Source organism: Cupriavidus campinensis, from assembly GCF_905397395.1.
GTDB classification, from domain to species: Bacteria; Pseudomonadota; Gammaproteobacteria; order Burkholderiales; family Burkholderiaceae; genus Cupriavidus; species Cupriavidus campinensis.
Genome location: NZ_CAJPVH010000041.1, coordinates 1 through 53,426, shown reverse-complemented (window position 1 = coordinate 53,426; position 53,426 = coordinate 1). Strand labels below are relative to the sequence as shown.

At 66.7% G+C, this 53,426-nt stretch carries 49 protein-coding genes; 21 read left to right on the top strand and 28 right to left on the bottom strand.

Translation table 11 applies throughout. The features are described 5' to 3' along the window. On the top strand, positions 1-1,267 hold a 1,267-nt coding region (locus KHO18_RS20230; RefSeq protein ID WP_211943766.1), incomplete at its 5' end, for a CoA transferase. Between the two features lie 27 nt (positions 1,268-1,294). Here the strand turns inward: KHO18_RS20230 and KHO18_RS20225 are convergent. The 5 genes from KHO18_RS20225 to KHO18_RS20205 form a co-directional block, all read right to left on the bottom strand. Continuing rightward, a complete protein-coding gene (locus tag KHO18_RS20225; RefSeq protein WP_144198080.1) occupies positions 1,295-1,918 on the bottom strand; it encodes an FMN-binding negative transcriptional regulator in 624 nt (207 codons plus the stop codon). Positions 1,919-1,962: 44 nt separating this feature from the next. Continuing rightward, positions 1,963-2,580 (bottom strand): pyridoxamine 5'-phosphate oxidase family protein, encoded by a 618-nt coding sequence (locus tag KHO18_RS20220; protein WP_144198081.1) that lies wholly within the window; start codon positions 2,578-2,580, stop codon positions 1,963-1,965. Positions 2,581-2,617: 37 nt separating this feature from the next. Then, positions 2,618-3,478, bottom strand: a complete 861-nt coding sequence (locus KHO18_RS20215; RefSeq protein WP_144198082.1) for a PhzF family phenazine biosynthesis protein — start codon at positions 3,476-3,478, stop codon at positions 2,618-2,620. Positions 3,479-3,681: 203 nt separating this feature from the next. After that, the gene (gene ggt, locus KHO18_RS20210; RefSeq protein ID WP_144198083.1) at positions 3,682-5,307 is read right to left on the bottom strand and encodes a gamma-glutamyltransferase; all 1,626 of its coding nucleotides are present in this window, start codon (positions 5,305-5,307) and stop codon (positions 3,682-3,684) included. A gap of 13 nt (positions 5,308-5,320) precedes the next feature. Beyond that, positions 5,321-6,298 carry a Bug family tripartite tricarboxylate transporter substrate binding protein gene (locus tag KHO18_RS20205; RefSeq protein ID WP_144198084.1) on the bottom strand — a complete coding sequence of 326 codons (978 nt, stop codon included), beginning with the start codon at positions 6,296-6,298 and terminating at the stop codon, positions 5,321-5,323. A gap of 143 nt (positions 6,299-6,441) precedes the next feature. Between KHO18_RS20205 and KHO18_RS20200 the strand changes: the two genes are divergently transcribed. Continuing rightward, positions 6,442-7,326, top strand: coding sequence for a LysR substrate-binding domain-containing protein (locus KHO18_RS20200; protein WP_144198085.1), 885 nt, complete (start codon positions 6,442-6,444; stop codon positions 7,324-7,326). A gap of 11 nt (positions 7,327-7,337) precedes the next feature. On the opposite strand, the gene KHO18_RS20195 is transcribed toward KHO18_RS20200, so the two are convergent. The 3 genes from KHO18_RS20195 to KHO18_RS20185 all read right to left on the bottom strand — a co-directional run bounded on the left by KHO18_RS20195 (position 7,338) and on the right by KHO18_RS20185 (position 11,181). Continuing rightward, complete coding sequence (locus KHO18_RS20195; protein ID WP_211943765.1) at positions 7,338-8,969, bottom strand: glycosyltransferase family protein; 1,632 nt, start codon at positions 8,967-8,969, stop codon at positions 7,338-7,340. A 234-nt stretch (positions 8,970-9,203) separates the two neighbouring features. Continuing rightward, positions 9,204-10,706, bottom strand: a complete 1,503-nt coding sequence (locus KHO18_RS20190) for a tripartite tricarboxylate transporter permease (RefSeq protein WP_144198087.1) — start codon at positions 10,704-10,706, stop codon at positions 9,204-9,206. A 13-nt stretch (positions 10,707-10,719) separates the two neighbouring features. Continuing rightward, positions 10,720-11,181, bottom strand: coding sequence for a tripartite tricarboxylate transporter TctB family protein (locus KHO18_RS20185; RefSeq protein ID WP_144198088.1), 462 nt, complete (start codon positions 11,179-11,181; stop codon positions 10,720-10,722). A gap of 385 nt (positions 11,182-11,566) precedes the next feature. Between KHO18_RS20185 and KHO18_RS20180 the strand changes: the two genes are divergently transcribed. The 3 genes from KHO18_RS20180 (at position 11,567) to KHO18_RS20170 (ending at position 13,951) form a co-directional block, all read left to right on the top strand. Beyond that, positions 11,567-13,339 (top strand): potassium/proton antiporter, encoded by a 1,773-nt coding sequence (locus KHO18_RS20180; RefSeq protein ID WP_144198089.1) that lies wholly within the window; start codon positions 11,567-11,569, stop codon positions 13,337-13,339. Between the two features lie 88 nt (positions 13,340-13,427). Beyond that, positions 13,428-13,694 carry a type II toxin-antitoxin system Phd/YefM family antitoxin gene (locus KHO18_RS20175; RefSeq protein ID WP_144198136.1) on the top strand — a complete coding sequence of 89 codons (267 nt, stop codon included), beginning with the start codon at positions 13,428-13,430 and terminating at the stop codon, positions 13,692-13,694. Beyond that, the gene (locus KHO18_RS20170) at positions 13,691-13,951 is read left to right on the top strand and encodes a Txe/YoeB family addiction module toxin (protein ID WP_144198090.1); all 261 of its coding nucleotides are present in this window, start codon (positions 13,691-13,693) and stop codon (positions 13,949-13,951) included. The genes KHO18_RS20175 and KHO18_RS20170 overlap by 4 nt, the downstream gene beginning before the upstream one ends. Positions 13,952-13,980: 29 nt before the next feature. Here KHO18_RS20170 and KHO18_RS20165 read toward each other — a convergent pair whose 3' ends face one another. The 3 genes from KHO18_RS20165 to KHO18_RS20155 form a co-directional block, all read right to left on the bottom strand. Further along, positions 13,981-15,009: a tripartite tricarboxylate transporter substrate binding protein gene (locus tag KHO18_RS20165; protein WP_211943764.1), complete on the bottom strand. Its 1,029-nt coding sequence runs from the start codon at positions 15,007-15,009 to the stop codon at positions 13,981-13,983. 30 nt (positions 15,010-15,039) lie between these two features. Beyond that, the gene (locus tag KHO18_RS20160; protein WP_149135466.1) at positions 15,040-15,495 is read right to left on the bottom strand and encodes a DUF2214 family protein; all 456 of its coding nucleotides are present in this window, start codon (positions 15,493-15,495) and stop codon (positions 15,040-15,042) included. 78 nt (positions 15,496-15,573) lie between these two features. Then, positions 15,574-16,794, bottom strand: coding sequence for a CaiB/BaiF CoA transferase family protein (locus KHO18_RS20155; protein ID WP_144198093.1), 1,221 nt, complete (start codon positions 16,792-16,794; stop codon positions 15,574-15,576). A 251-nt stretch (positions 16,795-17,045) separates the two neighbouring features. On the opposite strand from KHO18_RS20155, the gene alaS reads away from it, so the two are divergent. After that, entirely contained in the window at positions 17,046-19,670 is a 2,625-nt protein-coding gene (alaS, locus tag KHO18_RS20150) for an alanine--tRNA ligase (RefSeq protein ID WP_144198094.1), read from the top strand. Positions 19,671-19,777: 107 nt separating this feature from the next. Here the strand turns inward: alaS and KHO18_RS20145 are convergent, their stop codons facing one another. The 3 genes from KHO18_RS20145 to KHO18_RS20135 all read right to left on the bottom strand — a co-directional run bounded on the left by KHO18_RS20145 (position 19,778) and on the right by KHO18_RS20135 (position 22,936). Beyond that, positions 19,778-20,521 (bottom strand): slipin family protein, encoded by a 744-nt coding sequence (locus KHO18_RS20145; RefSeq protein ID WP_144198095.1) that lies wholly within the window; start codon positions 20,519-20,521, stop codon positions 19,778-19,780. A 1-nt stretch (position 20,522) separates the two neighbouring features. Continuing rightward, positions 20,523-21,950: an NfeD family protein gene (locus KHO18_RS20140; protein ID WP_377732541.1), complete on the bottom strand. Its 1,428-nt coding sequence runs from the start codon at positions 21,948-21,950 to the stop codon at positions 20,523-20,525. Positions 21,951-22,057: 107 nt separating this feature from the next. Next, positions 22,058-22,936: a LysR family transcriptional regulator gene (locus tag KHO18_RS20135; protein WP_144198097.1), complete on the bottom strand. Its 879-nt coding sequence runs from the start codon at positions 22,934-22,936 to the stop codon at positions 22,058-22,060. A 125-nt stretch (positions 22,937-23,061) separates the two neighbouring features. Between KHO18_RS20135 and KHO18_RS20130 the strand changes: the two genes are divergently transcribed. The 6 genes from KHO18_RS20130 (at position 23,062) to KHO18_RS20105 (ending at position 27,298) form a co-directional block, all read left to right on the top strand. After that, positions 23,062-24,300, top strand: coding sequence for a YbfB/YjiJ family MFS transporter (locus tag KHO18_RS20130; RefSeq protein WP_144198098.1), 1,239 nt, complete (start codon positions 23,062-23,064; stop codon positions 24,298-24,300). A gap of 101 nt (positions 24,301-24,401) precedes the next feature. Continuing rightward, positions 24,402-25,175: a class II aldolase/adducin family protein gene (locus KHO18_RS20125; RefSeq protein ID WP_211943762.1), complete on the top strand. Its 774-nt coding sequence runs from the start codon at positions 24,402-24,404 to the stop codon at positions 25,173-25,175. Between the two features lie 34 nt (positions 25,176-25,209). Further along, positions 25,210-25,398 carry a 4-oxalocrotonate tautomerase gene (locus tag KHO18_RS20120; RefSeq protein ID WP_144198100.1) on the top strand — a complete coding sequence of 63 codons (189 nt, stop codon included), beginning with the start codon at positions 25,210-25,212 and terminating at the stop codon, positions 25,396-25,398. A 10-nt stretch (positions 25,399-25,408) separates the two neighbouring features. After that, positions 25,409-26,440, top strand: a complete 1,032-nt coding sequence (locus KHO18_RS20115; RefSeq protein ID WP_144198101.1) for a threonine aldolase family protein — start codon at positions 25,409-25,411, stop codon at positions 26,438-26,440. A 19-nt stretch (positions 26,441-26,459) separates the two neighbouring features. After that, positions 26,460-27,056: an NUDIX domain-containing protein gene (locus tag KHO18_RS20110; protein ID WP_144198102.1), complete on the top strand. Its 597-nt coding sequence runs from the start codon at positions 26,460-26,462 to the stop codon at positions 27,054-27,056. Between the two features lie 14 nt (positions 27,057-27,070). Next, entirely contained in the window at positions 27,071-27,298 is a 228-nt protein-coding gene (locus KHO18_RS20105) for a sulfurtransferase TusA family protein (RefSeq protein ID WP_092134760.1), read from the top strand. Positions 27,299-27,383: 85 nt separating this feature from the next. Here the strand turns inward: KHO18_RS20105 and galU are convergent, their stop codons facing one another. Further along, complete coding sequence (gene galU / locus KHO18_RS20100) at positions 27,384-28,253, bottom strand: UTP--glucose-1-phosphate uridylyltransferase GalU (RefSeq protein WP_144198103.1); 870 nt, start codon at positions 28,251-28,253, stop codon at positions 27,384-27,386. 169 nt (positions 28,254-28,422) lie between these two features. Next, positions 28,423-31,290 (bottom strand): valine--tRNA ligase, encoded by a 2,868-nt coding sequence (locus KHO18_RS20095; RefSeq protein ID WP_211943761.1) that lies wholly within the window; start codon positions 31,288-31,290, stop codon positions 28,423-28,425. Positions 31,291-31,531: 241 nt separating this feature from the next. On the opposite strand from KHO18_RS20095, the gene KHO18_RS20090 reads away from it, so the two are divergent. After that, positions 31,532-33,934: a UvrD-helicase domain-containing protein gene (locus KHO18_RS20090; RefSeq protein WP_211943760.1), complete on the top strand. Its 2,403-nt coding sequence runs from the start codon at positions 31,532-31,534 to the stop codon at positions 33,932-33,934. Positions 33,935-33,978: 44 nt separating this feature from the next. Here the strand turns inward: KHO18_RS20090 and KHO18_RS20085 are convergent, their stop codons facing one another. The 4 genes from KHO18_RS20085 to KHO18_RS20070 all read right to left on the bottom strand — a co-directional run bounded on the left by KHO18_RS20085 (position 33,979) and on the right by KHO18_RS20070 (position 37,434). Continuing rightward, a complete protein-coding gene (locus KHO18_RS20085; RefSeq protein WP_144198106.1) occupies positions 33,979-34,779 on the bottom strand; it encodes a BPSS1780 family membrane protein in 801 nt (266 codons plus the stop codon). Positions 34,780-34,785: 6 nt separating this feature from the next. Continuing rightward, positions 34,786-35,772, bottom strand: a complete 987-nt coding sequence (locus KHO18_RS20080; RefSeq protein WP_211943759.1) for a homoserine kinase — start codon at positions 35,770-35,772, stop codon at positions 34,786-34,788. Positions 35,773-35,918: 146 nt separating this feature from the next. Further along, entirely contained in the window at positions 35,919-36,290 is a 372-nt protein-coding gene (locus KHO18_RS20075) for a DUF2782 domain-containing protein (protein WP_144198108.1), read from the bottom strand. 196 nt (positions 36,291-36,486) lie between these two features. After that, positions 36,487-37,434, bottom strand: coding sequence for an LOG family protein (locus KHO18_RS20070; RefSeq protein WP_186296840.1), 948 nt, complete (start codon positions 37,432-37,434; stop codon positions 36,487-36,489). 4 nt (positions 37,435-37,438) lie between these two features. Between KHO18_RS20070 and polA the strand changes: the two genes are divergently transcribed. The 4 genes from polA (at position 37,439) to KHO18_RS20050 (ending at position 43,899) form a co-directional block, all read left to right on the top strand. Next, positions 37,439-40,261 (top strand): DNA polymerase I, encoded by a 2,823-nt coding sequence (gene polA, locus KHO18_RS20065; RefSeq protein WP_211943758.1) that lies wholly within the window; start codon positions 37,439-37,441, stop codon positions 40,259-40,261. Positions 40,262-40,465: 204 nt separating this feature from the next. Further along, complete coding sequence (locus KHO18_RS20060; protein WP_244844934.1) at positions 40,466-41,914, top strand: NAD(P)/FAD-dependent oxidoreductase; 1,449 nt, start codon at positions 40,466-40,468, stop codon at positions 41,912-41,914. Between the two features lie 117 nt (positions 41,915-42,031). Beyond that, entirely contained in the window at positions 42,032-42,907 is an 876-nt protein-coding gene (locus KHO18_RS20055) for a dienelactone hydrolase family protein (RefSeq protein WP_144198110.1), read from the top strand. A 182-nt stretch (positions 42,908-43,089) separates the two neighbouring features. Then, positions 43,090-43,899, top strand: a complete 810-nt coding sequence (locus tag KHO18_RS20050) for a ZIP family metal transporter (RefSeq protein ID WP_244844936.1) — start codon at positions 43,090-43,092, stop codon at positions 43,897-43,899. 27 nt (positions 43,900-43,926) lie between these two features. On the opposite strand, the gene KHO18_RS20045 is transcribed toward KHO18_RS20050, so the two are convergent. The 7 genes from KHO18_RS20045 to KHO18_RS20015 form a co-directional block, all read right to left on the bottom strand. Further along, positions 43,927-44,802 carry a sulfurtransferase gene (locus KHO18_RS20045; RefSeq protein ID WP_144198112.1) on the bottom strand — a complete coding sequence of 292 codons (876 nt, stop codon included), beginning with the start codon at positions 44,800-44,802 and terminating at the stop codon, positions 43,927-43,929. Positions 44,803-44,855: 53 nt separating this feature from the next. Next, positions 44,856-45,134: a hypothetical protein gene (locus KHO18_RS20040; RefSeq protein WP_211943757.1), complete on the bottom strand. Its 279-nt coding sequence runs from the start codon at positions 45,132-45,134 to the stop codon at positions 44,856-44,858. Next, on the bottom strand, positions 45,131-45,382 hold the full coding sequence (locus KHO18_RS20035; protein WP_211943756.1) for a tlde1 domain-containing protein: 252 nt from the start codon (positions 45,380-45,382) through the stop codon (positions 45,131-45,133). The genes KHO18_RS20040 and KHO18_RS20035 overlap by 4 nt, the downstream gene beginning before the upstream one ends. Positions 45,383-45,496: 114 nt before the next feature. Continuing rightward, on the bottom strand, positions 45,497-45,775 hold the full coding sequence (locus tag KHO18_RS20030; protein ID WP_149135480.1) for a hypothetical protein: 279 nt from the start codon (positions 45,773-45,775) through the stop codon (positions 45,497-45,499). After that, complete coding sequence (locus KHO18_RS20025; protein ID WP_211943755.1) at positions 45,772-46,230, bottom strand: DUF2778 domain-containing protein; 459 nt, start codon at positions 46,228-46,230, stop codon at positions 45,772-45,774. Before KHO18_RS20025 ends, KHO18_RS20030 begins: the two co-directional genes overlap by 4 nt. A 97-nt stretch (positions 46,231-46,327) precedes the next feature. Then, on the bottom strand, positions 46,328-47,248 hold the full coding sequence (locus KHO18_RS20020; protein WP_144198115.1) for a DMT family transporter: 921 nt from the start codon (positions 47,246-47,248) through the stop codon (positions 46,328-46,330). Between the two features lie 196 nt (positions 47,249-47,444). Further along, positions 47,445-48,548 carry an aromatic ring-hydroxylating oxygenase subunit alpha gene (locus tag KHO18_RS20015; protein WP_144198116.1) on the bottom strand — a complete coding sequence of 368 codons (1,104 nt, stop codon included), beginning with the start codon at positions 48,546-48,548 and terminating at the stop codon, positions 47,445-47,447. A 487-nt stretch (positions 48,549-49,035) separates the two neighbouring features. Between KHO18_RS20015 and KHO18_RS20010 the strand changes: the two genes are divergently transcribed. From KHO18_RS20010 to folE2, 4 genes are all read left to right on the top strand, one after another. Further along, entirely contained in the window at positions 49,036-49,338 is a 303-nt protein-coding gene (locus tag KHO18_RS20010; protein WP_144198117.1) for an exodeoxyribonuclease VII small subunit, read from the top strand. Next, positions 49,335-50,219 carry a polyprenyl synthetase family protein gene (locus KHO18_RS20005; protein ID WP_144198118.1) on the top strand — a complete coding sequence of 295 codons (885 nt, stop codon included), beginning with the start codon at positions 49,335-49,337 and terminating at the stop codon, positions 50,217-50,219. The genes KHO18_RS20010 and KHO18_RS20005 overlap by 4 nt, the downstream gene beginning before the upstream one ends. A 44-nt stretch (positions 50,220-50,263) precedes the next feature. Beyond that, positions 50,264-52,183 carry a 1-deoxy-D-xylulose-5-phosphate synthase gene (gene dxs / locus KHO18_RS20000; RefSeq protein WP_144198119.1) on the top strand — a complete coding sequence of 640 codons (1,920 nt, stop codon included), beginning with the start codon at positions 50,264-50,266 and terminating at the stop codon, positions 52,181-52,183. Positions 52,184-52,295: 112 nt separating this feature from the next. Continuing rightward, positions 52,296-53,102: a GTP cyclohydrolase FolE2 gene (gene folE2 / locus KHO18_RS19995; protein WP_144198120.1), complete on the top strand. Its 807-nt coding sequence runs from the start codon at positions 52,296-52,298 to the stop codon at positions 53,100-53,102. Positions 53,103-53,169: 67 nt separating this feature from the next. Here folE2 and KHO18_RS19990 read toward each other — a convergent pair. After that, on the bottom strand, positions 53,170-53,426 hold a 257-nt coding region (locus tag KHO18_RS19990), incomplete at its 5' end, for an IS3 family transposase (RefSeq protein WP_211943754.1).

Below are 53,426 nucleotides of genomic sequence, written 5' to 3'. Positions count from 1 at the left end.
GGCCGCGGCGGCGCTCTGGGCGCAGCGCACGGGCCGCTGGCAGGACGTGGCGGTGGACATGCGCCACGCGCTGGCGGAGTTCCGCAGCGAGCGCTACCTGCGCGTGAACGGCGGGCCCGCCCCCGAGCTCTGGGACAAGATCGCCGGCCTGTACCCGTGCGGCGACGGGCGCTGGGTCCGGCTGCACACCAATTTCCCCCATCACCGCGACGGCGTGCTGCGCCTGCTCCAGTGCGCGCATGACAAGAATGCGGTGCGCGCGGCGCTGGGCCGCTGGGAGGCCGAGGCATTCGAGTCCGCCGCCTCGGACGCCGGGCTCGTGGTGGCCGCCATGCGGCCCTACGACACCTGGCGCGCGCATCCGCAGGCGCAGGCCATTGCCGGGCTGCCGCCGGTGACCATCGAGAAGATCGGCGAGGCGCCGCCGCAGCCCTTGCCGGCGCTGCCGCCCCATGCCGAGATCAATGTCGATGCCCGCCCGCTGACCGGCGTGCGCGTGCTCGACTTCACGCGGATCATCGCCGGCCCGGTGGCGGGGCGCACGCTGGCCGCGCACGGCGCCGACGTGCTGCTGGTGACGGCGGCGCACCTGCCGGCTATCGCGCCGCTGGTGATCGATACCGGGCGCGGCAAGCGGTCCTGCCAGCTCGACCTGCGCGACCCGGACGACAAGCGCACGCTGCACAAGCTGCTGCATGGCGCCGATGTGGTGGTGCAGGGCTATCGCCCGGGCGGGCTGGCCGAACTGGGCGCCGGCCCGGAGGCGGCGGCGCGCGCACGGCCCGGCATCGTCTATGTGTCGTTGTCGGCCTACGGGCATGTCGGGCCGTGGGCGGGCAAGCGCGGCTTCGATTCGCTCGTGCAGACGGCCACCGGCTTCAACGACGACGAGGCGCGGGCGGCCGGCAGTGCCGAGCCCAAGCCGCTGCCGGCCCAGGTGCTGGACCACGCGGCCGGCTACCTGCTGGCGTTTGGGGCGATGGCCGCGCTGCACCGGCGCGCGGTGGAGGGCGGAAGCTGGCACGTGCGGGTGTCGCTGGCGCAGGTGGGGCAATGGCTGCGCGGCCTGGGCCGCGTGCCGGAGGGCTGGCGCGTGCCGGACCCGCATTTCGACGAGATGTCAGACCTGCTCGAGGTGCAGGAGTCAGGGTTTGGCGAGCTGACCGTGGTGCGCCATGCCGCGCGGCTCTCCGAGACGCCGGCGCACTGGGCACTGCCCTCGGTGCCGCTCGGCACCCATGTGCCGGAGTGGCTGCCGCGCGGGTGAGCCTTGATGGGACTCAGTTCGTGGGACTCAGTTCGCGCCGGTCAGCCGTGCCATCCAGTCGGCCATGTCCTGCTCGATGGCGGAGCCGGCGCGCTGGGCTTCCAGGATCCGGGCGCGGTCCGTGGCGGGGCGGTTCTGGCTCAGCTTGAACTTGCCTTCCACCCGCGTCGGCACCAGGCGCAGGCCGACGATGGCGCCCAGCATCTTCTGCTGGAAATCCTCGGGCAAGTCGCGCCACTGCTGGGCGTAGCCCGGTTCGTTGCGGCCGATCAGCCGCTTGAGCAGGGCGTCCTTGTCGGCGGCGTCGTGGATGGTGGTGACCTCGGCGTAGACATGCACCGCCACGTAGTTCCAGGTCGGCACGGACAGCTTCTGGTCGTAGAGCGACGGCGACACGTAGCCATGCGGCCCCTGGAACACCAGCAGCGCCTTCGGGGTTTGCTCCAACCATTTCCAGTGCGGATTGGCGCGCGCGACGTGCCCCTCGATGCGCCAGCCGCCCTCGGACGCCCGCTCCGCCACCACCGGCAGGTGCGTGGCGAAGGGCAGGTCATCCGCATCGGTGCCAACCAGCGTGGCGAAAGCGTAGCGGCGCATGACCTCGTCGATCAGGTCGGGGTCGTCGCTGGCGAAGTGGGACGGCATGTACATGGCAGGGTTCTCTTCTTGTGGGGTGGGGCAGGCCGCTAGTGCAGCTAGTACAGCGTCTTGCGCATGCGCTCGGGCATTTCCCGGTCGTAGGCAACGCCGTCGATCGCGTTGTTGCTCAGTTCGGCGACGATGGTGCCCGTGCTTGGCAGGCGGTCGCGCGGAATCTGGGTTTCGGGCGACCACAGCGCCGAGCGCACGAGGGCGCGGGCGCACTGGAAGAACACCGAGCGGATCGAGATCACCAGTACCGTGGTCGGCACCTTGCCGTCATGCACGCAGCGCGCGATCAGCGCGGGGTCGGTCGAGATCTTCGCCGTGCCGCTCACGCGCAGCGTTTCGTTGACGCCCGGCACCAGGAACAGCAGGCCCACGCGCGGGTCGTTGACGATATTGCGCAGGCTGTCGATGCGGTTGTTGCCGCGCCGGTCCGGCAGCAGCAGCGTGCGGTCGTCCAGTACCTGCACGAAGCCGGGCTGGTCGCCGCGCGGCGAGCAGTCGCCGCCATGCTCGTTCCGGGTGGACAGCAGGCAGAACGGCGAGGCGTCCACGAAGGCGCGGTAGTGCGGGTGCAGGTAGTCGACTTCCTTGGCCAGCGAGGCCCCGGCGGGCTCGGCGTACAGCGATTCGAGGTCGGCGAGCGCGGCGATGTCGTGTGAGGTCATGGCGGGGAGGGGGAGGGAGGCGAGGGATCGGATCGTGTCAGATCGTAATAGTGCCACGTCCGATCTCGACCACGCGGCCGCCCACGCGGATCGCGCCGTCGGCGGTCACGGCGAGGTCCAGCCGGCAGCGGCGATCGACCTGTTCGCCCTGCTCCACCTCGTACGTGGCCGGCAGCGCGTGGCCCGTGGCCAGCAGCCAGCCGCCGAGATTGGCGCAGGCCGAGCCGGTGCCCGGGTCTTCGGCCACGCCGCCGCCCTGCTTGGTGAAGAAGTAGCGCACGAGCACCTTGCCGGGCTGCGTGGGGTCGAAGGCGAACACATAGGCGGTCTTGCGGCCCAGGCTGCTTTGCGGCCACTGGTCCAGCCGGCTGCTGTCGGGCGCGGCGCGGCGCACGGCGTCGGGCGTCTTCAGCGGTACCAGCAGCTGGTCGGCGCCGGTATCCACCCACATCGGCGAGCCGGCCAGGTCGTCTGCGGACAGGCCCAGCAGCGAGGCCATCTCGGCATCGGGCAGACCGGCCGGCGCGGTGCGCGGGGCGCCCTCGTGCGGCGCGGTCAGGGTCCAGCGGTCGCCGGCGGCGGTCACCGGCACCACGCCGGCCTTGAATTCGAGGGTCAGCGCATCCCCGGTTTTTGCGAGGTCGCGCACCACATGGGCGGTGCCCAGCGTTGGGTGACCGGCGAAACGCATCTCGTAGCCCGGGGTAAAGATCCGCACGGCTGCCGCCGCGCGCTCGGACGGCAGCACGAAGGTGGTCTCGGAGAGGTTGAATTGCAGCGCCAGCGCTTGCATCGTGGCGTCGTCCAGGCCGCGTGCGTCCTCGAACACGCACAGGGGATTGCCGCCAAGCGTGGTCTCGGCAAAGACGTTGACGATGCGGAAGGCGTAGGAGGCCATGGCGGGAGCGGGCAGGAAATTGGACGAATTGCCAGTGTAGTGCGCGCGGCGCGGCACACCATGCACAGTTCCACGCGCCGCGAACAGGACAGTTGGCGCGCCGCCCGCCCGCCGGCCATGAAAAAAGGCGCCGGGGTTGCCCCTCGGCGCCTTGCAGGACGGCTACAGCGGTACTGCGGTGCTTCTATATATATAGCGGGCGGTCAGAAGCCCACGGCCTGGCCGTCGCGGCGGCTGTCGCTGGCGGCCACGTAGCCCTGCTCGGCATCGTCGGACAGGCGCCAGATGAACTGGCCGGAGCCGAAGTCCATGTACGGGTCGTTCACGGACTTGAGCTGGTGGCCACGGTCCTTCAGGCCGGCCACGGTGGTCGGGTCCATCGTGCCTTCCACATCGAGCGTGAAGTCACGGTTGACCTTCCAGCGCGGCGCGCAGCAGGCGGCCTGCGGCTGCTGGTCGTAGTCGAGCATGCGCACCACGGTCTGCACGTGGCCCTGCGGCTGCATGTCGCCGCCCATCACGCCGAAGCTCATTACCGGCTGGCCATCCTTGGTCAGGAAGGCCGGGATGATGGTGTGGAACGGGCGCTTGCCGCCAGCCACCACGTTGGCGGACTTCGGGTCCATCGAGAAACCCACGCCACGGTTCTGCAGGCTGATGCCGGTATTCGGCACCACCACGCCCGAGCCAAAGCCCATGTAGTTCGACTGGATGAACGAGATCATCATGCCGTTCTCGTCGGCGGCGGTCAGGTAGATGGTGCCGCCGGTCTTCGGCATGCCCGGCGTGAAAGCCGTGGCGCGCTGCATGTCGATCAGCTTCGCGCGGGACTTCAGGTAGGCCGGGTCCAGCATCTGCTCGGGCGTGACTTCCATGGTGCGCGGGTCGGCCACGTAGCGGTAGAGGTCGGCGAAGGCCAGCTTCATCGCCTCGATCTGCAGATGCTGCGAGTCCACCGAGTCCACCGGCAGCGAGCCGACGTCGAACTGGTCGAGGATGCCCAGCGCGATCAGCGCGGCAATGCCCTGGCCGTTGGGCGGAATCTCGTGCACGTCGTAGCCGCGATAGGACTGGCTGATCGGCTTGACCCAGTCCGGGCGATAGTTGCGCAGGTCGTCCAGCGTCATCGCCGCGCCGCATTCCTTGCTGAAGGCGGCGATCTTCTCGGCGATCTCGCCCTCATAGTAGGCGCGGCCCTTGGTGGCGCCGATCTTGCGCAGCGTGTCGGCGGCGGCCTTGAAGACGAACTTCTCGCCCACGTTCGGCGAGCGGCCATGCGGCATGAAGGTGTCGGCGAAGCCGGGCTGGGTCTTCAGGTCCGGCACGGCGGCGGCCCACTTGTGCGCCACCACGGGCGGCACGGCGTAGCCGCGCTCGGCGATCTCGATCGCCGGCTCCATCAGGTCTTCGAACGGCAGCTTGCCGAACTTCTCGTGCAGCGCGGCCCAGCCGGCCACCATGCCCGGCACGGTGACCGCATCCCAGCCGCGGATCGGCCGATTGGCGAGGCCGTTGCCGTCCACGCCGTACTTGTTCTTGAAGTATTCGGGGTTCCAGGCGGCCGGGGCCACGCCCGACGAGTTCAGGCCATGCAGTTCCTTGCCGTCCCAGAGGATCGCGAAGGCGTCGCTACCCAGGCCGCACGACACCGGCTCCACCAGCGTGATGGCGGCAGCGGCGGCGATGGCTGCATCGACGGCATTGCCGCCCTTGAGCAGCATGCGCAGGCCGGCTTGTGCCGCCAGCGGGTGCGAGGTGGAGACCACGTTGCGCGCGAACAGCGGAATGCGCACGGTGGGGTAGGGGTTGGTCCAGTTGAAGTTCTTCATGGGTTGTCTCGTTTTAGTCCACCAGAATCTTGCGATCCTTGATCAGCTTGCCCCAGCGGGCGCTGTCTTTCTTGACCATGGCCGCGAACTGCGCCGGCGTGCCGCCGACCGGTTCGGCGCCGAGCTTGGCCAGGCGGTCGCGCACGTCCTGCGACTGGATCGCCTTGTTGAACTCGGCGTTGACCCGGTTGACCACGTCAGCCGGCAGCCCCTTGGGGCCGTAGATGCCGAACCAGGTGTCCGATTCGAAGCCCGGCAGGCCCGATTCGCTGGCCGTGGGCAGGTCCGGTGCCAGCGGCGAGCGCTTCGCGCTGGTCACGGCCAGTGCCTTGAGCTTGCCATCCTTCACGTGCGGCATGCCGGAGACGATGCTGTCGAACAGCACCTGCACCTTGTTCGAGATCAGGTCCGGCACCGCCAGCGCCGTGCCGCGATACGGGATATGGGTGATGAACACGCCGGCCTGGGCCTTGAACGCTTCGGCCGTCAGTTGCCCGATGGTGCCGTTGCCGCTGGACGCGTAGTTCAGCTCGCCCGGGTGCTTCTTGGCGTAGTCGATCAGCTCCCTCACGTTCTTCACCGGCAGCTGGTTCGGTACCACCAGCACGTTGGTGGCCACGGCCACCTGGCCAATCGGCGTGAAGTCGGTCTCGGTGTTGTAGGGCAGGTGGGTATTGATATAGGGGCCGATCGAGTGCGTGCTGGTCGTGGCGATCAGCAGCGTGTAGCCGTCTGCCGGGGCCTTGGCCGCCATGTCGGAGCCGATGGCGCCGCCTGCGCCCGGACGGTTATCCACCACGATCTGCTGGCCCATGCTGGCGCCCACCTTCTGGGCGATGGCGCGCGCCAGCAGGTCCGTGGCGCCGCTGGCCGGGAACGGCACGATCAGCCGGATCGGCTTGGACGGATACGTATCCGCGTGCGACGGCGCGGCAACCAGGGTCAGGCTCGTGGTAAGGCCGATGCCGAGCAGGCGTAGCCAGGAAGTCATTCTTCTTCTCCGATGCGGAAAACGGGCAGGCAGGAAAAACCGAGCCAAATCAAGGCTCGTCCATCATTATTCCGCGCACCGGGTCACAATGAAAGCTAATATTCCTTTTGTGATAAACAAGAAAACCTTGTGGTTTGACCTGCATGAGTACCATCCGATTTCTCCGCACCTTCGTCGCCGTGTCCGAGCAGGGCTCGTTTGCCGCCGCTGCCGGCCGGGTGGCGCTGACGCAGGCGGCGGTCAGCCTGCAGATGCGTTCGCTCGAACAGGAACTGCGCCGTGAATTGTTCGACCGCAGCGGCCGGGTGGCCGTGCTGAACGCGGACGGCCGCGAACTGCTGCCGCAGGCGCGCCGGCTGCTGGCGCTGTATGAGGAAATGCGCCTGCCGCAGGGGGGCGCCGAGGACATGGCCGGCGCGGTGGCGGTGGGGGCGGTGGTATCGGTGATGGGCGGGCTGTCGCACGTGGTGGCGCGGCTCAAGCGGGCCTATCCGGCGCTGGACGTGCGGCTGGTCGGCGCCAAGTCCATCGACCTGGCCGAGCAGGTGGAAAGTGGCGAACTGGACGCTGCGTTCCTGGTGGAGGGATCGGCCCGGCCCGCCGGCACGCTGCGCTGGACGCCGCTCTACCAGGAGCCGCTGGTGGCGATTGCCGCGCGCGGCAGCCCCGGCGAGACCGCGCGCGAGGCGCTGGCGGCCAATCCCTTCCTGCGCTTCGACCGGAGCCAGCGCACCGGCGCCCTGGTGGAGCGCGCGCTGCGGCGCGCGCACCTGCGCACCAACGAATTCCTCGAACTGAATTCGATCGAGGCGCTGGTGGAACTGGTGCGGCAGGAGGTGGGCGTGACCGTGGTGCCGCAGCTGCGGCTGGCGCGCTGGCACGAGGATCACGCGCTGCGCCTGCTGCCGCTGCAGGCAGGCGGCGAGCCCGTGGTGCGCACGCTCGGCATGCTGGAGCGGCGCGACCACGGGCGCGCCCATGTGACGGAGGCGATCCGGTCAGCCTGCGAGGCGCTGTTCGGCAGCTAGGCTGCCTGAGCCTATCGTCGATCGGCGCCGACGTGACGGGAAGCCTGGGGTGCTGAAGGCGTCACATGCAAGGTGGCCATCCCGCGCTGGGGCGGCCCGGACACGTGCGTGGGCGACGTGGCAGACATGATGTGCCGCAACGACAGCAGCATTCCTCCCAGGCAAAGGAGAGCCCAGAGCATGCCCGCCGCCTTGCCGGCCGGGGACAGCTCGACCAGCCGCATCGCGAAGAGGTCGGGGAAACGCCGGGCGGCATCAGTCATGGCGGTCTGGGGATCGTTGGTCTTCGGGAAGATCAGCGGCTCGCCGGACAGGCTCATTTCGATACCAGTCCAGACGCCGATGTGCTGGTAGGGCAGGGCGGAATTCTGCGGCCGCGCACCGGGGAATTCGCCGACGATCACATGCCAGTTGATCAGCGTGGGCCCCAGGTTGAGCAGGACCGAGATGACCAGCAGCGGCACCGCCGTGCGCCGCGCGTGCTGCCACATCCACAACAGTCCCGGTACCGCCGCGAAGAACAGCACCGGCAGCAGCGGCACCATGTAGCGCGGCCCCCAGCCGAAGTGTCCCCAGTTCTTCATGTGCGCGATCATCAACAGGTAGCAGATCCCGGAGGCCAGCGCCGCGTACAGCAGTTGCTTCTGGCGCACCTGCAGCGTGTGCCGCATCTTGTACACGAAGAGGGCCAGCAGCAGCACCGGCGCGAACAGGAACAGTCCCATGTTGGGGCTGGCCAGCAGGCCGAGCAGGCCGGTCACCGGGTTGCCGTTGAGTGCGAGACTGTCCGAGATGTGCAGGTCGGCGGCGATGGCCGGCCGCAGGAACAGGCCGGTGCGGATGTGGTTGTAGTAGAACGCGGGCAGCATGGTGATACCAAGCGCCACCAGCATCAACGCGAAGCCGGTCTTGTGCCGTGCGCGCTCCATCCACAGCAACCAGAGCACGCCCATGCCGAAGAACGGCAGCAGCGAGTATCGGAACGAGCAGGCCAGCCCCAGCGCCACGCCGGCGGCCACAAAGTACGCCAGTGACGTCGGCGGCCGCAGCGCGCGCGCCATGAAGTACAGCCAGGCGCAGAGGCTGGCTGCTGCCGGGGTCACGTCCCAGGCAGTCTTGGCGTAGGGCATGAAGGTCGTGCCGGCATAGAACACCAGCGCCAGGCCAAACGCCGCGCGCGTGGAATAGAACTCGCGCATCAGCAGGAACATGAACACCACGCCGAGCGTGTTGTAGGCCGCGTAGATGAACGAGGTGATCAACTTGCCATACGTGCGGCCGACGTAGCGGTCGCGCACCAGCCGGTAGGGGTCGATGTCGCCGCGTGCCTCGTCGATCAGCGCGCCGGGCATCATCAGCAGCAGCGCGCCAACGTCGTGAGGCTCGTAGTAGAGCCCGTCGGGCCCCTTGTTCCAGTACGTGACGAGGGGGGGATTCACCGCGCTTCCGAGCTGGCCCGTGGCCGCCAGCAGTTGCGCCGAGCGGTACTGCTCGCCTGCGTCGCCGCTGGACAGCCGTCCGCTGGACAGCAGCATGGCGAGGCTGAAGAAGAACACAATGACCAAGGCGGTGACCATCCCGGCGGGCGTCGTGGCAGACCCGTGGGAGAACCCGTGCGGTCGATGGCTTGCGGTTCGCATCATGGCAAGTCCTCTGGACGCATGTATTTGAGGGAATACACGCGCATGTTGCCGGGACGCCGGGGTGCCTTATGTACGTTTCAACACCAATCGCACCATTGCCATGGCTGCCAACAATGACCGTGGCGCATGCCGCATGGCCATTGGCATTTCAGGAAGAAAGCGCATAAAAAAAGGGCGCCATAAGGCGCCCTGAGCTTGCGTTGTGTGGCCGGATACCCCCGGCCAGGGTAAGCCTTATTCTTCCTGGAACGCTTCTTCGCGCTTCGCCTTGATCGACGGCATTGCCACGATCAACACGAGGATCACAGCCGCAATCAGCAGCCCCAGCGACAGCGGGCGCGTCACGAACACGGTGAAGTCACCACGCGACAGCAGCAGCGAGCGGCGGAAGTTCTCTTCCATCATCGGCCCCAGCACGAAGCCGAGCAGCAGCGGCGCCGGTTCGCACTTCAGCTTGATGAACAGGTAGCCGATCACGCCGAAGGCCGCGGTCTGGAACACGTCGAACGTGGTGTTCTGGACCGAGTACACGCCGATGCAGCAGAACGTCAGGATGGCCGGGTACAGGAAGCGGTACGGCACCTTGAGCAGCTTGACCCAGATACCGATCATCGGCAGGTTCAGGATGATCAGGATGAAGTTGCCGATCCACATCGAGGCGATCAGGCCCCAGAACAGCGCCGGGTTGCTGGTCATCACCTGCGGGCCGGGCTGGATGTTGTGGATGGTCATCGCGCCCACCATCAGCGCCATCACGGCGTTGGGCGGAATGCCCAGCGTCAGCAGCGGGATGAAGGAGGTCTGTGCCGCGGCGTTGTTGGCCGATTCCGGACCTGCCACGCCCTCGATGGCGCCCTTGCCGAACTCGCTGGCGTACTTCGAGGTCTTCTTCTCGAGCGAGTAGGCTGCGAACGATGCCAGCGAGGCGCCGCCGCCCGGCAGGATACCCAGCGCGGAGCCGAGCATCGTGCCACGCAGGATGGCCGGGATCATGCGCTTGAAGTCTGCCTTGGTCGGGAACAGGTTGGTCACGTGATCCGTGAAGGTCTCGCGGTGCTCCTTCTGCTCCAGGTTCGCGATGATTTCCGCGAAGCCGAACACACCCATGGCCACCGACACGAAGTTCAGGCCGTCGGTCAGCTCCGGCACGTCGAACGAGAAGCGCGCTGCGCCCGAGTTCACGTCGGTACCGACCAGGCCCAGCAACAGGCCCAGTACGATCATCGAGATGGCCTTCACCAGCGAGCCCGAAGCCAGCACCACGGCACCGATCAGGCCCAGCACCATCAGCGAGAAGTACTCGGCGGGGCCGAACTTGAACGCCAGTTCCGACAGCGGGGCCGCGAAAGCGGCCAGGATCAGCGTGGCCACGCAGCCGGCGAAGAACGAGCCGAGACCCGCTGTGGCCAGCGCCACCCCGGCCCTGCCTCGCCGCGCCATCTGGTAGCCATCGATGGTAGTCACCACCGACGACGATTCACCCGGCAGGTTCACCAGAATTGCCGTGGTGGAGCCGCCGTACTGGGCGCCGTAGTAAATACCGGCCAGCATGATCAGCGCCGCCACCGGGGGCAGCGTGTAGGTCACCGGCAGCAGCATGGCGATCGTGGCCAGGGGCCCGAGGCCCGGCAGCACGCCGATCAGGGTCCCGAGGATACAGCCCGCAAAGGCGTATGCCAGGTTCTGGAAGGTCAGGGCGGTGGAGAAGCCCAGACCCAGGTTGGTCAACAGTTCCATTTCGGCCGTCTCCTCAGTTTGCCAGGAAGGCCGGCCACACCGGCATCTGGAGATTGATGCCGTACACGAAGGCGCCCATGCTGATCACCACGAGGATGACAGCGTTCAGGATCGCACCCTTCCAGCTGAACTCATGGCTGGCCATCGAGGAGGCCAGGACGAGCACGATGACGGACAGCACCATGCCAAGCGGCTTGAGCAGCAGGCCGAACAGCACCACGGCACCCAGGATCCACAGCAGCGTCTTGATATCCCAGCGGGCCAGCTGGTCTTCCTCGCCCTTGGACGACAGCGATCCCCACAGGACCAGCGCGCCGAGTATGGCGAGCACGATGCCGAGCCAGAACGGGAAGTATCCCGGTCCCATCTTGGCGGCCGTTCCCATGGAATAGCCACGGGCGACGAAGGAAAAGCCGAATCCGACCAGCATGAACATCAGGCCGGAGGCAAAGTCCTTTTGGCTACGTATGCGCAAAATGATTCTCCTCGATATAAAGCTTGAAATCCGCGTGCGGTGATTGGTGTACGCGTGTTGCGCACCGTCCCGAAGGGACAGCTCCCCCCAACCCCGTCACGAGCAGGGTGGAAGTTAAAAGCGCATCCTTTCAGCTACCTTTCATATGTCTGCAATCAGGGTCAACTTCAGGGTATCTCCCTACGCAGACGTCTGAAAGTCAGTCGAAAGTTGTCCGAAAGCCGAACGTAAGTCGTTGACAAGGCAAGGGAATTTGCGCGGAGGGGTGTCCGGTGGAGGTGTCGCCGCCGGTACAGGAAGGGACGGCGGAAGGGACGGCGGAGGGGCGTGCGCTATCATCGGTCGCACTCCCCCCGGCGCAGCGTGGCGCATCGAAAGGAATCGTTTGGAAAGTATCGACCATGCCATCCTGATCGGCGCCGTGGTGATGACGCTGGGCATCCTGCTCGGCGTGTTCTCGGCGCGCTTTGGCATACCGTTCCTGCTGGTGTTCCTGGCGGTCGGCATGCTGGCCGGCGTGGACGGGCCAGGCGGCATCCGCTTCGCCAACACCTGGCTCAGCTTCCTGGTGGGCAATATCGCGCTGGCCGTGATCCTGCTCGACGGCGGGCTGCGCACGCGCTTCGCCACCTTCCGCGTGGCGCTGCGGCCATCGCTGTCACTGGCGACGGTGGGGGTGGGCATCACGGCGGTGCTGGTCGGGCTGTTTGCGGCGTGGATGCTCGGCATCGACTGGAAGCTCGGCCTGCTGCTGGGCGCCATCGTCGGCTCGACGGACGCCGCCGCGGTGTTCTCGCTGCTCAACGGCAGCGGCATCCGGCTCAAGGAGCGGGTGGCGAGCGTGCTGGAGATCGAGTCGGGCATCAATGACCCCATGGCGATCTTCCTGACCCTGACGCTGATCGAATGGATCACCGCCCCGGACGGCCTGACTGCCAGCGCGCTGGCGTGGCGGCTGGTGGTGCAGTTTGGCGTGGGTGGGGTGCTCGGCGTGGTGCTGGGCCTGGGCGTGGCGCGGGTGATGGAGCGCATCCATGTGGCCGAGGGCCTCCAGGCCATCCTGGTCTGCGCGGCCGGCTGCATGGTCTTCGCGCTGGTCCAGTCGGCGCACGGCAGCGGCTTCCTGGCGGTCTACCTGACCGGGATGATCGTCGGCAATCGCGAGCGGGCCGTGACCGACGACACCATGCGCGCCATGGACGGCATGGCGTGGCTGGCGCAATCGGTGATGTTCCTGCTGCTCGGCCTGCTGGTCACGCCGAGCCGGATCTGGGACGTGGCGCTGCCGGCTGGGGCCGTGGCGCTGTTCCTGATGGTGGTGGCGCGGCCCGTGGCGGTCTGGATCGCCCTGCTGCCGTTCCGCTTCAACGGGCGGGAGAAGGGGTTCCTGGCGTGGATGGGCCTGCGCGGCGCGGTGCCGATCGTGCTGTCGCTGTTCCCGCTGCTGAAGGGCATGGAGGATTCGGGGCTGCTGTTCCGGGTGGCGTTCGCCGTGGTGCTGCTCAGCCTGCTGTGCCAGGGCACCACGGTGGCGCTGGCGGCACGGCTGGCCCGGGTGCTGCGGCCGGCCTACCAGGATCCGGTCTCGCGCGAGCGCCTGCAGGGCACGCGGTCGCCGGCGCTGGAATTGATGCAGTTCGTGGTGGCGGCTGACGCGCCGGTGGAGAACCTCCGCGCGGACCAGCTCGAACTCCCCCCGCGCAGCTGCCTGATGACCGTGGCCCGCGACGGCGCGCTGGTGCCGCTGGAGCAGGTGGTGCTGCGCGCGGGCGATGCGGTCTCGGTGCTGGCCCCCGGCGGGTCGGTGCCGCTGCTGTCGCGGCTGTTCCAGAGCGCGGCGCGCGCCCCGGCCTGGGCGCAGCTCTCGCACGACTTCCTGCTGACTGGCGACGCCCTGCTGCGCGACGTGGCCCCCCTCTACGCCACCCGCCCCCTGACCGCTGACGAGGCGGCGCGGACCCTGGAAGCGGCGATGCTGGCGGTGTTCCCATCGCCCCCCGTGGAAGGCGACGCCCTGGAAATCGCCGGCCTGCGCCTGACCGTGACCCGCATGGAAGGCCCGCGGATCGTCCAGGTCGGCCTGCTCCTGCCGCGCGGCCCGGCCACGGAGGAAACGATCAAGGACAAGATGTGGCAGTTAAGGCGCAAGGTGCCTTGACGGTTCAATTTCAAATTTCAGAATCGTCTTCTTTTTCGGCTGCGCGCGATCGGCTATACGTACAGGTACTTGAACAAGTGAGGCCATGATGCGCACCGTCCACTTCTCGGATGCCCGGAACAATCTGAAGGCAGTGATCGATCAGACCATCGACGACGCCGACGTCACGCTAATTACGCGCCGTGACGCGCCGAACGCCGTGCTCATGTCTCAGGATCTCTACGAGAGCATCGCCGAAACCCTGCATCTTCTCCGTTCGCGTGCCAATGCAGACCGTCTGGCCAGCTCGATTGCGCAATTGCGTGGAGGCAACACGAAGGAGCGCGCGCTCCATGAGCCCGAGGGCGATGAATGACCCGCAAGGTCTTATTCACGCCGGATGCACGGGAAGACTATGTGTATTGGCAGGGTCAGGATCGTAAAACCCTGAAACGCATCAATCAGTTGATCAAGGAAGTGCAACGCACGCCGTTCGAGGGGATTGGCAAGCCCGAGCCTTTGGTCGGCAACCTCACCGGCTTCTGGTCGAGGCGGATCGATGATGCGAACCGCCTCGTCTATGAAGCCACGGAAGACCAGGTCAACATCGTGGCTTGCCGCTATCACTATTGACTGACGGCGGCGGTACCGGGCCTACCCCCTCAATCCACCTTCGCCCCCGACACCTTCACCACTTGCCCGTACTTCTTCAGTTCGCGCTGGATCAGCGCGCCGAACTGCTCAGGGGTGGTGGGGGCCGGCTGGGCGCCGATGCGGGCCAGGCGGGCTTTCATGTCTTCGGTCTTGAGGATGGCCACGATGTCGTGGTTGAGGCGCTCGACGATCTCACGCGGGGTGCCGGCCGGGGCCAGGACGCCGAACCACGTCGAGATGTCGAAGCCTTCCAGCCCGAGCCCCTTGCCGGCCTCGGCGATGGTCGGCAGTTCCGGGAACGCGGCGGCGCGGGCCGGCGTGGTCACGGCGAAGGCCTTGAGCTTGCCGGCCTTGATATTGGCCGATGCCGAGGCGAGGTTGTCGAAGATCAGGTCGGTCTGGCCCGACAGCACCGACAACTGCGCCGGCGACGCCCCGTTGTACGGGATATGGACCATGCTGACGCGGGCCATGCTCTTGAACAGTTCGCCCGACAGGTGGCCGGCGCTGCCGTTGCCGCCAGAGGCGTAGTCGAGCTTGCCCGGATGCTTGCGCGCGTACTCCACGAGGTCGCGCACCGTATTGATATGCAGCTCGGCGGCCTTGCCGGGGTGCATGACCAGCACGTTCGGCACGTCGGCGACCAGCGTGATCGGCGCGAAGTCCTTCACCGGGTCGTAAGGCATCCTGGCGAACAGCGTGGGATTGATGGCGTGCGTAGCCACGGCGCCCATCACGATGGTGTAGCCGTCGGCCGGCTGCTTGGCGACGTAGTCCGCGCCGAGGTTGCCGCCCGCGCCGGGTTTGTTCTCCACGACGATGGGCTGGCCCAGGCTCTCGCGCAGGCGCTCGCCGATGGCGCGCGCCACGGTGTCCAGCGGGCCGCCGGCGGGGTAGGGCACCACGAACTTGATCGGCTTGGTCGGCCAGTTGGCCGGGGCCGGGGCAGCGGCGTGGGCCGGCGTGGCCAGGGTGGCCACCGCCAGCGCGGCGGCGGAGGCGGCCATCTTCGTGGCCGTCAGCAGGGTCTTCAGCATCTCGGGAGTCTTCAACGGATCGATGAAAGGTCAGCGCGCGCCGATGCCGCGCGCCATCATCACGGCGCAGAGCGGCAGCAGGATGAACACATGGGCCTCGATCATGACCCAGCGGCGGGCGCGCTTGATCTCGTCCGGCATCGGCACGAAATCGGGCAGCTTGCGCGCCTGCTTGCGCCAGCGCGCGATGGCCAGCGTCGGCGGCAGCGAGCACAGGGCAATCAGCACGAACACGGTCACCTTGGCGTGGAACCACGGGTTGTGCAGGTAGAAATCCACGCCCTTGGCACCGTAGAACAGCCGCAGCAGCCCGGTGGCGAGCACCACCATGGCTGACAGGAAGTAGAACAGGTCGTACAGCGATAGCCGGCGCACGATGGCGGGCGTCATCCCGGGGCGCAATACCACCGCCTCGGCGGCCAGCAGCGTGACCAGCAGGAAGATCGCCAGAAAATGGAAAAACGCCAGGAAGGCATCGGTCAGCATGCATGCTCCTCATTCGTCAGGGGACGCAAACAGAGAATCTCGCCTTCGGCTGCGGCCGGCGTTGTTACCGAATCGGGGTCAGACCACGCCCTTGGCGCGCAGTGCGGCGATGTGCTCCGCACTGTAGCCGAGTGTCTCGCCCAGCACCACCTCCGTGTGCTCTCCGAGCAACGGGGGATGACGCAGCGCCTCGGGCGGCGTGGCGCTCATTTTCATGGGGCTGCCGACCAGCTTGACCTCGCCGGCCGTCGGGTGCGGCAAATCGACGCGCAGGCCGCGCGCCAGCACCTGCTCGTTCTCGAAGACCTCGTCGAGCGTATTGATCGGGCCGCACGGCACGCCGGCGCGCTCCAGATCGAGAATCCATTGCTCGCGGGTGCGCGGCTGGACCATCTCGGCGATGATCGGCACCAGCACGTCGCGGTGCGCCACGCGTTGCGGGTTGGTGGCGAAGCGCGGGTCATCGGCCAGTTCCGGGCGGCCGCCGGCCGTCACGAACTTGCGGAACTGCCCGTCGTTGCCCACTGCCACGATGATCCAGCCGTCGGCGGCGTGGAAGGTCTGGTAGGGCACGATGTTCGGGTGGGCGTTGCCCCAGCGGCGCGGCGCCACGCCGCTGGCGAGGTAGTTGGTGTTCATGTTGGCCAGCATCGACACCTGCACGTCCAGCAGCGCCATGTCGATGTACTGGCCTTCGCCGGTCCGGTCGCGGTGGGCCAGCGCGGCCAGCACGGCGATGGTGGCGTACTGGCCGGTCATCAGGTCCGAGATGGCCACGCCGGCCTTCTGCGGGCCGCCGCCGGGCAGGTCGTCCCGCTCGCCGGTCAGGCTCATGAAGCCGCCCATGCCCTGGATGATGAAGTCGTAGCCGGGGCGCTGGGCGTACGGGCCGGTCTGGCCGAAGCCGGTGACCGAGCAATAGATGATGTCCGGCTTCACCGCCTTGAGCGATTCGTAGTCGAGCCCATACTTCTTGAGTTGGCCGACCTTGTAGTTCTCGAGCACCACGTCGCTCTGGGCGGCCAGGTCGCGCACCAGCTGCTGGCCCTCGGGCGTGCTGATGTCACAGGTCACCGAGCGCTTGTTGCGGTTGGCGGCCAGGTAGTAGGCGGCTTCGGCGGTGTCCCGGCCATCCTCGGTCTTGAGCCAGGGCGGACCCCATGTGCGCGTATCGTCACCTGCGCCGGGGCGCTCGATCTTGATGACGTCGGCGCCGAAGTCGGCGAGGTTCTGGGCGCACCATGGCCCGGCGAGGACGCGGGTCAGGTCGAGGACGCGGAGATGGCTCAAGGCTCCCATGGCAGTGGCGGCTCGGTAGATATAGTGGGGGAGCACTCTACCACCGGCCCGCCGCGCCGATGCACCCGTACGGGGCGGCGTCGGGCCAACGGTGGGCGATATTCGGCCATTGCCAGCGCGCCGGGCGCACGCCGCCGGGCGGCCGGCCGCGAGAATGCCCCGGGAGGGGGCTTGCCCCGTATAATCAACGGTTTGCAAATCCAACCTGACTGACTGCGCCCTGCCACGATGCGGGATGCGCCCGATACAACATGAAAGTCTCCGACATTCGCAGCAAGTTCCTGCAGTACTTCGAGTCGAAGGGCCATTCCGTGGTCCGCTCGTCCAGCCTCGTGCCGGCGAACGACCCGACGCTGCTGTTCACCAATTCGGGCATGGTGCAGTTCAAGGACGTGTTCCTGGGCACCGATAAGCGTCCCTACACGCGCGCCACGTCGTCCCAACGCTCCGTGCGCGCCGGCGGCAAGCACAACGACCTCGAAAATGTGGGTTATACGGCACGTCACCACACGTTCTTCGAGATGCTGGGCAATTTCTCGTTCGGCGACTACTTCAAGCGCGAAGCCATCCAGTACGCCTGGGAACTGCTGACCAAGACCTACCAGCTGCCGGCGGAGAAGCTCTGGGTCACGGTCTACGCCGAAGACGACGAAGCCTACGACATCTGGGCCAAGGAAGTCGGCGTGCCGGCCGAGCGCATCGTGCGCATCGGCGACAACAAGGGCGCGCGCTACGCCTCGGACAATTTCTGGCAGATGGCCGACACCGGCCCGTGCGGCCCGTGCTCGGAAATCTTCTACGACCACGGCCCGGACGTCTGGGGCGGCCCCCCGGGATCGCCCGAGGAAGACGGCGACCGCTACATCGAGATCTGGAACCTCGTGTTCATGCAGTTCAACCGCGACGAGCAGGGCAACATGACGCCGCTGCCCAAGCCGTGCGTGGACACCGGCATGGGCCTCGAGCGGATTGCCGCCGTGCTCCAGCACGTGCACAGCAACTACGAGATCGACCTGTTCCAGGCGCTGATCAAGGCCGCCGCGCGCGAGACCCATCTGGACGACCTGAACCAGAACTCGCTCAAGGTAATTGCCGACCATATCCGCGCGTGCTCGTTCCTGATCGTCGATGGCGTGATCCCGGGCAATGAAGGCCGCGGCTACGTGCTGCGCCGCATCGTGCGCCGCGCGATCCGCCACGGCTACAAGCTGGGCCAGAAGACGCCGTTCTTCCACAAGCTGGTGCCGGACCTGGTGGCGCAGATGGGCGAGGCCTATCCGGAGCTGGCCGACGCGCAGGCGCGCGTGGTGGAAGTGCTCAAGGCCGAGGAAGAGCGCTTCTTCGAGACCATCGAGAACGGCATGACCATCCTCGACACCGCCGTGGCCGACCTCAAGGCCAAGGGTGGCAAGGTGCTGGACGGCGAACTGGCGTTCAAGCTGCACGACACCTTCGGCTTCCCGCTCGACCTGACGCAGGACGTGGCGCGCGAGCAGGAGATTGCGGTGGACGAACCCGCGTTCGACGCCGCCATGAACCGCCAGCGCGAGCAGGCCCGTGCGGCCGGCAAGTTCAAGATGGCTGCCGGCCTGGAGTACACGGGCGACAAGACCGTGTTCCACGGCTATGAAGAATTGGGTTTCGAGCGCGCCCGCGTGACGGCGCTGTACGTCGACGGCGCGTCCGTCGACACCATGCAGCCGGGCCAGACCGGCGTGGTGGTGCTGGATCACACCCCGTTCTATGCGGAGTCCGGCGGTCAGGCGGGCGACCAGGGCACGCTGGTGGCGGGTGCGGCTGTGTTCAACGTGGCTGACACAACCAAGGTGCAGGCCGATGTGTTCGGCCACCAGGGCACGCTGACCAACGGTCCGCTGAAGGTGGGCGACACGGTGGCGGCGCAGGTCGATGCCATCCGCCGTGCACGCACTGTACGTAACCATTCGGCCACCCACCTGATGCACAAGGCGCTGCGCGAGGTGCTGGGCACCCACGTGCAGCAGAAGGGCTCGCTGGTCGATGCCGACAAGACGCGTTTCGACTTCTCGCACAACGCGCCGCTGAGCGACGCGGAGATCCGTCAGGTCGAGGAAATCGTCAACGCCGAAATCCTGGCCAACGCGCCGACCCATGCCGAGATCATGCCGTTCGACGACGCGGTGAAGAGCGGCGCGATGGCGCTGTTCGGCGAGAAGTACGCGGATGACGTGCGCGTGCTGTCGATCGGTACCTCGAAGGAACTCTGCGGCGGCACGCACGTGACGCGCACCGGGGACATCGGGCTGTTCAAGATCGTCGTGGAAGCAGGTGTGGCCGCGGGGATCCGCCGCGTGGAGGCGATTACCGGCGACAACGCGCTGCATTACCTGCAGTCGCTCGACGCCCGCCTGAACGAAGCCGCCGCCGCGCTGCGCGCGCAGCCTTCCGAACTGGTGCCGCGTATCGGCCAGGTGCAGGAGCAGGTGCGGGCGCTGGAGAAGGAACTCGAGAAGCTCAAGAGCAAGCTCGCGGCATCGCAGGGCGACGAACTCGCCGAGCAGGCCATCGACATCAACGGCCTCAAGGTGCTGGCCGCCCAGCTCGACGGCGCCGACGTGAAGACGCTGCGCGAAACGATGGACAAGCTCAAGGACAAGCTCAAGAGCGCGGCAATCGTGCTGGGGGCGGTGTCCGACGGGAAGGTTTCGCTGATTGCGGGCGTGACCGCCGATGCGACTGGCAAGGTCAAGGCTGGGGAACTGGTCAACTTTGTGGCCCAGCAGGTGGGCGGCAAGGGCGGCGGCCGGCCGGATATGGCCCAGGCTGGCGGGACGGAGCCGGCGAATCTGCCGGCGGCGCTGGCTGGGGTGAAGGAGTGGGTGGCTGGTAAGGTTTGAAGGTTTTACTAGCTTTTTGAGAAGGGCGCCCTGGGGTTTGGGGCGCCCTTTTTGTTTTGTTACGGTGTTGGTTTTTGAGCCCAACGGCTCAACAGCCAACACCCGCTCTACTTCATCAACCCCCTAACCAAATCCATCGGCAACGGAAAAACAATCGTAGAACTCTTATCCCCAGCAATCTGCGTCAGCGTCTGGAGATACCGCAACTGCATCGCCTCCGGCTGTTGCGCCAGCATCTGCGCCGCTTCCAGCAGTTTCACCGAAGCCTGCAATTCCCCTTCCGCGTGGATGATCTTGGCCCGCCGTTCCCGCTCGGCCTCTGCCTGCCGGGCGATGGCCCGGATCATGGTCTCGTTCAAATCCACATGCTTGATCTCGACATTGGACACCTTGATGCCCCACGCATCGGTCTGGGCGTCGAGCACCTTCTGGATGTCGAAATTGAGCTTCTCGCGCTCGGCTAGCATTTCGTCCAGTTCATGCTTGCCTAGCACGGACCGCAGCGTGGTTTGGGAGAGCTGGCTGGTGGCTTCCAGGAAATTGGCCACCTGGATGATGGCCCGCTCGGGGTCCACGACCCGGAAATAGACCACGGCGTTGACCTTGACCGACACGTTGTCGTGAGAGATCACGTCCTGTGGCGGCACGTCGAAGACAACCGTGCGCAGGTCCACGCGGACCATCTGCTGGATGCCGGGGATGAGCAGCACCAGCCCGGGCCCCTTGACGCGCCAGAATCGCCCGAGCATGAAGACCACGCCGCGTTCGTATTCGCGCAGCACGCGGATTGCGGCCACCACGAGCAATGCCAGCAGGAAGATCAGCCCACCGAAACTGAATCCGAATGCCATATCACGCTCCGTTGTGTTCCAGGGATGCGGCCATGTCGGCCACGACTTCCAGTACCAGCCCGCGCCGCCCGGTCACGCGTACCCGCTGACCGCGCGCGAGTGGGCCTTCGCCATGAATTCGCCACTGTTCGCCATGCACCATCGCCCAGCCGTCGGCCGGCGTATCGTCGATGACGGTGGCCAGGCTGCCGACCAGCGTGTCCGCGCCGCTGACCACGGGGCGCTCGCGCGAGCGCATCAGCATTGCGGACATGCCGACCAGGAACAGCGCCGAGACCCCGGCCAGCGCGGCGATCACCGTGAGCGGCACGCCGAAGCCGGGCACGTCGGTGTCGATCAGCATGACCGCGCCAAAGGCGAAGGCGATGATGCCGCCCACCCCGAGCGCGCCGAACGTCGGCAGGAAGAATTCGGCCACCATGCAGCCGATGCCGAGCGCGATCAGCGCCAGCCCCGCATAGTTGACCGGCAGCATTTGCAGCGCGAAGAGGCCCAGCAGGAGGCAGATGGCGCCGACGATGCCCGGCACGATCATGCCTGGTGTGGAGAATTCGAACATCAGCGCGTAGATGCCGATCATCATCAGGATCAGCGCCACGCTGGGCTCGGTGATAACGGCCAGCAGCCGCGCGCGCCAGTCCGGGGTGACCGTGACGATGGGCGCGTCGGCCGTGTGCAGCACGCGGGGCACGCCGGCGGCCTGGAGCCGTTTGCCATCCACCTGCCGCAGCAACGCCGGCAGGTCCGGCGCCACGAGGTCGACCACGTGCTGGGCCACCGCTTCATCGGCGGAGAGGCTCACGGCCTCGCGCACCGCACGCTCGGCCCAGTCGGCGTTGCGCTGGCGGAGCTGGGCCAGCCCGCGCAGGTAGGCAGAGGCGTCGTGCATCTGCTTGCGGGCCATGGTGTCCTCGTTGCTAGGGGCGCCCGCCGGTGCGCTGGCGGGGGAGGGGGCGGCGCCCGGCTTCGGGCCGCCCACCCCGATGGCGACGGGACTCGCCGCGCCCACATTGGTCCCGGGCGCCATCGCGGCGATGTGGCTGGCATAGAGGATGTAGGTGCCGGCACTCGCGGCGCGCGCGCCGCCCGGGTAGACGAAGGTCGCTACCGGCACGGGGGAGGCGAGGATGGCCTGGATGATGTCGCGCATGGCCACGTCGAGCCCGCCGGGCGTGTCCATCTCCAGCACAATCAACTGCGCGTTCTGCTTTTGCGCCAGTGCCATGCCGCGCGTGGCGAAGCTGGCGCTGGCCGGGCCGATGGCCCCCTTGATCGGGATGACGTAGACGGGGGCCACGCCGGCCCCGGCGGCCGGGGCGGAGGCGCCCTGGGCGAAGACCATTGTGGGCAGGGCGAGGAGCATGGTCAGGGCCACTCCCATCGCCATTCGGCAAACCAAAGATCGTAGCGACGCAAAGACGAATGTCATGGCGGGGCGCGGCCCGCGAGTATGCCGTGGCCGCGCCACTTCGAGTGTAGGCGACCGGCCACATCTTGCACGCCGCGGCGCGGGCAAGGGACACACAGCGGAAGGGGTCAGGCCGCCTTCTGCGTGGCGTCCGGGGCACCCGGCAGCATGTCGGCCAGCGCCGTCAGCGCTGCGCTGCCCATCGCCGGATGCCACGCCAGCACGGTGGTCACGTCGCCCTCGTCGCCAAGCGCGTGGATGCTGATCTCTGGCAGGTCGCGGTACAGCGCCAGCACCGAGCGCGGCATGATCGCCACGCCGATACCGGCTGCCGCGCAAGTGACGATGGCATGGTAGGAGCCCAGCTGGATCACCCGCCCCGCCGCGTGGCCATCGCGGGTGTACCACTGCTCGAAGCGCGTGCGGTAGTTGCAGCCGGCCTCGAACGCGAGCAGGGTGGGGCGCTCCAGGTCGGCGGGCGAATGGATCGGCGGATGCTGTGCGCTGGCGATGATGACCAGTTCCTCGGTGAAAGCGGGCCGGGTGACCAGTTCGGCATCGCCGAGCGGCTCGGCCACGAAGGCGCAATCGACCTCGAAGCGGCGCAGCGCGTCCAGCGCCTGCCGGGTCGGCAGCGTCACGAGTTCCAGTTCGACGTCCGGCCACGCCTGGTGATAGCGCGCCAGCACCGTCGGCAGCCGGCTGGCCGCCGTGCTCTCCATCGATGCCACCCGCAGCCGCCCATGGGGCCGCACCGGCTGCACCGCGTGGCGGGCCTCGTCGGACAGTTGCAGGATGCGCCGCGCATAGTCGAACAGCGTCTGCCCGGCCGGGGTGAGCACCATGCGCTTGCCGTCGCGCAGGAACAGCTCCACACCGAGCGACTGCTCCAGTTGGCGGATGCGCGTGGTCACGTTCGACTGCACGCGGTGCAGCCGCGCGGCGGCGCGTGTGATGCCACCGGCCTCCACCACGGCGCGGAAAATCTCGAGTTCGGCGAGGTCCATGATCGACTTCCTTCTTGAATTGAGATCGATGCTATCTCAATAATTCATTTTAGGTGATGGATGAATGCGACTAGGATAGTCAGGAACCCCGCTGGCCGCCAGCCGAACCCGCCCCCTCCCCGATCATGTCGCTCGTGAATACCGATGTCTCCGCCGCCCAGGCCGCCCCCCAAACCGCCGGACCGTGGGCGGTGGCCCTGGCCGGCTTCGTGTCGGTGGCGCTGGCCATGGGCATCGGCCGCTTTGCCTTCACGCCGCTGCTGCCGATGATGCTGCACGACGGCACCGTCACGCTGGCCGAAGGCGGGGCGCTGGCCACGCTGAACTACATCGGCTACCTGCTGGGCGCGTTGCTGTGCCTTTTTATCCGCCCCGATCCCGTGCGCATGGTGCGCGTGTCGCTGGTGCTCACCGTGGTGCTCACGCTGGCCATGGCGCTGCCGGGCGGCATGCCCGCGTGGCTGGCATGGCGCACGATTGCGGGCGTGGTCAGTGCGCTGGTGATGGTCTACGCTACCGCGTGGTGCATGCAGCGGCTGGACGAACTGGGCCACCCCACGCTGGGCGGGCTGATGTTCTGCGGCCCGGGCGTGGGGATTGTCGTGACCGGGCTGTCGGTGTTCGGCATGGTGGGCGCGCACTGGCTGGCGAACTGGGGCTGGATTGCCTTCACGGTGCTGGGCGTGCTGATGCTGGTGCCGGTCTGGCGCGTGTTCGGCGCGGCGCCGCCGTCCGTTCCGGCGCGGGCAGGGCAGGCGGGCAGCAAGGATGCGCCCGCCCCGGCACCCCGGCTCGATCTCGAAACCTGGGCCCTGACCGTGGCCTATGGCCTCGCCGGCTTCGGTTACATCATCACGGCGACCTTCCTGCCGGTGATCGCCCGCCAGGCGATACCCGGCACGGTCTGGGCGGACCTGTTCTGGCCGATTCTGGGCGTCGGCGTGGCCGTGGGCGCCTTCCTGGCCACGCGCGTAGGCATGCATCACGACAATCGCCGCGTGGCGATGATCCTGTACACGGTGCAGGCGATTGGCGTGGCCGTGGCGGCATTCTGGCCGACCGTGCCGGGCTTCGCGTTGAGCAGCCTGCTCGTCGGCTTGCCGTTCACGGCGCTGGTGTCGTTCCTGATGCGCGAGGCGCGCCGGCTGTGGGGCGCCGCCGCGCCGAAGCTGATCGGGCTGATGACGGCCGCCTACGCCCTCGGGCAGATTGCCGGCCCGCCGCTGGCCACCACGCTGGTGGCGCGCACCGGCGGCTTTGCGGCCTCCCTGGCCACGGCCGCCGCCGCGCTGATGGTGGGGGCGGGCATCCTCGGCTGGATGGTCCGCGCCATGCCGGTGCGGCACGCTGCCGCCCCGCGCTGACTGCGCTACAGTTACGCCTGCGCCGTCCACTCGACCGGGACTGAACCCGCACGTGTCTGGAACACGCCTCGCAGCAGGGCGGCCGCGGAGCGAATGTCCCCATGTCTTTTGCCTTGCAGCCCGCGCGTGCCGCGGGCCCGGCTGTTCCCGTCAGCGCCGGGGAGGCGCGCGTGCGCACCGACCTCGCCGCCGCCTACCGGCTGGCTGCGCTGGAGCGCTGGGACGACCTGATCTACACCCATATCTCCGCCACCGTGCCCGGTAAGCCTGACCACTTCCTGATCAACCCGTTCGGCTTCGCGTTCGACGAGATCCGCGCGTCGGACCTCGTCAAGATCAATGGCCGGGGCGAGGTGGTCGGCGAGACCGTGCACCCGGTCAATGTGACCGGCTTCGCCCTCCACGCCGCCGTGCACGCCGCGCGGGCCGATGCGCACTGCGTCATGCACCTGCACAACACGGCCGGCATCGCGGTCTCGGCCCAGGCAGACGGGCTGCTGCCGCTGTCGCAGCACGCCATGCGCTTCCACGGCCGCATCGGCTATCACGACTACGAGGGCCTGGCGTTCACTCCGGCCGAAGGGGCCCGGCTTACGGTGTCGCTGGGCCAGCACCCGGCCATGCTGCTGCGCAACCACGGCACGCTGACGGTGGGCCGCACGGTGGCCGAGGCCTACGTGCTGATGGCTACCCTGATCAAGGCCTGCGAGATCCAGCTTGGGGCGCAGGCGGGCCGCGCCACGGTGCAGCCGCCGGCCGACGTGGCCGAGCGCACCTCGATGCAGCTGTACGACAACGGCGCCGTCGAGGGCGAGATGGAATGGCCCTCGCTGCTGCGCAAACTCGATAGAATCGATCCCTCTTACCGAGACTGAGTCTCGGAAAATCCCTAAAAATGGAGTCAGTAGCATGCCCACGTTTCACGTCGAGATGTTCGAAGGCCGCACGGTCGAGCAAAAGCGCAAGTTTGTCGAGGCCGTGACGCGCGTCACCTGCGAGACGCTGGGCTGCTCGGTGTCGGCAGTGGACATCATCATCACCGATATCAAGCGCGAGAACTGGGCCACCGGCGGCGAGCTCTGGATCGACAAGAAGTAAAGCCCGGGCCATGCAGCACTTCGCCTCCGACAACTACGCCGGCTTCTGCCCGGAATCGCTGAAATACTTCCTGGAGGCCAACGCCAGCGGCCACGAGAAGGCCTATGGCGACGATTCCTGGACCCAGCAGGTCTGCGACCGCATCCGCAACCTGTTCCAGACCGACTGCGAGGTCTTCTTCGTGTTCAACGGCACGGCGGCCAACTCGCTGGCGCTGTCGTCGCTGTGCCAGTCGTACCACTCGGTGATCTGCCACGAGCTGGCGCACATCGAGACGGACGAGTGCGGCGGGCCGGAATTCTTCTCGAACGGTTCCAAGCTGCTGACGGCGCCCGGCGTCAACGGCAAGCTGACCGCCGATGCGGTGGAGGCGCTGGTCACGCGGCGCACCGACATCCACTATCCGAAGCCCCGCGTGGTCTCGCTCACCCAGTCGACGGAAGTCGGCACGGTCTATACGGTGGAGGAGGTGCGCGCCATCGCCGCCATCGCCAAGCGGCGACAGCTGCGCGTGCACATGGACGGCGCGCGCTTTGCCAATGCGGTGGCGGCGCTCGGCGTGCATCCGTCCGAGATCACCTGGCGTGCTGGCGTGGATGTGCTGTGCTTCGGCGGCACCAAGAACGGCCTGCCGGTGGGCGAGGCCGTGGTGTTCTTCGACCGCCGCCTGGCCGAGGACTTCGCCTACCGGGTGAAGCAGGCCGGGCAGCTGGCCTCGAAGATGCGCTTTATCTCGGCGCCGTGGCTGGGCATGCTCGAGAACGATGTCTGGCTGTCCAACGCCCGGCATGCCAACGCAATGGCGCAGTTGCTGCACCAGCGCATCGTCGACATTCCCGGCGTGCGGATCATGTTCCCGACCGAATCGAACGCGGTCTTCGCCGAACTGCCGCTGCCGGCCATCGAGGCGCTGCGCGCCAAGGGCTGGCTGTTCTACACCTTCATCGGCGCGGGCGGTTGCCGGCTGATGTGCTCGTGGGACCTGCAGCCCGAGACCGTGGAAGCGTTCGCCGCCGATATCCGCGGGGCCTGCGCCCTCTGAACCCCTGGAGCCCCCTCCGATGCAACCGTACCGTTTCTGCCCCCAATGCGGGGCGCCGCTGGAGCACCTGCCGATGTCCGGCCGCTATCGCCATGCCTGCGTGCAGGACGGCTGCGGCTTCGTGCACTGGAACAACCCGCTGCCGGTGCTGGCGGCGGTGGTCGAGTACGAGGACAAGCTGCTGCTGGCGCGCAACGCGGTATGGCCGGAGGGGATGTTTGCGCTGGTCACCGGCTTCATGGAGCGGGACGAGACGCCGGAGCTGGGCGTGGCGCGCGAACTCAAGGAGGAGACCAATCTCGACACGGAATCCGCGTCGCTGATCGGCGTCTACGAGTTCATGCGCAAGAACGAGCTGATCATCGCCTATCACGTGAAGGCGACGGGGCGCATCGAACTGTCCGAGGAACTGGCCGAATACAAGCTCGTGGCGCCCGAGAAGGTGCGGATCTGGAACGCCGGCACCGGCTTTGCCGTGGCCGATTTCCTGGAGCGGCGCGGGCTGCCCGTGCGCTTCTTCGACCGCGCCTCGGGCGAGGACATCCCCGACCCGCGCCGGCCGACGGACTTCAGCCTTGTCGCCGCTTCGTTACAATACGGCATCGACCAAAAATAAGTGGGATGAGAGGAATGGACTTCCAGAAAGAAGTGGACGCGCGCGGCCTGAACTGCCCGCTGCCGATCCTGCGGACCAAGAAGGCGCTGGCGGACATGGCCAGCGGCGACGTGCTCAAGGTGCTGGCCACCGACCCGGGCGCCACGCGTGACTTCCAGGCCTTCGCCAAGCAGACCGGCAACGAGCTGCTGTCGCACGCCGAAGTGGACAAGGTATTCGTGTTCTACATGAAGCGCCGCTAAGACCGCCTGGCCTATCTGGGCCCATCTGGCCACAAAAAAAGCCGCCTCGATCCGAGGCGGCTTTTTCATGCCGGGGGCGGTGCGCTTATCCGCGCTGGGCCAGATAGGCGCGGAATTCGTCGCGCACTTCCGGGTGCTTCAGGGCGAACTCGACAGTGGCCTTCAGGTAGCCGAGCTTGCTGCCGCAGTCGTAGCGCACGCCGTTGTAGCGGTAGGCCAGCACCTGCTCCTGGTCGAGCATCGACTGGATGGCATCGGTCAGCTGGTACTCGCCGCCCGCGCCCGGCTTCAGTTCGCGGATGTGGTCGAAGATACGCGGCGTGAGGATGTAGCGGCCCACCACGCCAAGGTTCGACGGGGCGTCTTCGGGGGCCGGCTTCTCGACGATGCCGGACATCTTGATCACGCGCTCGTCCCATTCGCGGCCTTCCACCACGCCGTAGGAGCGGCTTTGCTCCGGCGCGATCTCTTCCACGCCCAGGACCGAGCAGTTGTAGTGGTTATAGACGTCGACCATCTGCTTCATGATCGGCACCTCGCCGTCGAGCAAGTCGTCCGCCAGCATGACGGCGAACGGCGTGTCGCCGACCAGCTTGGCCGCGCACAGCACGGCGTGGCCCAGGCCCAGGGCCTCGGGCTGGCGCACGTAGTAGCACTCCACGTGCGAGGGCTTGATCGAACGCACCACATCGAGCAGGGCCTGCTTGTTCTTGGCCTCCAGCTCCATTTCCAGTTCGTACGCCTTGTCGAAATGGTCCTCGATGGCGCGCTTGGAGCGGCCCGTGACGAAGATCATTTCCGTGATGCCGGCGGCCATGGCTTCCTCCACGGCGTACTGGATCAGCGGTTTGTCCACCACTGGCAGCATTTCCTTGGGACTCGCCTTGGTCGCAGGGAGGAATCGGGTACCTAGCCCAGCGACCGGAAAGACGGCCTTGGTGACGCGGTTTTCCATTTCAGCTTTCCTTTTCAATCCGGTGTAACACCGTGCCGTACGGGGAGGGCGCCGTCTGTCCGGCTTCGTCCGACGCTGACGTAACGGTCACATACCGTTACACATGAACGAGGCCGGATGCCAGTCGAGTCGCAACTTCCGTGCCGGCGGCGCAGAAGCGGCGGACCCGTCAGGCGGGCAGACGCTGTAGTTGATCCTGGAGCTTGGCAAGCGTCTGTTCGAAATCCGACAAACGCTGTGTTTCCTGCGCCACAACCGCGGGCGGCGCCTTGGCCACGAAGGCTTCGTTGGTCAGCTTGCCCCGGCATTTGCCGATTTCGTTGCTGATCCGGTCGATCTCCTTGCCCAGGCGCACGCGCTCGGCCGCGACGTCGATCTCGATCTTCAGCAGCAGGTGATTGCCGCCGACGATGGCCACTGGCGCCCCGGCGCCTTCCTTCTGGAGGGCGATCTCGTCTTCGAACACCTTCACCTCGGAAAGTTTCGCCAGTGCCTGGATTTGCGCCGCGGCGGCGTTCAGGAATGTGCTGTCGCCGTGGGCGTAGAGCGGAATGCGCTGGGCCGGCGAGATGTTCATCTCGCCACGCAGGTTGCGGCAGGCATCCACCACGGCCTTGAGCTGGGCCACCCAGGCTTCGGCGGCTTCGTCGATCTTGGCGGCGGCCGGCAGCGGGTAGTCCTGCAGGGCGATGGTCTCGCTGCCGTCACCCTTGGCACGGCCGGCCAGCGGGGCCACCTTCTGCCAGAGTTCCTCGGTGATGAACGGGATGATCGGGTGCGCCAGGCGCAGCACCGTCTCCAGCACGCGCAGCAGCGTGCGGCGCGTAGCGCGTTGCTGGGCCTCGGTGCCGGTCTGGATCTGCACCTTGGCGAGTTCCAGGTACCAGTCGCAGTACTCGTCCCAGACGAACTTGTAGATTGCGCTGGCGATATTGTCGAAACGATATTCGTCGAAGCCCTTTTCGACTTCGCCCTCCACGCGCTGGAGCAGCGAGACGATCCAGCGGTCCGCCTGCGAGAAGTGCAGGTAGCCGTCCGGGCCGCAGTCGTTGCTGCACGGGCCCATGCCGCAGTCATGGCCCTCGGTGTTCATCAGCACGAAGCGGGTGGCGTTCCAGAGCTTGTTGCAGAAGTTGCGGTAGCCCTCGCAGCGGCCGGTGTCGAAGTTGATGTTGCGGCCCAGCGTGGCCAGCGAGGCGAAGGTGAAGCGCAGGGCGTCCGCGCCGAACGCGGGAATGCCGTCCGGGAACTCTTTCTTGGTCTTGGATTCGATGCGCGGCGCGTCTTTCGGGCGGCGCAGGCCGGTGGTGCGCTTCTTGAGCAGCGGTTCGAGTTCGATGCCGTCGATCAGGTCCACCGGGTCCAGGGTATTACCCTCGGACTTGCTCATCTTCTTGCCTTCGGAGTCACGCACCAGGCCGTGTACATACACGGTGTGGAACGGCACCTGGCCGGTGAAGTGCCTGGTCATCATGACCATGCGCGCCACCCAGAAAAAGATGATGTCGTAGCCGGTGACCAGCACCGACGATGGCAGGAAGTGCTCCAGCTCCGGCGTCTTTTCGGGCCAACCGAGTGACGAGAACGGCACGAGCGCGGACGAGAACCACGTGTCCAGCACGTCTTCCTCGCGGCGCAGCGGGCCGGTGCTGCCGGCCGCCTGGGCCTTGGCGCGGGCGTCTTCCTCGGTACGGGCGACAAAGCAGTTGCCGGCGTCGTCGTACCAGGCCGGGATCTGGTGGCCCCACCAGAGCTGGCGGCTGATACACCAGTCCTGGATGTTGGCCAGCCACTGGTTGTAGGTGCTGTTCCAGTTCTCGGGCACCAGCTTGATCTCGCCGCTCTGCACGGCGTCCAGCGCCACTTCGGCGATCGAGCGGCCCGGATAGTACGTGCCCTCGGGAGCCGGCTTGCTCATGGCGACGAACCACTGGTCGGTCAGCATCGGCTCGATCACGGTGCTGGTGCGCTCGCTGCGCGGCACCATCAGCTTGTGCTTCTTGACCTCGCCCAGCAGGCCCTGTTCCTTCAGGTCGGCGACCATCTTCTCGCGCGCCGCGAAGCGGTCCATGCCGGCGTAGGCGGCCGGTGCGTCGGCGACGATCCTGGCGTCCAGCGTCAGGATGGACAGCTGCGGCAGGTTGTGGCGCTGGCCCACCGCATAGTCGTTGAAGTCATGGCCCGGCGTGACCTTGACCACGCCCGTGCCGAACGCGCGGTCCACGTATTCATCGGCAATGACCGGAATCTGGCGGTCGGTCAGCGGCAGGTGCACGAACTTGCCGATCAGGTGCGCGTAGCGCTCGTCCTCGGGGTGGACCATCACGGCGGTGTCGCCGAGCATGGTTTCCGGGCGCGTGGTGGCCACGGTCAGGTGGGTCAGGCCGTGCACGGCGTCCGGCTCGGCCAGCGGGTAGTGGATGTGCCAGAGCGAGCCTTCCTCTTCCACGCTGTCCACTTCCAGGTCGGACACGGCCGTGCCCAGCACCGGGTCCCAGTTGACCAGGCGCTTGCCGCGGTAGATCAGGCCCTGTTCGAACAGGCGGACGAACACCTCGGTCACGGCCTGCGACATCTCGGGCGACATCGTGAAGTACTCGCGCGTCCAGTCGATCGACGCCCCCATGCGGCGCACCTGGCGCGTGATGGTGGAGCCCGACTCCTCCTTCCACTCCCAGACCTTCTCGACGAACTTTTCGCGGCCGAGGTCATGGCGCGACACGCCCTGGGCTTCCAGCTGGCGCTCCACCACGATCTGCGTGGCGATACCCGCGTGGTCGGTACCCGGCACCCACAGCGTGTTGGCGCCGCGCATGCGCGCGTGGCGCGTCAGGCCGTCCATGATGGTCTGGTTGAACGCGTGGCCCATGTGCAGCGTGCCGGTCACATTGGGCGGCGGCAGCTGGATGGCGAAATCGGGGCGATTGGCGTCCATCGTGGGCTGGGCGATGCCGCGGCGCTCCCATTCGGGGCCCCATTTCGCCTCGATGGCGGCGGGTTCGAAGCTCTTGGCAAGGGACTGGTCTTGGGCGGTCATGCTTGGGGATGTCGAGGTATGCGGGTCGGGGCTGGCCGCTGGGCGGACTGATCGGATTCCATCGAAAACAGTCGGGGCGCCACGGCGTCGGGCCGGGAAAACGTCAAATTATAGGGGAGGCGGGGGTGCCGGTGCGCATTTGCCGACGCCGACGGCCGCCGGGCACCGCTGGCGGCCCCGGTCCCCCCGGTATAATTGCCGCCATTCCCCGGCCCCACGCGGCCAAAAGGCCCCTTCCCCGATGTCCAGCCTGCTTGCCAATCTCAACGCCGAACAACTCGCCGCCGTCACGTTGCCCGATGAACCGGCCCTGATCCTGGCGGGGGCGGGCAGTGGCAAGACCCGCGTGCTGACCACCCGCATCGCCTGGCTGATCCAGAACGGCCGGGTGTCGCCGGCCGGCGTGCTGGCCGTCACCTTCACCAACAAGGCGGCCAAGGAGATGCAGACCCGGCTGTCATCCATGCTGCCCATCAACACGCGCGGCATGTGGATCGGCACCTTCCACGGGCTCTGCAACCGGATGCTGCGCGCGCACTTCCGTGACGCCGGGCTGCCGCAGACCTTCTCGATCCTGGACACCCAGGACCAGCTTTCCGCGCTCAAGCGGCTGCTGAAGTCGCTGAATGTCGATGACGAGAAGTACCCGGCCAAGAACCTCCAGTACTTCATCAACAACGCCAAGGAGCAGGGGCTGCGCCCCCGCGACGTGGAGGCGAACGACGATTTCAACCGCCGTTTCGTCGATCTGTACGCTGCCTACGATGAGCAGTGCCAGCGCGAAGGCGTGGTCGATTTCGCCGAATTGCTACTGCGCTGCTACGAACTGCTGCGCTACAACGACGCCATCCGCCAGCACTACCAGCACCGGTTCCGCCACGTGCTGGTGGACGAGTTCCAGGACACCAACGTGCTCCAGTACCAGTGGCTCAAGCTGCTGGCCGGCTATGGCACGGGCAGCGCGGCGGCGGTGTTCGCCGTGGGCGATGACGACCAGAGCATCTACGCGTTTCGTGGCGCCAACGTCGGCAATATGCGCGACTTCGAGAACGAATTCCGCGTACGCCACCTGATCAAGCTGGAGCAGAACTACCGCTCGCACGGCCACATCCTCGATTCGGCCAACCATCTGATCGCCCACAACGCGCGGCGGCTGGGCAAGAACCTGCGCACGGACGCCGGCCACGGCGAGCTGGTGCGGGTGTTCCAGGCCGGGTCGGACGGGCAGGAGGCCTCCTGGATCGTCGAGGAGATCCGCGACCAGATCGCCCAGGGGATGTCGCGCTCCGAGATTGCCATCCTGTATCGCAGCAACGCGCAGTCGCGGGTGATCGAGCACGCGCTGTTCTCGTCCGGCATCGCCTATCGCGTGTACGGCGGCCTGCGCTTCTTCGAGCGGGCCGAAGTGAAGCATGCGCTCGCTTATCTGCAATTGATCGAGAACCCGCGCAACGACGCGGCGTTCGGGCGGGTGGTCAACTTCCCCACGCGCGGTATTGGGGCGCGCTCGCTGGAGTTGCTCCAGGACGCCGCGCGCCAGTACAACGTCTCGCTCTCCGAGGCGGTGGCCTATGTGCCGGGCAAGGCGGGCAGCACGATGGGCGCGTTTATCCGCCTGATCGAGCAGATGCGGGCCGAGACGCGGCGCATGACCCTGCCGGAGACGGTGGAGTACGTGATCAACACCAGCGGCCTGATCCAGCACTTCCAGACCGAGAAGGAAGGTCAGGACCGCATCGAGAACTTGCAGGAACTGGTTACCGCCGCGCAGGCCTTTGTGGTGGAAGAGGGCTACGGGCTCGACGCACTGGCCAGCGTGCTACCCGCCAACCGGATCGGCGACGCCGCGCCGGTGCTGGCCGATGGCGACCAGGTGCTCCAGGTGCTCGATCCCGAGCAGTTGCCGGTGGTGATGACGCCGCTCGTGGCGTTCCTGACCCATGCCTCGCTGGAGGCCGGCGACAACCAGGCCCAGGCCGGCCAGGACGCGGTGCAGATGATGACCGTGCACGCGGCCAAGGGCCTCGAATTCAACGTGGTGTTCATCACCGGCCTGGAGGAAGGGCTGTTCCCGCACGAGAACAGCGCGATGGAGGCCGATGGGCTGGAGGAAGAGCGCCGCCTGATGTACGTGGCGATCACCCGCGCGCGCGAGCGGCTCTATATGTCCTTCGCCCAGAGCCGTGTGCTGCATGGCCAGATGCGTTACCACATCCGCTCGCGGTTCTTCGAGGAGTTGCCGGAGGCGTCGCTGAAGTGGATCACGCCGCCGGCGCAGGCCTACGGTTCGTACAGTGGTGGCGGTGGTGGCGGTTATGGCCGGGAGGGCTATGGCCGCAACCGCCAGGGCGGGGAGCGGGAGAGCGGCTGGGGCCGCGACTGGTTCAAGAAGCCCGAGGACGTGCCCTACAGCGGCACCCGGCCCACGGGCGGCATGGACACCGGCAAGACCTACGCCGAGGAAAAACGCGCAGCCGACACCGGCTTCCGGGTCGGCCAGAACGTATTCCACAACAAGTTCGGGGAAGGCAAGATCACGGCGCTGGAAGGCGAGGGCGCCGATGCGCGCGCCAATATCAACTTCAAGCGCCACGGCGCCAAGTGGCTGGCGCTGGCGGTGGCCAAGCTCGACACCATCGACTGAAGCCGGCACCCGGCCGGGGTTGCCCCGGCTAGGTGCCTAATACGTCACGTATTGACGTTCTGGGCGTCGGTGGCCTCGGCCGGCACGATGTTGAAGCAGCCGCGATAGGTGGCGTAGAACGAGCAGTACAGAATCGCCAGCATCAGCAGCGAGTACGGCGTGACCAGGAACGACAGCACCGTCTCCGCGCCGATCGCGGCGAAGATCACTTCCAGGAACAGCGGCAGCGCCACGATCAGGACGGCGAACAGCCCGGCGTAGGCGAAGAACGCGCCCCGGTTGCGCCAGCAGGCCGTCCAGCTGAAGAACAGCGCCTTCACCGGCGGCACGCCGTGCCAGGCGGTCAGCATCGGCGCGAACCAGAACAGCATTGCGATCGGCGTGTAGAGCGCCGCCCCGGTCAGCATGGCCAGGTAAAGCTGGCGCATCGCGTCCGGCGTGGGCTCCTCGCCCTTCAGCACCACTTGCGCCAGCGCACCGATATCGACCACCGACGTGGCGATCAGGCTCAGCAGGAACACCATCGCCGCATAGATGCCGCCCAGCACGAACAGGTGCCGCATGGCCTGCTTGCCATTGCTGCGGAACCCCGCCAGCAGCACCGTGGGGAGCACGCGCTTGCTCTGGATGACATCGCGGCAGGCCGTCATCACCCCCACATTGATGCCCGGCGTGACCACCAGCAGCGCGATGATGCCGAACAGCGGCACGAAGATCGCGAGCTGCGCGGCAATCAGGTAGATGAACAGCAGCATCAGGAACGCGAGCGGGTTCTTGCGGAACAGCCAGATGCCCTGGCGGAACCAGACGTAGCCTTCCTTGGCGGGAACTTCCAGTAGTTGCATGGCGAATCAGATCCAGGGGAGCGGTGCGTCGGCGTCGAGACGCCGGCGCAGGATGCGTTCGAAGTGGGTCGGATCGTGCGGCTGGAGCATGTCGGCCTCGCGCGGCAGGAAAAAGTCCCACAGACGCGATACCCAGAAGCGCAGCGCGCCCGCGCGGAGCATGTCCTGCCAGTGCGCGGCCTCGGTGGCCGTGAGTGGCCTCACCGCATGATAAGCCCGCAGCATGGCCTGCGCGCGGTCAACGTCCAGCGCGCCGGTGGGCAGGTCGATACACCAGTCATTCACGGTCACGGCCAGGTCGAACAGCCACTTGTCGTTGCCGGCGAAGTAGAAATCGAAGAAACCGCCGAGTTTCGGCGCGCCGCTGGCATCGGTGTCGAACAGGACGTTGTCACGGAACAGGTCGCAGTGGCACGGGCCGCCGGCCAGCGCGGCGTAGTCGGCGCTGCCGAAGAACGCGGTCTGGTGGGCGATCTCGCCGGCCAGCAACTGGCGCTGGGCCGGGTCGAGGAACGGCAGGATCTCGGGTTCGGTCTGGCGCCACCAGGCCAGGCTGCGCAGGTTGGGCTGCTGGCGCGGATAGTCCTGCCCGGCCAGATGCATGCGGGCCAGCATGGTGCCCACCTCGGCGCAGTGGCTGGCCTGCGGGGCCAGTTGCGAGGCCCCGGAGAGCCGCGTGACGATGGTCGCCGGCTTGCCCTTGAGCGCGCGCAGGATCTCCCCGTCGCGCGCGGCCACGGGCGCCGGCACGCTGATGCCATGCCGGGCCAGATGGTCCATCAGGTGCAGGTAGTACGGCAGCTGCGCGAAGCTCAGCCGCTCGAAGATGGTCAGCACGTACTCGCGCGTGACGCCATCCTGCTCCATGGTCAGAAAGAAATTGCTGTTCTCGATCCCGGAAGCAATGCCGCGCAGCGCGCGGACTTCGCCAAGGTCGTAGTCAAGCAGCCAGCGGGCGATCTCGTCCTGCGAGACCGTGGTGAATACGGCCATACTGTTTTATTGGTGCGAATCGGGCGCGGCAGGCCGTTCTGGACAAAGACCGTCCGCCGCCGCGGCATGACTGCCGGAGGGCCGGCGCGATCCGGTCGGGCGTTGCCGTCCGGCCGGGTCGTGGGTGAATAGGATCGTTGAGACGCTCAGAATTTCAGGTTGACCGACGGCACGCGGTTCACGTCATGGTCACGGATCTTGGGCGAGCTGTCTTCCGGCTTGCTCATCTCGTATTTGGTGCCCATGCCCGAGCGTACCTGGATATCGGTGGCCTGCCCCTTGTTCCGGTACTCGGTCACCTGGGTCCCATCGCGCTCGTGCAGCACGAAGCTCGGCTCGCGCGGCTGGTTGAGCTGGCTTTTGGACGCGGGCGCGATCGGCTGGTTGTTGATCTGGTTCAGCTCTTGTTGTGTCAGCGCACTGCTTTCCGCGTTGCCCTGTGCGGCGGCCAGGGCCGGCATGGTCAGTGCCAGCACGGTCGCGGCGAGCACGGCAGCCGGGTGCGAAGGGGAGGTCATCTGGGGCTCCTGTGCGTGCGGGCCGGCAGGCCCCGCCACGCGGATTGAGTCTGCGGCCCGGCGGCGCTGGACCTGGCAGACTGACAGGCTTCCATTCTAGCAATTCCTGCCGCCCACGGGCCGCTCTCGTGACCCCCGGGGCACCCCGGCACGTGCGTCCTGCGCCTCCTCGCCGACCGGAGACGCCGCCAATGCCTTACAGATAGAACATTTCTTCCTTCGGCGGGATCGGGTGGTCGCCGCCGCGCTTCTCGTAATAGTCATAGACCGCTTCCAGCACTTCCTGGGGCTCGTCCACGATCTTCATCAGGTCGAGGTCGTGCTCGGCGATCAGGCCCATCGGCAGCAGCGTGAAGCGGAACCAGTCCAGCAGGCCCTTCCAGAACCGGCTGCCGTACATCACCACCGGCACCGAGCGCGACTTGCCAGTCTGCACCAGCGTGAGCACCTCGGCCAGCTCGTCCAGCGTGCCGAAGCCGCCGGGCATGACGATGAACGCGTCCGAATTCTTCACGAAGGTGACCTTGCGCGTGAAGAAGTGGCGGAAGCGCATGGCGATGTCCTGGTACGGATTGCCCTGCTGCTCGTGCGGAAGCTCGATGTTCAGGCCCACGCTGGCGGACTTGCCGGCGTGCGCGCCCTTGTTGGCGGCCTCCATGATGCCGGGGCCGCCGCCGGAGATCACCGCGAAGCCGGCGTCCGAGAACAGCCGGGCGATCTCGATGGTCTTCTGGTAGTACGGCGAGTCCTCGCGCAGGCGTGCGCTGCCGTAGATCGAGACGGCCGGGCGGATCTCCGAGAGGTACTCGGTGGCCTCGATGAACTCTGCCATAATCGTGAACATTTGCCACGAGGCACGCGCCTTCTTTGCGGTGGCGCGGTCTTCATCCGCCAGCGCGCGCAGGCTTGGAATCATCTTGCGCGGGTTGGCGCGCGCTGCCGCCGCCGCGGCGGCTGCATCCTGGGCTTCGGGCGATTTGCCCGCCGCCGCGGCATCGGCTTTCGCGGCGATGGCGGCGGCATGCGCCGAGGCTTTTTCGGGCGGCGGGTTCACGGTATCGCCGGAGATGTCGGAAACGTCCGAATCGGCCAGGGGGCCGGTCGCTGCGCCGCCAGCGGGGGCGCCAGTCAATTTAGAGTCCATGGGAATGTCGGATAGTCAAAAAACGCTTTTGCTCGTCGATGGATCGAGCTACTTGTATCGCGCGTATCACGCTCTGCCGGACCTGAGGAATGGCGAAGGGCTGCCTACAGGGGCAATCTACGGCATGATCAACATGTTGCGCAAGCTGCGCAACGACTTCCCGGCAGAGTATATCGCTTGCGTGTTCGACGCCAAGGGCAAGACGTTCCGGGATGCGCTATACCCCGCATACAAGGAACATCGCCCGTCCATGCCCGAGGATCTGGCCAAACAGATCGAGCCGATCCACGAGGCCGTGCGCGCGCTGGGCTGGCCGATCGTGGTGGTGGAAGGCGTGGAAGCCGATGACGTGATCGGCACGCTGGCCTGCCAGGCCACGGCGCAGGGCGTGCGTACCGTGGTATCCACGGGCGACAAGGACCTCGCGCAGCTGGTGAACGACCACGTCACGCTGGTCAACACGATGAGCGGCGAAGTGCTCGATCCGCCCGGTGTGGTGGCCAAGTTCGGCGTGCCGCCGGAGCGGATCGTCGATTATCTCTCCCTGATTGGCGATGCGGTGGACAACGTGCCCGGCGTGCCCAAGGTGGGGCCGAAGACCGCCGTGAAGTGGCTGGCCGAGTACGGCACGCTGGACAGCATCATGGCCGGCGCCGACGGCATCAAGGGCGTGGTGGGCGAGAACCTGCGCAACACGCTCGACTGGCTGCCGCGCGCGCGGGAGCTGGTTACGGTCAAGACCGACTGCGACCTCAGCGACGCCGTGGCGGACTTCCACGCGCTGCGCGAGCTGGGCGAGGACAACGAGAAGCTGGTCGCCTTCTTCTCGCGCTATGGCTTCAAGACCTGGCTGCGCGAGGCCACGGGCGAGTCCCTGCCGAACGCCCGCGCCGCCGCCCGCTCGTCGCGTGCCGGTGCGGCGCCGGCACCTTCGCCGCAGGGCGGGCTGTTCGATGGCCCGGCCGATGCCTCGGCCAACCTCCCCGCGCCCGACACCACCCCCGCCGAGATCCGCTACGAGACCGTGACCACCGAGGCCGCGCTCGACGCCTGGATCGCCCGGATCATCGATGCGCCGCTGACTGCCATCGATACCGAAACCACCTCGCTCGACCCGATGCAGGCCCAGCTGGTGGGCCTGTCGCTGTCGGTGGAGCCGGGTGAGGCCGCCTACATCCCCGTCGCCCATCGCGGCCCGGATGTGGCCGGCATGGAGAACCACGGCCAGCTGTCGCGCGAATACGTGCTGGAGCGGCTGCGCCCGTGGCTCGAAGACCCGGCGCGGCCGAAGCTCGGCCAGCACCTGAAGTACGACTCCCATGTCTTCGCCAACCACGGCGTCAAGCTGCTCGGCATCGCCCAGGACACGATGCTGGAAAGCTACGTGCTGGCCTCGCACCGTAACCACGGCATGGACAGCCTGGCCGAGCGCCTGCTGAACCTGAAGACGCTGACCTACGAGGAAGTCTGCGGCAAGGGCGCGAGCCAGATCGGCTTCGACCAGATCGACCTCCAGCGCGCCACAGAGTACGCGGCCGAGGATGCTGACGTGACGCTGCGTCTCCATCGCAAGATGCATCCGCAGCTGGAAGCGGCCAGCGGGCTCAAGTATGTGTACGAGAACATCGAGATTCCCGTCTCGGTGGTGCTCCAGAAGATCGAGCGCAATGGCGTGCTGATCGACGCCGCGCGGCTTGGCGCACAGAGCGCCGAACTCGGCCAGCGCATGATGGCGCTGGAGGCCGCCGCCTTCGAGGCCGCCGGGCAGCCGTTCAACCTCGGTTCGCCGAAGCAGATCGGCGAGATCCTGTTCACGCAGATGAAGCTGCCGGTGGTCAAGAAGACCGCCAGCGGGGCGCCATCCACGGACGAAGAGGTGCTGCAGAAGCTGGCCGAGGACTATCCGCTGCCCAAGCTGCTGCTCGACTATCGGGGTTTGTCCAAGCTGAAGTCCACCTACACGGACAAGCTGCCGAAGATGGTCAATCCGCAGACCGGGCGCGTGCACACGAGCTACGGGCAGGCCACGGCCGTGACAGGCCGGCTGGCCTCGACCGAGCCGAACCTCCAGAACATCCCGGTGCGGACCGAGGAGGGGCGGCGCATCCGCGAGGCGTTCATCGCCGCGCCGGGCAACGTGATCGTCTCCGCCGACTACTCGCAGATCGAGCTGCGCATCATGGCCCATATCTCGGGCGACGAGAACCTGCTGCGCGCCTTCGCCAACGGCGAGGACATCCACCGCGCCACCGCGGGCGAGATCTTCGGCGTGGAGCGCGAGGCGGTGTCCAGCGAGCAGCGCCGCTACGCCAAGGTCATCAACTTCGGCCTGATCTATGGCATGAGCGCGTTCGGGCTGGCCAGCAACCTCGGCATCGAGCGCGAGGCGGCCAAGCACTACATCGACCGCTACTTCATGCGCTACCCCGGCGTGGCCCACTACATGGAAGAGACGCGCCAGACCGCGCGCGAGCAGGGCTACGTGGAAACGGTGTTCGGCCGCCGCCTCTGGCTGCCCGACATCAACGGCGGCAATGGCCCGCGCCGCCAGGGCGCCGAGCGCGCCGCCATCAACGCGCCGATGCAGGGCACGGCGGCGGATCTCATCAAGCTGTCGATGATCGCCGTGCAGGACTGGCTCGAGGGTGACAACCTCGGTACGCGCCAGATCATGCAGGTGCACGATGAACTGGTGCTCGAAGTGCCGCAGGCCGAACTCGAACTGGTGAAGACGCGCCTGCCCGAGCTGATGTGCTCCGTGGCGACGCTGCGCGTGCCGCTGGTGGCCGAAGTGGGCAGCGGCAGCAACTGGGAAGAGGCGCATTGAAGGTGACGCCTCTCCTGCATGCGGATGCGTACAGGAGAGGCGTTGCGGTGAATGCGCGACACCATCGCGTGGAGGCTTGCCAGTTCTATTGCCGTGCAGCAAACTGGCATCAACGAACAGGATCCGCGCGGCGCCACAACGACAACATAACGCTCGCCGACGCGGGTCGACACCGGTTTCCAAATAGAGAAGATCGGGTAGACCATGAGCACCACGGATGGCAGTACAACCGGTAACGAGGTAGCAGCAGGCACGGTGGCACACATCGGTACACAGGGCGATACACAAGTCGAACCATCGCCCAACGCGCAGCGCGACACGCTGCGCGCGACGCAGGCATCCGCCCATCGCATCATCGTCGTGGGCGGCGGGGCCGGCGGGCTTGAGCTCGTGACCCGGCTCGGCGACAAGCTGGGCAAGCGCGGCCAGGCCCAGGTGGTGCTGGTGGACCGCTCGCCCACGCACATCTGGAAGCCGCTGCTCCACGAAGTGGCCGCCGGCAGCATGGACCCCAACACCCACCAGCTCGAATACGTTGCGCAGGCGCGGTGGCACCACTTCGAGTTCCAGCAGGGCGAGCTGACCGGTGTCGATCGGGCGCGCAAGGTCATCCAGGTGGCCGCGTGCGTCGATCTGGATGGCACCGAGCTGCTGCCCGCGCGCGAACTCCCCTATGACACGCTGGTCCTGGCCATCGGCTGCGTCACGCACTTCTTCAACGTGCCCGGCGCGGCCGAGCATGCGATTGCGCTCGATACCGTCGAGCAGGCCGAGCGCTTCCGCCGCAAGCTGATTGCCGCGTGCGTGCGCGCCCAGAATGGGCGGGGCCGTACCGGCGAGGATGGCCGGCCGCGCGTGGACGTGGCGATCATCGGCGCCGGCGCCACGGGCGTGGAGCTGTCCGCCGAGCTGCGCAACACCGCGCACGTGCTCAACGCCTACGGCCTGCACCAGCTGGACCCGCGCCGCGATGTGCGCATCCACGTGATCGAAGCCGGCCCGCGCATCCTGCCGGCGCTGTCCGAGCGCGTGTCCGCCGAAACCACCAAGCTGCTGCGCAAGCTCGACGTGGACGTGCTGACCGCCGAGCGCGTGACGCAGGTCACCGACGACGCCGTGCTCACCGCCAGCGACAAGCGCATCGACGCCGACCTGACGGTCTGGGCGGCCGGCATTACCGCGCCGGGCGTCCTCCGCACGCTCGGCCTGCCAGTCAGCAAGCAGGGCCAGATCGTGGTGGGCCCCACGCTGCAAACCGAGGCCGATCCGGACATCTTCGCGTTCGGCGACTGCGCCAGCTGCCCGTGGCCGGAGAAGCAGACCGCCGTGCCGCCGCGCGCGCAGGCGGCGCACCAGCAGGCCACCTTTCTCTATGACGCGATCCGCGCCCGCATGGACGGCAAGCCGCTGCCGCGGTTTGCGTTCAAGGACTTCGGCTCGCTGGTGTCCCTGGGGCACTTCAGCGCGGTCGGCAGCCTGATGGGCGGGCTGATCGGCGGGTCGATGTTTATCGAGGGGCTGATGGCGCGCTTCATGTACACCTCGCTGTACCGGATGCACGTGCTGGCGCTCCACGGTGCCATCGGCATGGGGCTCGATACGGTGACGCACTGGCTGCGCAGCAAGACCAGCCCGCGCGTGAAGCTGCACTGAGGAGCATTGGGGAGGAAGGGGCGGGGGCGTGGCACGGGGCGGCAAAGTGCGCTTAGAATCGCTGGCGTTGCGTGAGCACCGTATGCGTCACGCCAGCGAACCCAAGGAGCCCGCCCCATGCTGCAGCCCGAAGTGGAAAGCCTCGTCCCCGGCCAGACGTTCGATCGCCGGCGTTTCGTCAAGACCGCGCTGGGCTCCGCCTTCGCGGCGGCGGCCCTGCCGGTGGCGGCCGAAACCATCAAGACCGACTTCAACGGCCTGACCGCCGGCGAAGTGACCATCCCGTCCGGCGGCTTCAACATGCCCGCCTACCGCGCCCAGCCCGAAGGCAAGACCAACCTGCCCGTGGTGCTGGTGATCAGCGAAATCTTCGGCGTGCATGAACACATTGCAGACATTTGCCGACGCTTCGCCAAGCTCGGCTACCTGGCCATCGCGCCGGAACTGTTCGCGCGGCAGGGCGACCCGGGCAGCTTCGGCACGATCCAGGAATTGCAGACCAACATCATCGCCAAGGTGCCGGACGCGCAGGTCATGGGCGACCTGGACGCCGCCAGCACCTGGGCCGGCGCCCATGGCGGCGACCTGAACCGGCTCGGCATCACCGGCTTCTGCTGGGGCGGACGCATCACCTGGCTCTACACCGCCCATAGCCCCCGGGTGAAGGCCGGCGTGGCCTGGTACGGCCAACTGGTAGGCGAGCCGACGCCGCTCAAGCCGCGCAGCGCACTGGAGAGCGTCAACCAACTCCACGCGCCCGTGCTGGGGCTGTACGGCGGCAAGGACACCGGCATCACGCAGGAGCACGTCGCGAAGATGAAGGCCGCGCTGGTAGCGTCGCCCGATGCCAATGCGAAGGCTTCGACGTTCGTGGTCTATCCCGAAGCGGGCCACGCCTTTAACGCCGATTACCGGTCCAGCTATGTGGAAGCTGCCGCCAAGGATGGCTGGCAACGCTGCCTGGCCTGGCTGCGCGCGAACAAGGTGGCCTGAGCGGGAGCGAGCGGGGGCGATTGACCCTGCCCCGAGTTGGACATCGCGGACATTGCAAAGTCGGCGCGGACATACGTACAATGCGGCTTTCCAGTTTTTGCAACCTTGTTGCGTTAATCGGTATGCGGCGGACCTGACAGCCGCATACCGGGCGCCGGGAGCCCATCATCCATTCCACGCTTCTGTACATCCTGCTGGCGGCGACCATTTCGGGCGTCGGGAGCATTCTCGGGGCGGCGCTGCTGTCGCTGACCGTGGCCTCGCGCGTGGTCGAGCGCATGGTGAGCTTCTCGGTAGGGGTGTTGCTCGCCACGGCACTGCTTCACTCGCTGCCCGAGGCGTTCGAGTCCGGCGCAGACCCGCGTGCGCTGTTCGGCACATTGCTGGCCGGCCTGCTGGGCTTCTTCCTGCTGGAGAAGATCTCGTTGCTGCGCCACTCGCACCACCATGAGGGCGACGGGCACCACCATCATCACGGCCATGACCGCGAGGAAGCGGGCCGCAGCGGCCTGACCATCCTCGTCGGGGATACCTTCCACAACTTTGCCGATGGCATCGTGATTGCCGCTGCCTTCCTGGCCGATCCCAAGATCGGCGTGGTGACGGCGCTGGCGATTGCCGCGCATGAGATTCCGCAGGAAGTTGGCGATTTCATCGTGTTGCTCAACGCGGGATTCTCGAAGGCGCGTGCCTTCGCGTTCAACCTGCTGTCGAGCCTGGCGGCCGTGATCGGCGGCGTGGTGGGATATTTCCTGCTGGACCAACTGAGCGGCTGGATTCCGTATGTGCTCGTGATTGCGTCGAGCAGCTTTGTCTATATCGCCGTGAGCGACCTGATGCCGCAGATGCAGCGCAGGCCGCGCCTCAAGGAGTCGGCGGTGCAGGTGGTGCTGGTGGCGGCGGGCATCGCGGCGATCGTGTTCATCACGAACGGCGTGCGCGAGGAGCACGACCACCACCGTGGGACGAAGACGGAGGCGGCGTCGCACTGACGCCGCTTCGCGTATTGGCGCCGGGATTCAGGCGCCGGTCGCTACCGGCCGCTTCGGGTCGGCGCACCACTCGCTCCACGACCCCGGATAGAGCGCCGCGCCGGTCAGGCCAGCCACTTCCATCGCCAGCAGGTTGTGGCAGGCGGTCACGCCGGAGCCGCACTGCATCACCGTATCGGCCGGCGCCTTGCCGGCAAACACCTGGCCGAACTCCGCACGCAGCGTCTCCGCCGGCTTGAAATAGCCGTCCGGGGCGAGGTTGTCTTTGAAGAAGCGATTCACCGCGCCGGGAATATGGCCGCCGACGGGGTCGAGCGTCTCGTTCTCGCCGCGGAAGCGGTCGGCGGCGCGGGCATCCACCACCAGCCGGGACGGGCTGGCGAGATTGGCCAGCAGCGCTTCGGCATCGACGGTCGGCACCAGCGACGCCTTGCGTGACAGGTCACCGCCGGTGCCGTTGTCGGTGTCCGTATCGGGCTCTGGGGTTGCCCCGCGCTCGAGCGGCAGCCCAGCCGCCACCCAGGCATTCTTCCCGCCATCGAGCACCGTCACGGCCCCATGGCCAATCCAGCGCATCAGCCACCAGAGCCGGGCCGCGAACATGCCGCCCTGGGCGTCATAGGCCACGACCAGCGAACCATCGTTCACGCCAAGCGCCCGCAGCCGCGCGGCGAACAGCTCCGCATCGGGCAGCGGATGCCGGCCGTTGAATCCGGTCTTGGGCCCGGACAGTTCGTTGTCGAGGTGGAGGTAGTAGGCCCCCGGCAGGTGGCCCTGGTGATAGGCCTCGCGCCCGGCAGCCGGGTCGGCGAGATCGAACGAGCAGTCGAACAGCACGACGTCGTGGCTGCCCTGGCTAAGCAGCGCATCCAGTTCCGTCGCGGAAATCAGTGGGTTCGGCATTGGCGTTAAGCATCGGGTTGAGCAATGCCGTCAATGCTACACCGCGCGCCGGGTCAACGTCGGCTGGCGCGTCGGCGGAGCAGGCGCCGGACGAGAAGGGCGAGAGCCGTGGCGGCGGCCACGGGGAGGAAGGAAAGGATCAGGTAGTAGTTGGTGGCGAGAGACTCGACATCGTCCATCTGCGGATCCGTCGTCATCCGTCCGATGACATCAGCCACCCACTCCGGGTAGTCAGGGAAGACGTCCGGGTAGTGGCTCCAGGCCATGGCATACAGGAACGTGGCGATCACCAGCCAGATTGCCAGTAGCAAGGCATTGGCGAGCCATTTCATTTGACCACCACTTTCCCATAGGCGCGGAAATCAGCGCCTGGGACAGCACTTCCTCTGGAGCGCTTTCCGCCTGTTTCACGATCGATGATGTAGTACGTGCCGGGTGGGATGGGGCCGAGCTTTACCAGGCAGCTGTTCGCCCGCTTGTTGATATAGGGGGTCTTTCCCGAGAAGGCAGGGAATGAAGCGCTGCCAACGCTAAATGCGCTTATCGGCTGGTCATTCAACACAAAACCGCACTGCTGCATGGCAAAGCTCCGTCGTTGGGTGCGACGGGGGACTCTACCCAGCCACGCTCAGCCCGATCTGACCATCATCAAAGCCGGGCGGGCTTTCAGCGTTCTGCTACACCGCGGGATCGATCAGTGCGGTTTTGCGCGTCGGCGGAGCTTGCGCCGGAGGAACAGGCCAAGTGCCGTCAGGACGGCCACCGGCGGGAACGAGAGGATCAGGTAGTAGTAGGTCGTCAGCGACTCGATGCCCCTTGGCTGATAGTCCCTTGTCAGCCAGTCGATGAAACGGCCCACTGACTCAGGGTATTCAGGGAAATAGTCGGGATAGCGGCTCCATACGAGCCCGTAGATATGCGTGGCGACGACCAGCCAGATCACCAGCAGGACTGTATTGCGGAGCTGACTCATCTGACCACCACTTTTCCGTAAGCGAGGAGCCGTGTTCCCGGGATCGGGAATTTCTTCGAGGCCGTCAGCAAATGACGGATGACGTGGAAGTCAGTAGGGCGCTCGATCGTGATGCAGCCCTTGCTGATGCCACGCCTACCTTTTGGGTGCAACCTAAAGTTGCCTCGACGAATTTCATTGCAAAACGTCCAGTCGTCCATGCGGCCATCGTCGGCGTATAGCGCGAACCAATCCGTTTGGCGTTCGTACCATTCGTAAAACCACCCCAGTCGTCCGCCAGATTCACGATCAACGATGTAGTACGTGCCCGGTGGAATGGGGCCATGGTCTGGAATACAGATGCTCGTTCGCTTGTTGATGTGGGGAGCCAGGCCAGAAAAGGCAGGAAACTCGGCACTTCCTGCACGGAACGCACTCATCGGCTGGTCGTTCAACACCAAACTGCACTGCTGCATGACAAAGCTCCGTCGTTGGGTACGACGGCAGACTCTACTCAGCCAAGCTCAGCCCGATCTGACCATCATCAAAGCCCAGCAGGCTTTCGGCGTTCTGCTACACCTCAGGATGCACTTCCGCCTCCGCCGACTTCACAGGCGTGGCCGGGGTCGGGTGCTTGTCGGTGTCGCGGGCGCGGGTGAGGGTGGTGGCGATGCCGCTGGCGATGATCAGCACCATGCCGAGCCACGAGATCCAGTTGAGCTTGTCGTCCCAGACCAGGATGCCCCAGAGGCTGGAGAACACGATGCCCGCGTACTGGAGGTTGGCGGTCAGGAGGGTATTGCCGCGCTTGTAGGCGCGCGTCATCGAGGTCTGGCCCAGCGTGGCCAGGATGCCGATGGCGAGCAGCAGCCCAGCGCCGTGCCAGGTATGGTGGCTGACGCCGGAGTAGAGCATCCAGACCAGCCCGCAGACCATGCCGACGGCGGAGAAATAGAAGACGATGCGGCCTTCGGGCTCGCCAAGCTGGCCGAGCTGGCGCACCTCCACATAGGCCAGCGCCGTGAACACGCCGGAGATCAGGCCGATGAGGCCGCCGGTCAGCTGGTCCTTGCCGACCGACGGCTGCAGCAGGCAGAGCACCCCGGCGAACGACAGCAGGATCGCGCCGATCAGCTTGCGGTCCGCGCCGCCCGCCGTGCCGGCCAGCGCCGCGCTGGCGCCCAGGATCAGCGCGATCCAGACCGGCGACATGTAGTTCAGCGTCATGGCCGTGGCCAGCGGCAGCAGGGTGATCGAGGTGAACCAGAGTAGCAGGGCGGTCACGCCGAACAGGCTGCGCTTGATGTGCGTGGCCATGTGCGGCGTGCGTACGGAAATGCCTTGCGAGCGCAGCATGATCCACATGATCGTCACACCGATGATGCTGCGATAGAAGACGATTTCGCCGGTGGTGTAGAACTCGGATGCCAGCTTGACGCCCACCCCCATCAAGGAAAAGGCGAAGGCGGCGAACAGCATCCAGAGCGATTGCATGGCGGGGGCGAGAGAGGTGGAACGGCAGCCGGCCGGGCTTCGTGGCGGCCGGCGCAGCGCGGGAAAACCCCGATTCTATCAGTGGCCAGATGGCCACTCCAACGCAAAACGGACCGTTTTCACGGTCCGTTTCGGGCTGGCTACAGGGGTTGGGCGAATAGCGGGCGATAACCGACCACTCACGCCTGCCGGCGCCTCAGCCGGTGTACCGCATGCTCCGTCGATACCACTCGTGGAAGTGCTGCATGCCGTCTTCCATCGGCGACTGGTACGGGCCGGTCTCGCTGACGCCGCGCTTCATCAGTGCCAGGCGGCCAGCGTCCATGCGCTCGGCGATCTCGTCGTCCTCGATGCACGTCTCCATATAGGCGGCGCGCTCGGCCTCGACGAACTCGCGCTCGAACAGCGCGATTTCCTCGGGGTAATAGAACTCCACCACATTGCGGGTCTTGCGCGGACCCACCGGATGCAGCGTCGAGATGACCAGCACGTTCGGGTACCACTCCACCATCACGTTGGGGTAGTAAGTCAGCCAGATCGCGCCGTGCTTGGGCAGCTTGCCGTTGTTGAAGCGCAACACTGCGTCGTGCCACTTCTGGTAAGTCGGGCTACCTGGCCGCTTCAGGCCCTGGTGCAGGCCCACGGTCTGCACACTGTGCCATTCGCCGAACTCCCAGGTCAGGTCGTCGCACGAGACGAAGCTGCCCAGGCCCGGGTGGAACGGCACGACGTGGTAGTCCTCCAGATAGACCTCGATGAAGGTCTTCCAGTTGTAGTCGCACTCGTGCACTTCCACGTGGTCGAGCATGTAGCCGTCGAAGTTCAGGTCCTCGGCCACGCCCATGCGAGCGAGGTCCGCGCGCACATCGCGGGCGCCCTCGAACAGCAGGCCGTTCCAGTTCTGGAGCGGCGACCGGTTCAGGTGGACGCACGGCTGCTGCGCGAAATGCGGCGCGCCGAGCAGGTCACCCTTGAGGTCGTAGGTCCAGCGATGGAGCGGGCAGACGATGTTCTTGGCGTTGCCGCGGCCGTTCAGCATGATGGCCTGACGGTGGCGGCACACATTCGACAGCAGCTCGATGCCGTCCGGATTGCGGACCAGCATGCGGCCCTCGTCCTCGGCGGCGAGCGTGTGGAAATCGCCCGTCTCCGGGACCATCAGCGTATGGCCGACGTATCCCGGGCCTTTCCTGAACAGCAGTTCCAGTTCTTGTTGATGCAGCGCCTCGTCAAAGTAGACATCCACGGGCAACTGCGAATCAGCCGGCGCCAGCTTGAGCGCGGTGCTGAGATTGGACATTATCCCCACTCCCTAGTAACAGGCGAAAGCAGTGAACAACCCAACCATCGAAATATGAAATCGATTTGGGAAACCCTGTCAGACGAGCCGGGCGCGGTCCGGTTCCCCGGCGTGACTGGCCGAAACTTGAGGTTCGGTGCAGGCGGGCACAGGGCGGGAGCTGCGTTACACAAAGCACTTAAAAGCTGGCAACGGGCGACCCCTGGCACGGCGCCGCCGATCTCGCTGACGAGGGCGGAATTGTACCCGAGCCAAAAACTTAAGGGTCTGATTATTTTGCCTTTTTAGCGAAAAAGTCGACCCGGGTCGTCATGGAGGTGCCCTTTGGGGCGCATTCGGAATGACGACCATAGCGCACAAGTCACTTCCGTGAAATGGAGTGATTCATGCATAACATCGCGTGTGCGTGCGCCACGTTGGCGATACGTATCTGCGGCCAAGTCCGGGATTGGCGTAAAATCCCGAATTCCCCTGAACAAGGCCCGACATGCCAAAACCGACGACCGCACAGGTCCAGCCTGACGACGCGCCCGCAGCCGGCGCGCAGCCAGCCTCTTACGAGGCCGCCATGGCGGAGCTGGAAACCCTCGTGGCCAGCATGGAAAGCGGCGAACTGCCCCTCGAGGCCTCTCTCACCGCGTATCGCCGCGGTGCCGAACTGGTGCGCTACTGCCAGCAGAGCCTGGAGCGGGTGGCGCAGCAGGTCAAAGTACTGGAGGGCGACGCGCTGAAGCCGCTGGCTGGCGAGTCCCGTCCTGATAACAACAGCAACGGCACAGATTTCGAATGAGCGATTTCGCTACCTGGATGCGGGCGCAGGGCGCCCGGACCGAGGCCGCCCTGGACTCGGCACTGCCGTCCACGGACACAATTCCACACACCTTGCACGAGGCCATGCGCTATGCTGTCCTCGGCGGTGGCAAGCGGGTGCGCCCGCTGCTGGTACATGCGGCCGGCGAAGTGGCCGGTGCCACACCCGAGGCATGTGACGCGGCAGCCTGCGCGGTGGAGATGATCCACGCCTACTCGCTGGTCCACGACGACATGCCCTGCATGGACGACGACGACCTGCGGCGCGGGCGCCCCACGGTGCACAAGGCCTATGACGAGGCTACCGCGCTGCTGGTGGGTGACGCATTGCAGACCCAGGCGTTCATCCTGCTGGCCCGCACCCCGGCACTGGCGCCCGAAGCGCGCCTGAAGCTGGTGGATGAGCTGGCTGTGGCCTCGGGCTCGGTCGGCATGGCCGGCGGACAGGCCATCGACCTGCAGAACGTGGGCCTGGCGATGTCGCGCGACGCGCTGGAAGCCATGCACCGGATGAAGACCGGCGCCCTGCTGCGCGCGAGCGTGCGCATGGGGGCGTTGTGTGGAAACATCGATCCGGCCGGCCTGGCCGCGCTGGACCGCTATGCGGCCGCCGTGGGATTGGCGTTCCAGGTAGTTGACGATATTCTCGACGTCACGGCCGATACGGCGACCCTCGGCAAGACCGCCGGCAAGGACGCCGCCAATGACAAGCCGACCTATGTGTCGCTGATGGGCCTCGATGCCGCGCGCGAGCTGGCCGCCCAGTTGCGCACCGATGCCCACGAGGCATTGGCGGGATTCGGCACCCGGGCTGGCCGGCTGGCCGAACTGGCCGACCTGATCGTGCTGCGCTCCAATTGAACTGACAAGCCGGACATAGAGAATCCGGCGGCCGAACGGACATCATGACCTACACGCTGCTCAACAAAATCGACGCCCCCGCAGACCTGCGCAAGCTGGATCGCCGCCAGCTCAACACGCTGGCTGACGAACTGCGCGCCTATGTGCTGGAATCGGTCTCCCAGACCGGCGGGCACCTGTCGTCCAACCTCGGCACGGTGGAGCTGACCATTGCGCTCCACTATGTGTTCGATACCCCGTCCGACCGCGTGGTCTGGGACGTGGGCCACCAGAGCTATCCCCACAAGATCCTGACCGGCCGCCGCGACCGCATGTCCACGCTGCGCCAGTACGGCGGTATCTCGGGCTTCCCGCGCCGCGCGGAGAGCGAGTTCGATACCTTCGGTACCGCGCACTCGTCCACCTCGATCTCGGCCGCACTGGGCATGGCCCTGGGCGCCCGCACCAAGGGCGAGAAGCGCGTAGGCATCGCCGTGATCGGCGACGGCGCAATGACCGCCGGCATGGCCTTCGAGGCCATGAACAACGCCGGCGTCTACAAGGACCTGCCGCTGCTGGTGGTGCTGAACGACAACGACATGTCGATCTCGCCGCCGGTGGGCATGCTGAACCGCCACCTCGCGCGCCTGCTCTCCGGCCAGTTCTACGCGGCCACCAAGAAGGGCATCGAGCGCGTGCTGTCGGTGGCGCCGCCGGTGCTGGAATTCGCAAAACGGCTGGAAGAACATGCCAAGGGCATGGTCGTGCCGGCCACGCTGTTCGAGGAGTTCGGCTTCGACTACATCGGCCCGATCGACGGTCACGACCTCGACTCGCTGGTGCCGACGCTCCAGAACATCCGCCAGCGCGCGCTGGAAGGCCACGGCCCGCAGTTCCTGCACGTGGTGACCAAGAAGGGCCAGGGCTACAAGCTGGCCGAAGCCGACCCGATCCTGTACCACGGCCCCGGCAAATTCAATCCGGCCGAGGGCATCCGTCCGTCGGCCAAGCCGTCGCGCAAGACCTACACGCAGGTTTTCGGCGAATGGCTATGCGACATGGCCGCCGCCGACAAGCGCCTGATCGGCGTGACGCCGGCCATGCGCGAGGGCTCGGGCATGGTCGAGTTCGAGAAGCGCTTCCCGGACCGCTACTACGACGTGGGCATCGCCGAGCAGCACGCGGTGACCTTCGCCGGCGGCCTGGCCTGCGAGGGCCTGAAGCCCGTCGTGGCGATCTACTCCACCTTCCTGCAGCGCGGTTATGACCAGCTGATCCACGACGTGGCGCTGCAGAACCTGCCCGTGGTGTTCGCGCTGGACCGCGCCGGCCTGGTGGGCGCCGATGGCGCCACGCACGCCGGTGCCTACGACATCGCCTACCTGCGCTGCATCCCCAATATGATGGTGATGACGCCGGCCGACGAGAACGAGTGCCGCCAGTTGCTGACCACGGCGTTCCAGCAGGATTGCCCGACCGCCGTGCGCTATCCGCGCGGCGCCGGCGCCGGCGTGGCCACCGAGGCCGCACTGACCGCGCTGCCGGTGGGCAAGGGTGAGATGCGCCGCGAGGGCCATGCCCGCGCGGGCCAGCGCGTGGCGTTCCTGGCGTTCGGCTCGATGCTGCACCCGGCACTGGGCGCGGCCGAGGCGCTGGACGCCTCCGTGGCCAACATGCGCTTCGTCAAGCCGCTGGACGTGGAGCTGGTGAAGTCGCTGGCCGCTAACCACGACTACCTCGTGACCGTGGAAGAGGGCAGCACGATGGGCGGTGCCGGCAGCGCGGTGCTTGAGGCGCTGGCCGAGGCCGGCATCGACATTCCGGTGCTGGTGCTGGGCCTGCCCGACAAGTTCATCGATCATGGCGATCCGGCGTTCCTGCTGTCGCAGTGCGGCCTCGACGCCGCCGGCATCGAGCGTTCTGTGCGCGAGCGCTTCGCCATCGCCGAGGCGCCCGTCAAGGTCGCCACGCCGCGCGTGGCCTGACCCGCACGGCATTACCAGGCAGTAAAAGCCGGCGCGGCTCATCCCGCGCCGGTTTCTTTTTTCACACTCGTTGCGCGGGGGATGACCGCCGCGACCGTAAAGGAAACCGTAGATGAACGACATCAATCCCGCCTTCGTCATGCCCGACGTGCAGTCGAGCGTCGATACCCGCCAGATCGTGATCCAGCGCGTGGGCGTCAAGGGCGTACGCTATCCGCTCACGCTGAAGACCCCGGCCGGCGTAGTGGCCACCGTGGGCACCTTCGATCTCGATGTGCGCCTGCCGGCGGACCAGAAGGGCACGCATATGTCGCGCTTCGTGGCGCTGCTCGAGGACTACCGCGCCCCGCTCGACCTGGCCGCATTCCGCACGCTGCTGGACGACATGCTGGTGCGCCTGGAAGCCGACGCCGGCCGCATCGAGGTCACGTTCCCGTACTTCATCTCGAAGACCGCGCCGGTGTCCGGCGTGGAATCGCTGATGGACTACGCGGTCACGCTGACCGGCGAGGTCCGCGACGGCCAATCGCGCCTGTGGCTGACCGCGCTGGTGCCGGTGACCAGCCTGTGCCCGTGCTCGAAGAAGATCTCGCAGTACGGCGCGCACAACCAGCGCTCGCACATCACGATGCGCGTGGAACTGGCTGGCGACCTGCCCGTGGAAGCGCTGGTGCGCATGGCCGAGGAAGAGGCGTCGTGCGAGCTGTGGGGCCTGCTCAAGCGCCCCGACGAGAAGTTCGTGACCGAGCGCGCCTACGAGAACCCGAAGTTCGTCGAGGACCTCGTGCGGGACATCGCAATGCGGCTCAATGCCGATGCGCGGATCGTTGCCTACACGCTGGAAGCGGAGAATTTCGAGTCGATCCACAATCACAGCGCCTACGCCGTGATCGAGCACGACAAGCGGCAGCCCGCCTGAGCGCGTCGTCGCAAAGAAAAAAGCCACCCTCGTGAACTGACCCCCTAAAGTTGGACGGTCGGTGACGCTAGGCGCCGGAGGGCTGAGTCCTGTATTGCACGGGACTCAGCCCTTTTAGTTTGAGCTTGATACGGTCGTAGTTGTAGTAGCGGATGTAGCGCGCTAGTCCGGTCTTGAGCTCGTCCACGCTGGCAAACTCGTTCAGGTGGAAGTATTCAGCCTTGAGCGTGCCGAAGAAGCTTTCCATGGCGGCATTGTCAAGGCAGTTTCCCTTGCGGGACATACTTTGCGTCACAGCATGCTCCTTGAGCATGCGCCGATAGG

Excerpts from the sequence above, each read along its gene's own strand:
- ggt (WP_144198083.1), bottom strand. The coding sequence starts at position 5,307 with ATGAAGAACTTCAACTGGACCAACCCCTACCCCACCGTGCGCATTCCG.
- KHO18_RS20115 (WP_144198101.1), top strand. The coding sequence starts at position 25,409 with ATGCAGCACTTCGCCTCCGACAACTACGCCGGCTTCTGCCCGGAATCG.
- KHO18_RS20080 (WP_211943759.1), bottom strand. The coding sequence starts at position 35,772 with ATGGCCGTATTCACCACGGTCTCGCAGGACGAGATCGCCCGCTGGCTG.
- KHO18_RS20045 (WP_144198112.1), bottom strand. The coding sequence starts at position 44,802 with ATGCCGAACCCACTGATTTCCGCGACGGAACTGGATGCGCTGCTTAGC.
- KHO18_RS20040 (WP_211943757.1), bottom strand. The coding sequence starts at position 45,134 with ATGAAATGGCTCGCCAATGCCTTGCTACTGGCAATCTGGCTGGTGATC.
- folE2 (WP_144198120.1), top strand. The coding sequence starts at position 52,296 with ATGAACGACATCAATCCCGCCTTCGTCATGCCCGACGTGCAGTCGAGC.
- KHO18_RS20190 (WP_144198087.1), bottom strand. The coding sequence starts at position 10,706 with ATGGAACTGTTGACCAACCTGGGTCTGGGCTTCTCCACCGCCCTGACC.
- KHO18_RS20205 (WP_144198084.1), bottom strand. The coding sequence starts at position 6,298 with ATGACTTCCTGGCTACGCCTGCTCGGCATCGGCCTTACCACGAGCCTG.
- KHO18_RS20070 (WP_186296840.1), bottom strand. The coding sequence starts at position 37,434 with ATGGACTCTAAATTGACTGGCGCCCCCGCTGGCGGCGCAGCGACCGGC.
- KHO18_RS20125 (WP_211943762.1), top strand. The coding sequence starts at position 24,402 with ATGTCTTTTGCCTTGCAGCCCGCGCGTGCCGCGGGCCCGGCTGTTCCC.
- KHO18_RS20145 (WP_144198095.1), bottom strand. The coding sequence starts at position 20,521 with ATGGCATTCGGATTCAGTTTCGGTGGGCTGATCTTCCTGCTGGCATTG.
- KHO18_RS20030 (WP_149135480.1), bottom strand. The coding sequence starts at position 45,775 with ATGAGTCAGCTCCGCAATACAGTCCTGCTGGTGATCTGGCTGGTCGTC.
- KHO18_RS20015 (WP_144198116.1), bottom strand. The coding sequence starts at position 48,548 with ATGTCCAATCTCAGCACCGCGCTCAAGCTGGCGCCGGCTGATTCGCAG.
- KHO18_RS20215 (WP_144198082.1), bottom strand. The coding sequence starts at position 3,478 with ATGGCCTCCTACGCCTTCCGCATCGTCAACGTCTTTGCCGAGACCACG.
- KHO18_RS20140 (WP_377732541.1), bottom strand. The coding sequence starts at position 21,950 with ATGACATTCGTCTTTGCGTCGCTACGATCTTTGGTTTGCCGAATGGCG.
- KHO18_RS20060 (WP_244844934.1), top strand. The coding sequence starts at position 40,466 with ATGAGCACCACGGATGGCAGTACAACCGGTAACGAGGTAGCAGCAGGC.
- KHO18_RS20110 (WP_144198102.1), top strand. The coding sequence starts at position 26,460 with ATGCAACCGTACCGTTTCTGCCCCCAATGCGGGGCGCCGCTGGAGCAC.
- KHO18_RS20085 (WP_144198106.1), bottom strand. The coding sequence starts at position 34,779 with ATGCAACTACTGGAAGTTCCCGCCAAGGAAGGCTACGTCTGGTTCCGC.
- KHO18_RS20220 (WP_144198081.1), bottom strand. The coding sequence starts at position 2,580 with ATGACCTCACACGACATCGCCGCGCTCGCCGACCTCGAATCGCTGTAC.
- dxs (WP_144198119.1), top strand. The coding sequence starts at position 50,264 with ATGACCTACACGCTGCTCAACAAAATCGACGCCCCCGCAGACCTGCGC.
- KHO18_RS20165 (WP_211943764.1), bottom strand. The coding sequence starts at position 15,009 with ATGCTGAAGACCCTGCTGACGGCCACGAAGATGGCCGCCTCCGCCGCC.
- KHO18_RS20160 (WP_149135466.1), bottom strand. The coding sequence starts at position 15,495 with ATGCTGACCGATGCCTTCCTGGCGTTTTTCCATTTTCTGGCGATCTTC.
- KHO18_RS20175 (WP_144198136.1), top strand. The coding sequence starts at position 13,428 with ATGCGCACCGTCCACTTCTCGGATGCCCGGAACAATCTGAAGGCAGTG.
- KHO18_RS20095 (WP_211943761.1), bottom strand. The coding sequence starts at position 31,290 with ATGACCGCCCAAGACCAGTCCCTTGCCAAGAGCTTCGAACCCGCCGCC.
- KHO18_RS20020 (WP_144198115.1), bottom strand. The coding sequence starts at position 47,248 with ATGCAATCGCTCTGGATGCTGTTCGCCGCCTTCGCCTTTTCCTTGATG.
- polA (WP_211943758.1), top strand. The coding sequence starts at position 37,439 with ATGTCGGATAGTCAAAAAACGCTTTTGCTCGTCGATGGATCGAGCTAC.
- KHO18_RS20055 (WP_144198110.1), top strand. The coding sequence starts at position 42,032 with ATGCTGCAGCCCGAAGTGGAAAGCCTCGTCCCCGGCCAGACGTTCGAT.
- KHO18_RS20010 (WP_144198117.1), top strand. The coding sequence starts at position 49,036 with ATGCCAAAACCGACGACCGCACAGGTCCAGCCTGACGACGCGCCCGCA.
- KHO18_RS20170 (WP_144198090.1), top strand. The coding sequence starts at position 13,691 with ATGACCCGCAAGGTCTTATTCACGCCGGATGCACGGGAAGACTATGTG.
- KHO18_RS20105 (WP_092134760.1), top strand. The coding sequence starts at position 27,071 with ATGGACTTCCAGAAAGAAGTGGACGCGCGCGGCCTGAACTGCCCGCTG.
- KHO18_RS20005 (WP_144198118.1), top strand. The coding sequence starts at position 49,335 with ATGAGCGATTTCGCTACCTGGATGCGGGCGCAGGGCGCCCGGACCGAG.
- alaS (WP_144198094.1), top strand. The coding sequence starts at position 17,046 with ATGAAAGTCTCCGACATTCGCAGCAAGTTCCTGCAGTACTTCGAGTCG.
- KHO18_RS20155 (WP_144198093.1), bottom strand. The coding sequence starts at position 16,794 with ATGGGAGCCTTGAGCCATCTCCGCGTCCTCGACCTGACCCGCGTCCTC.
- KHO18_RS20200 (WP_144198085.1), top strand. The coding sequence starts at position 6,442 with ATGAGTACCATCCGATTTCTCCGCACCTTCGTCGCCGTGTCCGAGCAG.
- KHO18_RS20135 (WP_144198097.1), bottom strand. The coding sequence starts at position 22,936 with ATGGACCTCGCCGAACTCGAGATTTTCCGCGCCGTGGTGGAGGCCGGT.
- KHO18_RS20035 (WP_211943756.1), bottom strand. The coding sequence starts at position 45,382 with ATGCAGCAGTGCGGTTTTGTGTTGAATGACCAGCCGATAAGCGCATTT.
- KHO18_RS20130 (WP_144198098.1), top strand. The coding sequence starts at position 23,062 with ATGTCGCTCGTGAATACCGATGTCTCCGCCGCCCAGGCCGCCCCCCAA.
- KHO18_RS20025 (WP_211943755.1), bottom strand. The coding sequence starts at position 46,230 with ATGCAGCAGTGCAGTTTGGTGTTGAACGACCAGCCGATGAGTGCGTTC.
- KHO18_RS20090 (WP_211943760.1), top strand. The coding sequence starts at position 31,532 with ATGTCCAGCCTGCTTGCCAATCTCAACGCCGAACAACTCGCCGCCGTC.
- KHO18_RS20075 (WP_144198108.1), bottom strand. The coding sequence starts at position 36,290 with ATGACCTCCCCTTCGCACCCGGCTGCCGTGCTCGCCGCGACCGTGCTG.
- KHO18_RS20120 (WP_144198100.1), top strand. The coding sequence starts at position 25,210 with ATGCCCACGTTTCACGTCGAGATGTTCGAAGGCCGCACGGTCGAGCAA.
- KHO18_RS20195 (WP_211943765.1), bottom strand. The coding sequence starts at position 8,969 with ATGATGCGAACCGCAAGCCATCGACCGCACGGGTTCTCCCACGGGTCT.
- KHO18_RS20225 (WP_144198080.1), bottom strand. The coding sequence starts at position 1,918 with ATGTACATGCCGTCCCACTTCGCCAGCGACGACCCCGACCTGATCGAC.
- galU (WP_144198103.1), bottom strand. The coding sequence starts at position 28,253 with ATGGAAAACCGCGTCACCAAGGCCGTCTTTCCGGTCGCTGGGCTAGGT.